This is a genomic window from Photobacterium sp. 2_MG-2023 (assembly GCF_030547675.1).
Classification (GTDB): Bacteria; Pseudomonadota; Gammaproteobacteria; order Enterobacterales; family Vibrionaceae; genus Photobacterium; species Photobacterium arenosum.
In genome coordinates this window covers 1-41,818 of sequence record NZ_JAUOQQ010000033.1, presented here as the reverse complement: position 1 = coordinate 41,818, position 41,818 = coordinate 1, and the positions used below count along the sequence as shown (strand labels likewise).

The window sequence follows — 41,818 nt, the reverse complement described above, 5'->3', positions numbered from 1 at the left end:
TTGGCTATCTCAGCCCTGAGAATTTTGAATTGAAGAACAGTGCTTAGCTAAGTGTCCAGAGTTAGTGGATCAGATCAGCCAGCTTTATTGCGTTGATTATTTTTGCATTTACAGTTTGAACAATATGCAATAGTGTTAAATCCAACGTTTAGCAGGTTACGAATAACAAGGAATGTTTAATGCGTAAATTACATGGCGGTTGTCTGTGCGGAACAGTCACCTTTTCACTGGATGACGATTTTTCTCATTTTTATTTGTGCCACTGCGATCAGTGCAAAAAACTGACGGGTTCAGCCCATGCTTCCAACCTTTTTACCCAGCCGAACAATATCCGGTGGGAGCAGGGTGAACAAGCCATAGTGAGGTACAACCACCCGACACGCACCTTCTCCAATGCCTTTTGCGGCCAATGCGGCGCGAACCTGCCCTATTTGTCACAGAGCGGGAAAGCCCTGATTGTGCCGGCAGGTTCACTGAACGAGCAGTCTTCTAAATCACCTGACTGCCAGATTTTCTGCGATGAGCAGGCATCCTGGCACAAAGCCGGTATGCTCACTCAACACCTGCCGGGGTTTCCGGAATAATTACTTTTCTTTGAGAATATATCCATGAATCTCTTCGCTGTTATTTTTGCCGTGGCTGTCTATCGATTGATTGAAGAATTAACCGGATTTGATCTTGACGTGTTTGCTGATCCCTCCGACTGGAAACAGCTTACCTTGAAGTTACTCATATATATGTCGTTGTATGCCGCTTTTGATCAGATTTGGCGCTGGTACAAACAATCTTTTGTCACACCGCAACAAGGCTGACTGTCATAAAAAGGAGAGCCTCAATCATGAGGCTCTCCGAGTTTATCTCATCGAACTTAACTGAAAAATCTTGCCAGTTTCGACACCCGTGCAAATAGCAACTTATCCGCTATTAGCACAGTCACAATCACTATCCCTGCCAGCGAGAAACACACTCCAAGAATGGCAATCACAACCGTTGCGCCTTTCCACAGCGTCATGTTCTTCGGTGCTGGCGGGGCAGAAAGCATACGCTTGCCTTTCGGTCGGCGCAGCCACCACATCGCGATACCGCTCAGGCTGATCACAATGAATGCCAGGCAGAGCACAGTGTTTGCTGCTTTGTTCCACCAGCCAAAGTCGCCCTCGTGCAGCGCAATGCCCCACGCCATCACTTTCGCCATCGGGGAATATTGTTCGTACCTGATATCTGCCAGTACCTTGCCTGTGTACTGGTCGATGTGCAGGGTGCGATCCTGCGTCGCATCGTTAATATCGTTACTCATGGTACTTTGCAGCACGCTGTATGCGCCCTGCTCACCTTTAGGCAGATTGACACGAAACGACGTAAAACCCAGCTGTTTGGCAAACAAAACAACCGACTCCAGATCCACCTTGCCCACCATACCCTGATGACCGGCATGTGAGCCGGACACAGGCATGGGCGTTTGCTCCAGGTTCCACGGCACTTCTTCCAGTTCGCCGTGGTTCATGTCGGCATGCTTAGCATCCGAGAGCGGCACATCACCAAATACCCCCGCGGGAAAACTGTTCCATGCCTGCACCATCTTGCTGCCCCAAACCCCCGACCAGGACAGACCTGACAGCAGAAAAAGCAGTAAAAACACAGACGTTAAGACCCCAAGATTCGCGTGAAGATCACGCCAGAACGTACGCTTGCCGCTGGTCATACGCACACGCAGCGCACCTGCTCTGCTGGCGTTGTCTCGCGGCCACCACATGTAAGCGCCACTCACAATCAGGATCACAGCAAAACTCGCCGCCAGCTCAATCAGGCGATCGCCAATATCGCCGATAAACAGCGTGCCGTGTATTTCATTCGCCAGCGTGTACAGGTTGTTATCGCGATCAAGCGAGCCCAGCACTTCAGCTGTGTAAGGGTTCACTGTCACGAACAAGCCGTGTCCATCTGCTGTCACTACCGCAAAACGCGCCACATCTTCAGGCTGCTTAGGGGTTAAATATTGATTAATTGTGGCTTGGGGATAGGCTTGCTGAACAGCATTGAGCTGCTGACTGACAGGCAGACTTTGAGCGGCCGGCTCGACAAAAAGGAGGTCTTTAAAACGGAGATTATCGATCGTTCCCGCGTAGAGCATCATCAGGCCGGTCACCGCCAGCATGAGCAAAAAAGGCACCACATACAAACCGGCATAAAAATGCCAGCGCCAGGCCGTCAGGTAGCCGTTACGTTGTGGTGATGGCAGCTTATCCTGCTGCGCCAGAGTCTCGTTATTATTTGTCATTGAGTTTCCTTCCAGTGCGAAAAATGCGCACAATTACACCGTTTCTGTCTGTCAGGCAGAAACAACCAGCATAGAGAAATGTTTGGGAAATATGTAAGCCGGGGAGAAGACGGATCTATCCCGGTTAAACCGCTGGCGGTGCTCTGGAAGGCGAAAGAAAATAGTGCCACTGGCGAGGCGTGAACTGATAGGTGTTGGCTGGTTGTGCGAGGCCTGGCTCACCCAGCCCCAGCCATCTTTCATCAATATGAGCCAGGCTGAAAACACCGATGGGACAGTGTCCCTGAGTATCATGCTTGAGCTGATCTTTACCATCAGCCAGTTTAACGAGTTTAAAACCGCCCAGTGTGCACAAGCTGGCCCAGGTTCCCGCAGGCTGGTGATGGGCATTGACCACAGGCATAGCAATGAGCAATAGCCAGCTCAAAAAGCTGGCAACAATCATCATTCTGTGTAGTGGTTTTCCTTGCCGCATTGATACTCTCGTCCTGATAGCGATTGAATAGTAGATGTTGATAAAAGAATCTACAAGATGAAAAAAAATTCGTGACTGATGAGCCGGAGAACCTTGGTGGAAATCGACGCGTTTCATCAAATTCGGACAGTTCATCTCCTTATTCAAGGGAGGGAATATTCGTGCAGAAACCAAATTCTAAACCAATCTGTAAATCATATGATGATGATTTACAGAATTCTTATCCCAAAATCACACATCATAAACATGCTGTTGTTTTTCGGATATTCATTAACTAACTTCATGCTGACTGCTTAGAACAATCGCTAGTAAGTGGTAATGAGTCGTCAGCGATAATTCTAGGTTTCTTAAACTTAATTGTATTTTAAGGAGCTTACATGGCTTACGCACAATGGGTCAGCTATACCGTCATCGCAGATAACTGCAACCTGCAAGTGAAAAATGCGCAACACAGCTGGGGTAAATTTTATCAGTACGACAATAAAGATCATGAACTGTCGCCTGAAGAAGTGAATGGGCAAGTCGTCGAAATTGGGCAGGAAGGTTTTAACATCGTAAGCTCCTGTGGTCGCTCTGATTCAGCTTCCGGTACCCAAGGTTCGTTTGATCTGTACGACGGTTCAACAAAAGTCGTGACTCTGGTTTGGGATTGTCCCTGGGGCAGTAAGTCAAACAGCTGGTCTCAAACTGGCCAAAACCGCAATTATGTTGTGTCTGTGACAGGCGGCTCCATGAACTCTGGCGCCATCGGTGTCCTGACTGTGGAAGTGATCAAGAAACACGTCAGCTAATATAGAAGGCAGTGCGGGATACATCATCCCCACTGCCTTTCTCTTTTTCACCGCATAACGACACATATTCGCAATCACGCTTTGCTGCGACAGACACTCTTTGCTCGCCCAAAGAGTACCTGGCGCGCATAAGAAAATGCCGAGGACTACGCCAAATCTGAAGCGCGACATGCATATTTCCCCAAATGGCGGTCATAAAAAAGCAGCGTTTCCGCTGCCTTTCTGAATGCTATCTTTGGCTGATTCGCTGTTATGCCGTCACCAGTTTGCTCCGGCGGGCTTTCAGCCTCAGTTGGGCGACGGCCACTCCGCAAAGCACCATACCGCCGCCGATCAAATGCACCGCTTCCAGCTGTTCATTCAGTACAACACTGGCAATGACAGCGGTGATCACTGGCATCAGGTTCATAAACATGGCTGTTTTGTCTGCGCCCAGCATTTTGATCCCTTTCATCCAGCACCAGGGTGCAATCACAGAAGCAGGAATTGCGGCAAACAACACCAGAGGTAATGCATCGCCGGTAATCGCCACCCGCTGGCTGGTGAACAGCATAGGCAGGAGGAACAGAACGGCAAACATGCCCTGAACATACACAGATTGCCAGTTACTCAAGGGCATATCCCAGCGTTTGAGTAACACACAGTAAAGCGCATACACGAACGCAGCCAGCAGTAGTAAGCCATCACCCTGATTAATGCCTTGTGCGAGCAACTGAGATGGATTGCCGTGGCTCAGCATCAATACCAACCCGCCAAGCGACAGCACAGCACCCACCATTGCCAGCGGCGATAGCTTTTGTTTCAGAATAGGTACACTCAGAAACATGCTCATCAGAGGAACCAGTGACATAATCAGCGCCATATTGGTGGCTGTGGTGGTCGGTGCGGCAAAATACCCCAGCGACTGGTTCAGTACCATGCCCAGAAACGCCAGCAATGCCAGCTTCGACAAATGCGGTTTGATGTTTGACCACTGACGAATAACAGAGGTAATAACAAAAGGTGTCAGTGCCAGCATGGCAAAAAACCAGCGGTAAAAGGCGATCGCTCCCGGATCGATTACGCTGTAGGAAAGTTTGTTAACAATGGCATTCCCTGCCCAAATTGAAACCGTCAATAAGGGAAATAAGTAGATCATGCGCTGCCTTCGCTGAGATGGTAGAAAAATACGCTGTACGTATGTATTCATTGTCTCAGGTCAGCTTAGAAATACATATCTCTAATCGGACACTCTACCCTTACATTCAGACATATCAGTAATTATCGGCATTAACTGATATCGTAATACGGTTTCGCTACCCCCTGCATCGGTATAGGATCCTAAATACCGGCCGCCGTTCAGCGGCCTTCTCCATTTCCATATCTCGACCTTACATTGAATAAAATCATAGTGTTATTTCACAAGACTACCATACTCCTTCAATTGCACTAGTCACTCTGTCTGGCTGGGTGGTACATTGTTTCCTGAATACACCTTCAATGGACTGAATGGCAATGAAGCATGCCAACCCCAAGCATACCCCGATTGATATCTACTTCCTGCTGACCCCTGACGTGCATTTACTCGATCTGGCTGGCCCCTGCCAGGCTTTTCACGAAGCCATCAGCTATGGCATGGATCTGAATCTGCATTTCATCAGTGATCAAAATTCCCTGAGCAGTCATCAGGGGCTCACTCTCGGTGGCATGCAACCTTTGCCATCTTCTCTGCCTGATAATGCCATAGTGGTTGTGTGTGCATCGAAATACCATGAAGGGATATACCGGAATCAGGCCAGCGAGCGGTGCATTGAATGGCTCAGGCATTCCCCGAAAGCCGATACCCGGATTCTCGGTATTTGCACCGGGGCTTTTTTACTGGGGTTAGCTGGCTGGCTGGATAATCGTCAGTCGACAACGCACCACAAGCTCACAGAGGCGCTGTCGCAACAATTCCCTGCTGCAGACGTGTTGCCAGAACGGATTTTTGTACAGGATGGTCAGGTCTACACCACAGCGGGTGTAACAGCCGGTATTGACCTGGCCCTTCAGCTCATCGAGGATATCAGTGGCAGCCGGTTTGCTATGGAAGTGGCACGGGATCTGGTGGTCTATCGTCGCCGTATGGCAAACGATCCACAGATATCCAAACAGCTCAGCTTTCGCAGCCACATTTCACCGCTGGTACATTCCATTCAGGATTACCTGCAGACAAAACTGCATGAAAAACTGGCACTGGCCGATATAGCCGACGCCTTTCGGGTCTCTTCCCGCCATATGCAGCGAGAATTTAAAAACGCTACCGGCCTGACCATTAGAGAATATCTGGTCGAACTGAGGCTGGAAGAAGCCAAGTGCTACATTGAAAATGGTGACACCATTGAAGTGGCAGCGTTTAAGTCCGGTTTCCCCCAGGCTAGTTCATTACGGGCCGCCTGGAAGAAAAAGTATAAAACCCTGCCAAAAGAATCCGCCGCTAAAGTGGACGCGGCGGCCGAAAGTACAGGGAGATACCTGCTCAATCGCTCAACTGGGTAACAAAAAACTGTGACGCCAGTTTGAGAGCATGTTTGGTGGCCTCCGGGTTATAACGGATAGGGACATTCCCTCCCTTGCCCCGGAAAGCATAAGGATCAAAAAAGGTACTTTCTGCTCTGGGCAGCTCAAAGGCATGGGTGGCACCGGGCAATGTCACCAGTTTCACCAAGGACTGGTTAGACTGTGGCAACTGGCTGACCAGCGTCTTGCAATCATCCGGACCATCATATTTGTCCTCTTCGCCAGACAAGATCATCAAGTGGCGGTCTGCAGCAATGCCGGTAAAGGGATACCCTGACACCTTGTTATAGGCCCAGCACACCGGATAGTTGGCAACCAAGGCTTTCAGTGATCCTGATTCCTGCTCGCCCGCCATCAGCATGGCAACCACACCGCCCCAGGAAAAGCCAATAAGGCCCAGTTCGCCGGCATTAATATCCTGGCGGGATTTCAGATAATCAATTGCCGCATACACATCCGGTAGCGTCTCTTTAACATGTTTCGGACGAGACAACCCGCCTTCCAACCCTCGGGCAGCCCACATGTCGATTTCTAATGTAGCAAAACCCTGCCTGTTCAATACCTGGCTGTAGAGTGCGCCGCGTTCGTCCACACCACCAGAACCGTGCACTATGATAACCGCAGGCAGTGGTGCCTCAATACCGTCAGGTTTGGTGAAACGTGCAGCCACAGTCACCGGATTATCAGCTGATTGGCCGGACTGAAAAGCCACATAATTGTGTTTATACAAAGTGTTTGGCGTGTGGTTCTGCGCCGCATTGGCTGTGCTGGTTACCAGCACAGAGGCAAACAAAAGCGCAGCATTACGAAATGTGTTCATCATGGCAGCTATACAACTTCCCTGAGTGAATGTGTTACCTGAGAGGCAGCCAGTGCCTGCCCGAGATCCTGAATGATATCCTGACTGGCTTCCAGCCCGACACACAACCTGACCAGGCCGTCTGAAATACCGTACTGCTGCTTCTCTTCCTGAGAATACCGACAGTGGGTCGTCGAGGCCGGGTGGGTCACCATAGATTTGGTATCACCAATATTGGTACAGCGGGCCACCAGATTGAGCGCATCAATACACCGCCAGGCCGCTTTCTGACCGCCTTCAACAACAAAACTGATCACCGGGCTATGGCCGGTTTGCTGTTTGGCAATCACCTCGGCCTGCGGATGCGAATGACTGAAGGTGGAAAAGACCTGCTTCACACAAGACTGCTGACGCAGCCAGGCTTCGACCGTTCTGGCGTTCTGTTCATGCATGGTCATTCTGGCCGTCAGCGTGTCCAGGCCGTGACTCAGCACCCAAGCCGTAAAGGCATTCATGCAAGTTCCGGAACTGCGCAAATAGTTTTTCAATGGCTGGATCACGTCTTTACGTCCGGCGATGACACCACCAACCGTTCTGCCCTGCCCGTCCATGAATTTACCGGTTGAATGCAACACCAGATCGGCACCATGGTTTAACGGTCGCTGGTTGACCGGAGACAGCAAAGTGTTATCCACCACCAACAGGGCATTATTACGTTTTGCCAGCCCGGATAACCAGGTTAAATCCGCCACTTTCAGCAGTGGGTTGGTGGGAGACTCAACCAAAATCATGCGGGTACGATCACACATAGCGGCTTGCCATGCATGCTGATCATCAAGATCCACACAAGTCGCCGTGATACCAAACTGGCCGAAATACTGACGAAATAGGTGGGTAGTGGTTCCGAAAATACCGCTGGCCAGCACAACATGGTCGCCCTGTTTTAGAAACGTCATTGCCAGCGCCAGATAAGCGGCCATACCAGAAGCAAAGGCCACAGCGGATTCCGCGTTTTCCAGCGAGGCCAGCTTTCGTTCAAAATGTTCGACCGATGGATTGGTAAAACGGCTGTAAATATTCCCTTCTGTCACCCCGTTGAACCTGTCACTGGCTTCCTGCGCCGACGTAAAATCATAGGCCGATGTCATGGCAATGGCCGCGGCATGAGAGTCATCCAATGAAGGAAACTCCATGTGTATTGCTCGGGTTGATTGCTCCATGCTTTTTATTCCTTTCATCATTGAGTCGGCGATTAAGATGGTGTAACAACCTGCGATTGCGGTTTATCTTTAAAGGCATCAGAGAAGTAAAAAACCATTCCCATTGCGACAGAGACAAAACACAACCCAGTCACTGCAAGTGTGATGAAGGAGTAACTTTGTGTCGCATCATAAGACAGGCCACCCAGCCATACCGTGCCAAAGACGAAGACCTGGTGAACGGTAAACAGGCAGCCAAAAATCTTGCCTTTCACTTTCTCGCCATAGGCTTTAAGACACATGAGTGACGTGACTATTACTGTTCCCATATAGGTCAGGCCAAATAGCACGGCAAAAATCATGCACAATAGAAAGCTGTCTGCTGAGAGCACAATCAGCATAGAAGCACCACGGACAGCGTAAAGCAGAGACAGCATCAAAGCCGGCGCTGAATAACGCAGTAAATAGCCCACTAAAAACGCGCCGATGAGTTCTGCTGCACCCAGCACGCTCAGCGATGAAGCGACTATGGTGGCCTCCCCTTCTCCCCCGCTAAAACGTTCCTGTAACATAGGAACCAAATGCACATCGACATAAGCCATTGAGGCACCGCAACCACCGAATGACAGTGCCAGTAACAGAAACAGTGGTTTTCTCAAGTGTTGATGCCATTTCAAATCATCTCCGTCGCTCTCGGCAGCTGTTTCAGAGACGAACTCCCGGCGTGGGAAAACACGGCATAACCAGATACAGGCTGGCAAGATCACCACAGCAAACACACCGAAGATGATCAGGCTGATGTCTTGCCAGATTACAAAGGTATTCAGCCACACCCAGAATGGCGACAGCACCATAAAGCCAATTGCTGTACCGTTGGTAATGGCGGCGTACGCCATGCCTTTGTTCTGACTGTCAAAGATACGGTCGACCAAAAGCGCCAGCGGCACAAAGGTCATCGCCGTTAATGCATAAGCCGCCAGCACGCCGAACAACACCAGGAACAGCCAGAAGTTGAATGACACTGCCATCAGCAGATAGACAAACACCGCAACTACAGCGCCAGACAAAATGGTCAGCGCCGGGCCGATACGGTCACATATCCAACCAACAACAGGAGACAATATGCCAATCGACAACCCAAACAAGGCGCTGGTTAACGAGAAAATACCCCGTCCCAAACCACACATGCTGGCTAAATCCAGGAAGTAAACCTGATAGCTTCCCTTAATCGAGGACGCCCAAAAGGTCACCAGCACGCCAACGGAAATGGCGATTATCTGCTTATTACGGGATATATCCATCAGGCCTCCTGAAGCGACTCCGCTTGCACCTGTTGATCTTTTTTGTCATAACCAAAGTGTTCATACACCCCTTGATACATCCCATAGAACAGCTCGCAGGTGATATTAATCGCCTCAAGGGCTTCCTGTTGCTTTTTCGGTGTATCACAGAGATCAGCCAGCAGCGCCAGGCCTTGCTGAACATGGCCGACATCTTCTTCCTGATGCACAGAGAAGAACAGCAAATCAGCTTCTTTCAGGTCGTACACTTTACCCAGAATATTGTGCCGAGCTTCGTCTCCCACACTTTCCAGGTTCTGCCCTTCACTGGCGACCATCACGGCCGCTGCACCTATGTGGTACAAATCCGGGTTTTTACAGGCGATCAAGCGATAATCAATCAGTGCCTGAGTCTGTGGCAGTGCAATAGCTGCGTCACGTTCAGTGTCAGAAATGCCTAATGCCTTGATAAAGTCCTGCATCAGCTCAACATGATTTTTAGTATTGGATAACCGGCCGGTTTCTTCTTCATACATGTTGTGCAACAGCGCCCGCTTGTGTTTTGGCAAAGGACAGTGAAAAAACAGATGCTCAATATAAGTCAGAAAGTGCTTAGTAAGCTGATAGCCCTGCAAAGTGGTGAACTTTAATAAATCTGGATTAGGGTTATTTTCATCCAGCAGATATTTAAAAAGTGGGTGACCTAAGGTCAGGTGATTTTCTAATGTCTCACGCATTAATTCGCGAAAATCTTTTTTATGAATAAGTTCAGCGCCAACTGACATAGTTTGACTTCCTTGTTTGTAGAATGTTTTAAAACGGTTCCAGAGATCAACCGTGCGTTGTTTCATGTAATGCCCGTCGAATGACTGCCCCTGATAACGGCTGTAATCATTCAGGATTCCATACGTTTCAAACCCACACTTGTTCCAGATTCGATGAGCCTTCGAACCACCCCGTACATCCAGTGTGAGCAGTTCAACACCTTGCGACATGCACGATTGTGCTATCGCAGCCAGTGTCTGTTCCAATAATCCCTGGCTACGGTAATGGGGATGAATCATCCCCTTTTGTAGATCACAAATATGCCTGGTGGTTTGCTGATGGCTTTTCTTAAAGAAACAGCAAACCACTACTGTGCCGTTTTTCACCCCAATCAGAATTTGCAACACCTGACTGGCGATATCTCTTTCCAGTGAAGATAAATACCGGCTCGCTTTCTGTTCATCAAAGCCGGTGTCGAAACCTAAAATAGCGTCATCAGCCTGACTGAGTTTCAACAGTTCTATCAGCGGTTGCTGATAGTCCGAGAACAGTTCAACGCTATTGATCAGCACGTAAGAAAGAGAATCAGACACAACAAATTCCTGTAGGTATTGTTATCAATCGAATGATTAATGAGTTGGCTCAATCCTATTAACCATTGAATCAGTTTCATAGCGCAAAAAGAGACATTTTTTCACCACAAAAGTGACATTTCGGTACGTTCAGGCTTGTCGCCTCCACCGCCAGATACCTTTATTGACCATCTGACCGACAAGCACCATGACAACCGCGCCAGTCAATACCGGCGTTATCAAAAACGACCAGCTTTGCCCGGTCAGCATGATCAAGAGCGGATTCGCACCCGCTGGCGGATGGGTTGTTTTGGTCAACAGCATGACAGAGACAGCCAGGCCAGAAGCCAGCGCCAGAGTGAAGGGCGTGACGCCAACAAAGCTGACAAAAAACACCCCAATAAATGCCGTTAACAAATGACCGGCTATCACATTTCTGGGTTGTGCTAACGGGCTGTCCGGCACCCCGAAGACCAACACTGCCGTCGCACCGAAAGGGGCCATCAGCCACAGTCCGGCCGAAGTCAGGTTCTCTGCCAGCGACAATAATCCGATAGCCACCGCCGCACCCAGTCCGGATAACAGTGCAATACCGTATTGATTCATTGTGTACTCCTTTTTGATAAGAGGTAGACAGGTCTGTCTACCAAGCAAAAACAGAGTAGACAACTCAGTCTACTAATGTCAAGATGCTTTTTGGATCAGGAGGATGCATGAGTACGATAAAGTCATTGAAAACAGACAAAAAACAACTGCTGACAGATACCGCACTCACCCTGTTTTACCGCCAGGGTATTCATGCTGTGGGTATCAACGAAGTGCTGAAAGTCTCTGGGGTGGCAAAGAAAACGCTCTACAGCTACTTCAGCAGTAAAGACGAGCTCATACTTGCGGCACTGGCTGCGCGCGACGAGATTTTTATGACATGGCTGGAACAGCAATTAGCGCCGGCAAACAGCGATGAAGAGGTGATCACCTGCCTGTTCGGGAGCCTGAGCGACTGGTTCCATGACAGGGTGCCGGCATTAAGCCCTTTTCGCGGCTGTTTTTTTATCAATGCATCGGCAGAATTCAGCGAAGAAAATACCGCAATTGCCGACTATTGTTGCGAGCACAAACGCAAAGTCCGGGCGCTGATTCAGCAGCACCTTCACGCGCCGGACGAAGTCTTGCTGGATAGCATTTGCCTGATGAAAGAGGGCGCGATTGTGTCGGCATTTGTCGGTAAAGATCTGGCTGCTGCAGAAAAATGTGTGCCGGTATTAATGACGCAGATCCGCAAATCAGGCTGAGCAGAAGCACACGGCTGCGTCGTATTGTATTGCGCGTGGCCTCTTTAATCAGAAAGATAATATTCGACCGTCGAGACCACTCTGATTTTTTTAATGTGCGGATTATTTTTATCCCGCGCACTGATTGAAAACTGGCCTTGAGTCGCTTTTCGGATTTTTCCCAGTGTGCTGTCAGAATCCGAGGCAAATTTCTGCGCCACTTCACGGGCATTGCGGGTGGCTTCTTCGATCATCTCAGGTTTAATGGCGTTCAGGCGGGTAAACAGGTATTCGGTCTGGGTTTGATACGCATCGCCGGTAAAAACTATGCCTTGTTTACCCAGCTCAGAAAGCGATCCCATGACATTACGTACCGTATCAATATGGGTAGAGTACACAGTGACGGTCTGCATCGCGGTATAACGGTACTGCGCCTGCACATCACTGCCATATTGCTGGGCAGATTTATCCGTGATCGCAGGAGTGGAGACAGAAATCTCATCAACGTCTATGCCATTGCCCCGCAGGTAAGATCGGATCTGCGATGTCTGGCCATCCAGCATCTGGTACAGCTCGGTTAAATCATTACTCGCGACATTGTACTGTATCGGCCATATCACGATATCGGCCGGATATTCTCTTTCTGATAACCCTTTGACTGTCACACTGCGGTCAAGCTGCTTATAGGTCAGTGCAGCATGACCAAGCAAATAGCCCAACAGAGTCAGCCCCAGTAATATACAAACACCCAGCACGGCAAAGCCGATTCTGTCTTGTCGCTGCTGCATTGTGCCTCCTTGGCATTCAGGTAGTTTATCTACTGAGTTTAACAGGATTTTTTTACCACAACGGACTCACTTTCCAGAGGCCTGATGTTTCGCTTCGCCAACTGCGATATTCTCCCCTTGATGACTTTCAATGACAGTAAATAACCAACTCAAAAAATCAGCCACTGCTTCTTCTTTCTCACTGCTTTCCGGATAAACAAAGTAATACGCAAACTCATCGGGTAGTTTCATCGTCAGATCAAACAGTTGCACGAATGACCCTTGCGATAGCTGGTTTGAGACAAGTCTAGGTTCAACCAAGCCCACAGTGACATTATCCTGAACCGCTTGGATCACATGGTTGAGATCAGAGAACGCAATACTCTGGCTATTATCGAATGCATTGACATTTGCCTGGCTCATCCACCTTTTCCAGTCAGGCCAAGTTTGCCCATTTACCGTGCAGTTGACATAACTTAGCGGCAGTCTGAGAAGATCTTCCGGTTTATTTATATCCTGATGATTTGCTAAAAATTCGGCACTACAGACAGCGACAACTGACGTTTCAAATAGCTTATTTGCCACACAATCAGGATATCGGCCATTACCGAACCGGATAGCCATATCAATACCATCGCGACCAAAATCTCTGACGTCATCCGTGATGTCTAACGTTATCGATAAATCTGGCCTCAATTGTTTAAATTCTCCGAGTTTAGGTAATAGCCAGTATGTGGCAAATCTGGCGCCGACTGACAAAGTAAGATGCGAACTATGCTTGTTAATCCTTCTGGCAGAGCCGAGTGCCTGTTCCATATTATCGAGAGATTCAGAAACAGCGGTAAACAATATACTCCCCTCTGGGGTTAATTGAATGGAGCGGCTGTTTCTTTTAAATAAAGAAAAACCCAGTTGTTCTTCCATTTCCTTGATCTGATAACTCACTGCCGCTGGTGTAAGGCTGACTTCTGTTGCCGCTTTTGAGAAATGTAAATGCTTTCCTGCTGCAACAAATATCCGTAATGCTCTGGTTCCCGGTATGAATTTACTGTTCATCAATCATCAAAAATTATCAAATGCAGGTTCAAGTAATACTTGTTTCTCTTTCCCGACGCAATAAATCAATATTCCTCCCAGTGTTCAGCTTCTTTCAATCAATAAACTCACGCTTATGGAGGCAAGAAAACTCATGCCAAATCAAGCTACAGCCGTCATCAATGGGCAGTTGGCTACCGGATCTCAATTATCAGCGCTGACGTTTGCTGGTCATGCCCACTTTACTGCCATGCAAGTGCGCAATGGAAAAATTCGGGGACTCGACCTGCACATTGAACGCCTGCAACAAGCCTCGCACCATTTATTCGGAAAATCGTTAAGTAACGAGGCCATTCTTCATCAGATTCGCGACGTCTTACGGTCCGGAGAGAACAATCGCTCTCTGATGGTTTATGTGTATTCTGACAGCGGAGAGTTTACTCCCCGAGAGGATAGTTCAAGGTTAAACATACTGATTCGCCAGTCTGCAGCCAGTGACGGTCCCCACGGCCCTTTAACCATGAAAACCTTTGCTCATGAACGAATACTGCCTTCCATTAAGCATGTCGGGGAAATTGCAAAAACCCATTTGATGCGTCAAGCAGTTAACCAAGGATTCGATGACGCCATATTCACGGATAACCAGGGCCGGCTAACTGAAGCGAGTATCTGGAATCTCGCCTTCTGGGACGGTGAAGCAGTGATCTGGCCCAAGGGTGCAAAGTTGCGTGGCACCACAATGCAGATAGTACAGCGTCAGCTGGACGCAATGCAGATACCGCAACAAGAGCAAAATATCACTGAAACCAACTTACTCTGTTTTCAGGCTGCCGCTGTCATGAACTCCTGGACACCGGGTATCGCGATATCCAAGATCAATACAACGCATTTCTCTGATACCAGTGATTTTATCGCTTTATTACACCACGCATTCGCTAATGAAGCTTTAATCACGCCCTGAGTACCAGCAACTTTCTTTTTTAGAAAGCGGATGCAACATCATCAACATGGCGGGCAGCAAATGCCCGCCCACTTTACCTCAACATCGCTGTTACACGCCTTGCGAACCCAACCGTTTCGCTGTCGCAATCCACTCGGCACGCTCAGATTCTGATGACAGTATCACCGAGCCGAACAAGCTGGTGTCAGCTGCGCTGACGCCACTGAACTGCAGCGTAAACTGATCCAGCTGTGCCAGAACCGGGGCGGCCTGTACCGTCAGAAAGTCCTGCGGAGCATCCATGGTCAGGATGATCCTGGCTGTTTTTCCTGTCAGCAACTGCACCGGCTCCGGGTTATCACCTTCAAATTGAAAAGCAAATCCCGGCAAGAAGGTTCGGTCAATTAAGCCTTTAAATTTAGCAGGTAGCCCGCCCCACCACACAGGTGACACAATCACGATATGTTCGGCCCACCGCATGGATTCCTGGAAATGCTGAAGGCAGGGTTCTAGCGGCTGAACCGCATCGTAACCCGAGTCAAGACTGGGGTTGAAGTGCATCTCCGACAGGTTCAGACGACGCACGCTACTGTGCTCCCGCGCTTCCATGTCATACGCATCCGCGAGGCACTTGGCAAAGCTTTCCGCTTTGGGGTTGGCATTCAGTAACAGAATGTTTTTGCTCATGATGTTTCCTTGTTGTCCAGAATCAATCATGAGTGTAAAGCCTCCCCTATAGGGCAGAGTCAAGCTGTCTGCGGGCAGCTACCCATAGATCGGAGACATAGCTCCACGCGTTTTATTTTCTGTTCAAGCAATGCTTGCTCTGCCATCAGTTGCTGCCTGACATCAAGCAAGAAACAATGAATACGATCCCAGTCCACGTCACCATCCCGGTAGCGTATCACGCCTTTCAGCCGGTTCAGGGTCACGCCAAGTTGCTTGGCCTCTTTGATAAGCTGGAGCACCTCGACGTCCGTCTCGGTATATACCCTGTAATTACCCTGACGAAACGGAACGCGAATCAGGCCCATGTCTTCATACAACCTGATGGCCTTGACTGACAATCCTGTCCGCTTGGATACCGCGCCGATGTACATGTTATTTACCCTGCTTAAAAACTGACAGCCACAATCATACTGTAATTACAGGACTGATGCTGATCAGCCATCATGCCACAAGCCCAGTTGCTTCAAGCGTTTATAGACAGTATTTCGGCTCACGCTCATTGCTTCCGCGGTTTTACTCACATTGCGGCCCAGCGCCATGTACACTTTCGGCAACGCGGTCTGCCAGTCTTCTTCCAGCAGTTCGTCATCAATGTCGTCGGCGATGCGGGCGATCCCTTTGAGATCCCAGAAGAAATCATCCGGCAAATGCTGGGGCTCAATCACCTTACCTGCCGCCAGCACAGTAGCGACCCGCAGTACATTGTGTAACTGGCGGATATTGCCTGGCCAGTTGTGCGAGTCGAACAGCTGCATGACCTCGTCACTGACAGTGACATGGCGATCACCGTCACAGACTTCATCAAGCACAGACAGTACAAGCTGCGCCATATCCTGTCTGTCACGAAGAGCAGGCAGAGCCACAGTCAGGCCGTTGATCCGGTAATATAAATCTTCCCGGAACTGTCTGGCTTTTATCTCATCACGCAGTGACTGATGCGTGGCGCAGACCAGCTGAAAATCCACCGGATAGCTTTCACTGCTGCCTAAAGGCATTACCCGTTTTTCTTGCAGCACTCGCAGCAGCCTGGCCTGAGTCGGCAGCGGCATATCACCGATTTCATCCAGAAACAGCGTGCCTTTATCGGCACAACGGATCAGGCCCATGCTGCCTTTGGGGTTGGCTCCGGTAAAAGCCCCTTTGACATAGCCAAACAACTCGGATTCCACCAGCTCAGAAGGAATGGCGGCACAGTTGACGGCCACCATATCAAACGCTGCCCGATGCGAAGAGGCATGAAAAGCGCGCACAAAACGCTCTTTTCCCACGCCGGTCTCGCCGTGTATCAATAAGGGAATATCACTGTTAAGCACACTCATCGCCTGATGAACGGCTTTTGCCATTTGCTTATCGCCCGTATCCAGATCCGTCAGTGAGGGCTCACACTGTGGTGTTTCCCGGGCTGCATGGCGGGGAAAGACAATGCCAGAGGGCGCAGTAACAGACGGTTCAGCCGGGGCGTTTATCCGGGCAAACAGCGGAAAAGACGTCAGCCCGCTGAATGTCAGTGTGGCGTCCTGCTGTGTTGCCATCAGCGCCTGCAGGGACATACCGGCCACCATGTCTATGGTGATGCCAGCCAATGGCTTACCTAACAACAAATCAGCCCGGCGGTTGGCCGAGACAATTTGCCCCTGAAAATCAAACACCAGCAGTCCGGCCCACTGACTGCCCAGATTATCAGGACTGGTATTGAAGACAAATTGCCAGAAGTGCTGGCCATAAGCGGCAAGAATCAGCTGATTTTCAATCGCCTGGGACATGACTTTCACCATGCCATGTACCTGGGTCGTTGGCAGGTAAGCATCGCTGGAGACGTTAAGTACTCCCACAATCTGACGATGCGGATCAACAATGGGCGATGCCGAAGCATTCATAAAACGGTTTTGCAGCAGGAAATGCTCATCACGGCGGATGTCGGTAATCTGCTGCGTGTGCAAGGCTGTGCCAATCGCATTAGTGCCTATCACTTTCTCCTGCCAGCAGGCTCCGGGTTCAAATAATGCCGGTGCCATTTGCTGCATGAAAGACGGACTCCCCCAACGCTCCAGCAAATACCCCTCATGATCAGTGAGGATGACTAAACTGCTGCTGTTGGCAAGCATGCTCTGAAAACCGGGTAACACTTTCTCGCGGGTGACAGATACCATCACCTCTGCCAGCTGTCGTTTCTGCTGCCAGTGCAAGGGGCTGGCAAGGGTTAATTCAGGGGTCTGGTGACTGTCCAATCCGTAATCCCGGCAACGCTGCCAGGATTCGCAGACAAGGCGATCATCGCTTTGCAATCTGTTATCCATGTCGACCTTTGCTTCCGCTCTCATTGCTATTTGGCCGCAGCCAGCCCAAACACACATCCCTGAACGTTAACTATTGTTCACACAATGTTAACAATCAACATATCCAACATGTTGTTAACGAATAACAAACAAGGCAGTAAAGACAAAATACCCTGTGAATCATAAAGATAGTCAATGCTCAAGGATGTTAAATAAAGGTGGCATGTTTTTAGCGTAGTGCTGATGAGTCACACACAGGGAGCCAGAACGGACATGTCGATCATATTGGACAAAATCACCCGCACGGTAGACGGGCTAGATTGGATAAAAACTGCCAGCCTGATGCTTGAGCCCGGCTCCTTTAATGTATTACTGGGCCGCACACTGGCTGGAAAAACCTCTCTGATGCGCTTAATTGCAGGTTTAGATAAACCCACGACGGGGAGCATTTCTTTCAATGGCCGCGATGTGACGGGACTTCCGGTCCGTGAACGCAATATCTCCATGGTGTACCAGCAGTTCATTAACTATCCCAATCTCACGGTTTACGAAAATATCGCCTCTCCGCTGCAACTGGAAAAACTGCCAAAAGCACAGATTGATGAACGTGTTATGCAGACCGCAAAGATGCTGCACATTGAAGATTTCCTCAAACGCTACCCGCTTGAATTATCAGGCGGTCAGCAACAGCGTACCGCCATGGCCCGTGCGCTGGTCAAAGATGCCGATATCATTTTGTTCGACGAACCTCTGGTCAATCTCGATTACAAATTGCGCGAAGAGTTAAGACAGGAAATGAGAGAGCTGTTTGCCTCCCGAAATACTATTGCTGTTTATGCCACCACCGAACCCAACGAAGCCCTCGCTCTGGGCGGCAATGTGGTGCTCATGCATGAGGGAGAGATCATTCAGTCGGGGCAGACCTCTGAGGTCTACCACAACCCGGCCAGTGTGACCTGCGCCGAGCTGTTTGGCGAACCACCGATCAACCTGATCAAAGGGCAAATCAGCGCGGATAATGTGTCATTTTCCGAACACGTCCACTTTGCCCTGAACGATGATTTAAGCGATCTGCCGCCCGATCACTATGTCTTCGGCATCCGGCCGAATCACCTCACCTTAGTGCCGAACAACGATGACGATCTTGAGCTGGCGGTGGATGTCGAACTGGCCGAAATCAGCGGCAGTGAAACTTTTCTCCATGTGTCCAACCGGGAGTTGTCCATGGTGCTGCACCTTCCCGGCGTGCATGAATACGCGGTCGACAGCCGTATCAATATTTATGTGCCAACCCACAAGCTTTATGTGTTCTCAAAAGAACGGCAGCTGATACAGGCCGCCCGTTCAGGCTGGGAGAAACAATAATGGCAGAAATTCGTCTGGAATCATTAGCGCACAGTTACTCGGCGCACCCTGCCAGCGATGCGGATTACGCCATTCGCCGGATGAACCATGTCTGGGAAGACGGCGGCGCCTTTGCCTTGCTTGGCCCGTCCGGCTGCGGGAAAAGCACCATGCTCAATATCATTTCCGGCCTGCTGACCCCCTCGGAGGGTGCGGTAAAATTTAATGGTCAGACGATGAACGGCCTGGAGCCGCAGGATCGCAACATTGCCCAGGTTTTCCAGTTTCCTGTCATTTACGACACCATGACAGTGTTTGACAACCTGGCCTTCCCGCTGCGAAACATGAAAACGCCGGCAGCAAAAATCCGCAGTAAAGTGCAGGAAATTGCCGATATTCTCGAACTGACACCAGTGCTAGACAAAAAAGCCCGTAACCTCAATGCCGATGAAAAGCAGAAAGTGTCGATGGGACGAGGCCTGGTTCGTGATGATGTCTCGGCCATTTTGTTTGACGAGCCGCTGACCGTGATAGACCCGCACCTGAAATGGAAGCTGAGGCGAAAACTCAAGCAAATCCATGAGCAGTTCAATATCACTATGGTCTATGTCACCCACGACCAGCTGGAAGCAGCCACTTTTGCCGACAAAATTGCCGTGATGTACGACGGCGCCATTGTCCAGTTCGGCACGCCACGCGAACTGTTTGAACAGCCTAACCATACCTTTGTCGGCTACTTTATCGGCAGTCCTGGCATGAATTTACTGCCGGTAACAAGAAGCAAAGAGTCCACAGAAGTGGCTTTCAACGGGTTACCGATTGCCCTGAGCGCCAGCCAGCAACTCGCCCTGGCTCAGACCCAGTCAGAGAACATCAAAGTCGGGATACGCCCTGAATTTGTTCAATTGCGGGACACACAAAAAGAGGCCGGTTTCGCCGCCACTGTCACTCATACCGAAGATCTTGGCACCTACAAAATCGTCACCGTCATGCTGGCAGATACCCCGGTCAAAATCCGGCTTGCCGAAGGCTCGCCAGTACCAGCGCACCAAGGCTGGATCAATTTTCCCAGCCGATGGCTGAAGCTGTATATCGATGAGTATCTGGTCGGCGAAGACAGTGAAAACGGTGGTAAAGACGACCTGGGAGGCGGCGACAATGCAGCATAAAACCGACAATAACAAAGCATGGTGGCTGGTATTACCCGTTTTTCTGCTGGTGGCCTTTTCCGCCATCATTCCCTTAATGACAGTGGTGAATTACTCGATACAGGATATTTTCGATCAGAACACCGCCTATTTCGTTGGCAGCGAATGGTACAAAGAAATTCTCAATGACTCGCGCCTGCATGATTCGCTGCTGCGTCAGTTTATCTATTCAGCCTGCGTGCTGCTGATCGAAATTCCGCTCGGTATTCTCGTCGCGCTCACTATGCCGAGCAAAGGGGTCAAAGCATCACTGGTACTGATAGTGCTCGCAATCCCGCTGCTGATCCCCTGGAACGTGGTCGGCACCATCTGGCAAATATTTGGCCGGGCTGACATCGGTCTGCTCGGCTGGTTTCTGAGCAATATCGGAGTTGACTACAACTATGCATCCAACCCTGTCGATGCCTGGGTCACAGTGCTGGTGATGGACGTCTGGCACTGGACCTCACTGGTCGCGCTGCTGTGCTATTCCGGTTTACGCGCCATTCCCGATGTCTATTATCAGGCCGCCCAAATAGACCGGGCCTCCAACTGGGCGGTTTTCCGCTATATACAATTGCCCAAGCTGAAAAATGTGCTGCTGATAGGTGTACTGCTGCGCTTTATGGACAGCTTCATGATTTACACCGAGCCTTTTGTACTGACCGGCGGCGGCCCCGGCAACGCCACCACTTTCCTGTCGCAAACCCTGACCAAAATGGCGGTAGGTCAGTTTGATATTGGCCCTGCCGCGGCGTTCTCCATCATCTATTTCCTGATCATCCTGCTGGTGTGCTGGCTGTTCTACACCTCAATGACAGCCATGGATAAGGAGAAATAATCATGCACAAGCGTAAAACGCTCATTTTGCTGCTGTACATCCTGTTTTTACTGCTGCCGATTTACTGGCTGCTGATGATGTCATTCAAAACCAATGAAGAGATTCTCGGCGGACTGACCTTCTGGCCGACTGAATTCACCCTGGCCAATTATAAAGTGATCTTTACCGATCCCTCCTGGTACAGCGGCTATATCAATTCGCTGACTTATGTCTCGATGAATACCGTGATTTCTTTGCTGGTCGCCCTGCCTGCTGCCTATGCCTTTTCGCGCTACCGGTTCATTGGCGACAAGCACATGTTCTTCTGGCTGCTCACCAACCGTATGTCGCCGCCGGCGGTGTTCCTGCTGCCTTTCTTTCAGCTTTATTCCTCTGTCGGGCTGTTCGACACCCACATTGCCGTTGCACTGGCGCACTGCCTGTTCAACGTGCCGCTGGCGGTGTGGATTCTGGAAGGCTTTATGTCGGGCGTACCGAAAGAGATTGACGAAACGGCTTACATTGACGGCTACAGCTTTCCGCGCTTTTTCATCCGTATTTTTCTGCCCATGATCCGCTCAGGCATTGGGGTCACCGCTTTCTTCTGTTTCATGTTCAGTTGGGTCGAACTGCTGCTGGCCCGCACCCTGACATCCGTTAATGCCAAGCCGATTGTCGCCACCATGACCCGTACTGTCAGTGCCTCTGGCATTGACTGGGGCGTGCTTGCCGCGGCCGGCGTACTCACGATCCTTCCCGGATTGCTGGTGATTTGGTTTGTTCGCAACCATGTTGCCAAAGGCTTTGCCCTTGGCCGTGTTTAGCATGATACCGGAAAGGAGATCATAATGAATTGGATGGCCTGGACCCTGCCCAGCGCACTGTTCTTTATTGCTATCGCCGGCATTTTGCTGACGATGACCGTCTTCGAGATCCTCAAACCTTGTGTTGAACGCAAAGGCTTTTTGCCAATCAGCACAACCCGGGGAGATCGACTGTTTATCGGCCTGCTCAGCAGTGCCTATATACACCTGCTCTTCCTTGGCATCACTGACCTGTCGATATGGATACCTTTTACGTTATCTGTGTTATGGCTGGCCATTTTGCTGCGTTGGGGATAATACAAGACTAAGGAGTTCACGCATGAACCGGACACGCTTTGTACCTAAACCGACTACATTAGGACTGATCATCAGCTTGTTGCTTTCGCCGGCAGCACTGGCTGATCAATACAGCGATGCGGCGAAGAAATGGATTGACGATGAGTTTGCGCAGTCGTCGCTCAGCAAAGACGACCAGATGAAAGAACTGGCCTGGTTTACTGAAGCTGCCAAACCCTTCCGTGGCATGGAAATCAAAGTGGTTTCTGAAACCATCACCACCCACGAGTATGAATCAAAAGTGCTGGCAAAAGCCTTTGAGGAAATCACCGGCATCAAGGTGACCCATGATTTAATTCAGGAAGGGGATGTGGTGGAAAAACTGCAGACCGAAATGCAATCTAACCGCAGTATCTACGACGCCTATATCAATGATTCCGATCTGATTGGTACCCACTTTCGCTACGGCAAGGTCATTCCGATCAGCGATTACATCACAGGGGAAGGGAAAGACGTTACCCTGCCCACGCTGGATCTGGACGATTTTATCGGCCTGAGCTTTACCACAGGGCCGGACGGCAAGGTTTATCAGCTTCCCGATCAGCAATTTGCCAACCTGTACTGGTTCCGGGCCGACTGGTTTGAACGCGAAGATCTGCAAAAACAGTTTAAAGAGATCTACGATTACGACTTAGGTGTGCCGGTTAACTGGTCTGCCTATGAAGACATTGCTGAATTCTTTACCGAGCATGTGAAAGAAATCGACGGCAAACGCGTTTACGGCCACATGGATTACGGTAAAAAAGATCCGTCGCTTGGCTGGCGCTTCACCGATGCCTGGTTCTCCATGGCGGGTGCAGGGGATAAAGGGTTGCCGAACGGTAAACCCGTGGACGAATGGGGCATTCGGGTGGAAGGCTGTCGTCCGGTTGGCTCCGGCGTCGAGCGGGGCGGTGCTACCAATGGCCCGGCAGCTGTCTATGCCACCACCAAGTACGTCGAATGGCTGAACAAGTACGCGCCCGCAGAAGCCCAGGGCATGACCTTCTCTGAAGCCGGTCCCGTTCCCGCACAAGGCAATATCGCTCAGCAAATTTTCTGGTACACCGCTTTCACGGCCGATATGACCAAACCCGGGCTGGAAGTGGTGAATCCGGACGGCACGCCTAAATGGCGTATGGCCCCATCGCCCAAAGGCCCCTACTGGGAAGAAGGGATGAAACTGGGCTATCAGGATGCCGGCTCATGGACGCTGATGAAAGCCACCGATCCCGAGCGCCGCAAAGCCGCCTGGTTATATGCGCAGTTCACCGTAGCGAAAACCGTGTCGCTGAAGAAAACCCTGGTCGGCCTGACCCCGATTCGAGAGTCAGACATCAACTCTGACATCATGACAGAAGCGGCGCCTAAGCTGGGTGGCCTGGTTGAATTCTACCGCAGCCCGGCACGGGTTCAGTGGACGCCAACCGGCACCAATGTGCCTGACTATCCGAAGCTGGCTCAGCTCTGGTGGCAGTACATAGCCGAAGCCGCGAACGGCGAGAAAACCCCGCAGCAGGCATTGGACGGGCTGGCAACCGCACAGGATCGCGTGCTGGAACGTCTGGAACGTGCCAATGTGCAGGGGGAATGTGGCCCTAAACTCAATAAGCCAAGAGATGCCGCCTACTGGCTGACCCAACCCGGCGCACCGAAAGCCAAGCTGGCTAACGAGAAGCCCAAAGGCGTGACCATTAAATACGCTGAACTGCTGAAATCCTGGCAGCAGTGACGAGCAGGTAACAGAAACCATCAGGGAGGCATAATGCCTCCCTGACGTTGCAATCAGCTGAACGTTGAAATATATAACTTTTCCACTTTTGCTCTCGCCCAGTCCGTTTTGCGTAAAAACTTCAGTGACGATTTAATGGAAGGGTCATTTTTAAAACAGTTAATATCGATTTCGCACGCCAGAATCATCCACCCATAATGATCAACCAATTGGGTTAAGATTTTTTCCAGAGTAAGGCCGTGCAGGGGGTTATTCGGTTGTTCGCGGGTCATAAGCTTTTCTTCGGTGGCAGTGTTGGTAACGGGGAAGAGTATACAGAATATTTCGCCATCCGGCATGGAGACAATGCATCCGCCCCAAAGTATTACTTTCACTATGGTCGGTAAGCTGAGAGAATGCCGCGGTCATTTCAAATAAAACGACCCATCATGAAACTTTTAGTTCGTAACCTTTCTCGTTCAACCACTGAACAAGACATCCGTAAATTGTTTTCTGAACACGGCAAAGTCACAGAGTGCACTTTGGTGTTAGATCAGGAAACCGGCCATTCCAAAGGCTTCGCTTTCGTCGAAATGCCGGATCAGGATCAAGCCAAAGCAGCAATAACCAGCCTGAACATGACATCGCTTGCCAAAAGCAAAATTCGGGTGAAAAAAGCTCACTAAATCAGTTATCCGATAGCCAGAAAAGAAGCCCCTTTTCTGGCTGTTTCATTTCTGCTTCCAGACAATCAACGCACAGATAAGCAACACATACCGATATTCACCTCCTCATGCACCCTTGAAGAAAATATTTTTTGAACCTTCAAAGCAATGCCATTTAACTGCTCTGTCGATAAGCCTTCTCTGTCTGTCATCTTTGGTCTGTTATCTTTGCCTATATTTTTGATCAGGCTGAAAATAGTAGCCTGAATCCCGTAGGATTTATCTGTGTTTATTCATATCAAATCAGACTAGACTGAGTTGAACTCTCATTGCTAAAGGAAAATACCATGATTCAACAAGGCCAGACTCTGCCAGCCGCTACCCTGGGTGAACTGACCAAAGACGGCATGGTCAACCATGACGTTGCAGAACTGTTTGCAGGCAAGAAAGTGGTGTTGTTTGCGGTTCCCGGTGCCTTCACGCCGACTTGCTCGGAATCTCACCTGCCAGGTTATGTCGTGCTGGCAGATCAACTGAAAGCCAAAGGCGTGGATATCATTGCCTGCGTGTCAGTCAACGATGCCTTTGTGATGCAAGCCTGGGGCGAAGCACAAAATGCTTCAGAAATTATGATGCTGGCAGACGGTGACGGCAGCTTCACCAAAGCGCTGGGTCTGGAGATGGACACCGCGAAGTTTGGCGGCCTGCGCTCGCAACGCTATGCGATGATCATCGACAACGGTGTTGTCACACAGCTGAACGTAGAAGCACCGAAAGAATTTGAAGTCAGCAAGGCAGAAACCATTCTGGCAAGCCTGTAATTTCAGAAAAACACAACGGAAGCGAAAGCTTCCGTTGTTCTCGGCTTTACTTTATCTCTGTCATCGAAAAATGATGGCTGGCAATGTGAAACCCTTCCCGTAAATAGAACTTATGCGCCGCAAAGCGCTGCACGCCTGAATCCAGATGCAGTTGCTGGCACCCCTGCTCCTTTGCGTACACTTTAAACCAGTCAATCAAACATTCTCCGACCCCCTTGCTGCGGTGTTGCTCAGCCGTCACCAGGTCATCAATATAAATGGCTTTGCCCCAGGCCAGCTTATCTGACACTACAAACCCTGCCACACCCATCACCTGATCGCCCGACTTGACGTAAACCACCTGATAGCCCTGCGCCATCTGCCGGGTGATCTGCGCCAGTAAAGCGGCTCTGTCGTACTGCGGCCGCAACTGGCGCAAAACATCCAGCACTAAGGGTTGATCCTGATTATCTTCAAAAAAATGTACTTTCATCGGGTTCCTGTGACTTCCTGTTCAGATCTTGATGTCGTTGTCTGTTTATAGCGTTTTCAATCGCACCTGCACAATGATTTTATCCATAGCCAGTTAATCGCGCTAACCATAAGGCTGTGCGCTTTAGTTCACTGATTGCACCCTGCCATCAATCCAGACTTTGATATCGGCCAGCACACGTTCAACCTGGCTCTGGCCCTGTGCATCATTGAAAGCATGATCAAGGCCAGCATAGGTACGGGGCTGAATGTGAGGAGCGGTTTGCTTTAACGCCTGAACCATAGTATCAAACGCATGCGGGCTCACGTTGGTATCCTCTTCCGACTGAATCAAAAGCACAGGCACATCAATCGCTTGCAGTATCTGCTGCTGGTCGGCAGTCAGCATGGCTTTCCACCATGGAAAACCGTGCCCACTGACAGCAATGTCCATCCCGTTACTCTGTATCACAGCTTCAGAAAATTGTCTGAACCCTTTTTCCGCTTCGCTGAAAGCCTGCGCTGGCATCTGGGACTGCATATTGTAGAGCACATCATCAATGAAAAAACGCCCACCGCCATTCAGCGCTACCACAGCGGTCACTTTGTCACTCTTCGCAGCCAGCAGATTCGCCACCAGCGCCCCTTCACTGCCCCCCAGCAAGATAATCTGGGCATAACGATTGTCCTTATCCAGTTTATCCAGCACCGCCAGGTAATCATCCACCCGTTGTAACGGAGAATCCTGTTTCAGATAGGCGTCAGGACAGTCCGTCCGCTGCGGATCGGTATTCCAGCTCAACCCGTTATCAATCCCGTATTTTTCTACCGTCAGAATGTCGGCACCTGCCATCACCTGGCTAAAATTATCATTGATATTTTTATTATGAAAAACACTGTTGCAGTCTGAACCCTGAATCAGCACCAGCAAACTGTCGCTGCCACGCCCGGTCAGATAATAGGTAATCTCCGAACCATCACTCCGTTTAACCGCTTCCGTCACCATTGACAAAGCCGGCAAGGACGCCACTGAAAAGACAGCAGCCACCGTTAACAATAAGCGCTTTAACATCCGTTTATCTCCTGTGATCCAATCATCTTCTTGGATAACGCTTTTGACATATTGTTCCCAATAAAATGCAACATCACACATAGTCTGCATTTTTCTATCAGGTCAGCTCGTGCTGTGACCCGTGAAGGACGATTGCGAAACATGACTGCCGTTTAAATCATGGCGACTTCTGAACCCATGCCGTAACACAAATGATTTCAGATAAAGATGGCAGGCATTATCATCGTTTTGGTAATCTTATCCGGCAACGGTTCATTTTGAGCCGTAAATACAAATGATTATTCGATAAAACAGCCACTTATATAATGAAAAATATCGAAACGAAATGGTTACAGGATTTTCTGACACTGGCCGAACTGCGTAACTTTTCCCATGCAGCCGCTGTACGTAATGTGACGCAGCCGGCTTTCAGTCGCCGGATAAAATCCCTTGAAGCCGAACTAGGGCTGAATTTAATCGATCGCAGCAAAACCCCCATCGAGCTGACACTGAAAGGCAAGCAGTTTAAAACGACTGCGCTGTCGATTCTTCAGCAACTGGATGACGAAGTGAGCCGTCTGGCTGGCAGCTCATTTCTGGGTCGTCATACCGTGCGGATCAGCTCTTCGCATTCCATGGCGATCAGTGTGCTGCCTAAGCTGCATGCCTGTTTGTTTAACCCGACCTTAAACACTCAGCTTTCTGTGGTAGCCAATGAGGTGGATGACGCGGTAAAACAGCTGATCGACGGTAAATGCGATTTTCTGTTTTCATTCTATGAGGACAGCCTGCAAATGGCGCCTTACCGTTCTGTTTATCTGGGGCGCTCTTATCTGTACTGCGTATCAGCGGTCGATGAACATGGTAAACCACTCTTTGATCCCGCAGACAATGACGCCGTGCCGTCGCTGGACTATACCCCGGAAAGTTACATGGGCCGGGCGCTGCAACGCGCCAACCGGACATTAACGCCGAATACTGTCTGTACCTCATCGATGACAGATTTCATCAAAGCCCTGGTGATGCAAGGGAAAGGCATCAGCTGGTTACCGGATTACGCCATCAAAGATGAGCTGGCCGCCGGACGGCTACAGATACTTACCGCACGGGAGCCCGTGCCGCTGGATTTGTACATTTACCGTTATCACTCCCGGCTCCACCCGACCTGCGAAGCCATCTGGAGTGCGCTGAGTAAGATCAGCCCGATTGATGGCCTGATGAGCAGGGACTGACAATCACTGTCCCCCAGAAATAAAAAAACCTCCCTTGAAAACAAGGGAGGTAAAGGATGTAGGGTTTCAAGACCTTTTATTTATTGTTCTTTAAATTCTTTCAGTTATTACATTCTTTCAGCTGTACAGCTTGGCTTTGTAGCTCGGGCGCATCAGGTTCTGAGCAGAGAAAATATCGTTCAGCTCCTCTTCACTCAGCAGGCCACGCTCCATCGCAACTTCTTTCACGCTACGACCGGTTTCAGCACAAATCTTACCGACGATATCGCCTTCGTGGTGGCCGATATACGGGTTCAGGTAAGTTACGATACCGATAGAGTTGAAGACATAATCTTCACAGATCTGGCGGTTCACTTTGATACCCGAGATGCATTTGTCCGCCAGATTGATACAGGCATTGCTCAGCAGTTCAATCGACTCGAAAATAGCCTGGCCGATCACCGGCTCCATCACGTTCAGCTGCAACTGTCCGGCTTCTGCCGCAAAGGTCACTGTGGTGTCGTTACCGATCACTTTAAAGCACACCTGATTCACCACTTCCGGAATCACAGGGTTTACTTTAGCTGGCATGATGGATGAACCCGCCTGCATTTCCGGCAGGTTGATTTCATTGAGACCGGCACGCGGACCCGATGACAGCAGACGCAAATCGTTACAGACTTTCGACATCTTAACCGCCAGTCGCTTCAGCGCGCCGTGCACTGTCACGTAAGCGCCACAGTCAGAGGTCGCTTCAATCAGATCTTCTGCTGGTACACAGTCCAGGCCGGTCGCTTCTGCCAGATATTTCACCGCCAGTTCCTGATAGCCAGCCGGGGCGTTCAAGCCGGTACCAATCGCGGTGGCGCCCAGGTTCACTTCCAGCAGCAAGGCCGCGGAATACTTCAGATTTTTGATTTCTTCTTTCAGCAAGATACTGAAGGCGTGGAATTCTTGTCCGACTGTCATCGGTACGGCGTCCTGCAGCTGGGTACGGCCCATCTTCAGCACATCACTGAATTCTTCGCTTTTGGCATCGAACGCCGCCTGCAGGTGCTCAATTGATCCCACCAGCTTGATAATGCTGTTATACACAGCAACACGGAAGCCAGTCGGGTAAGCACAGTTGGTCGACTGGCTCTTGTTAACATGATCATTCGGGTTAATGATGTGATACTCGCCTTTGGCATGGCCTTTCAGCTCCAGCGCAATATTGGCGATCACTTCATTGGTGTTCATGTTCACAGAAGTACCTGCGCCGCCCTGATACACGTCAGAGATGAACTGATCCATGCATTTACCTGTTTCCAGAATCAGATCGCAGGCTTGAATAATGTACTGGCCCACTTCCGACGGAATACTGCCCAGATCCATATTGGCACGTGCTGCCGCTTTCTTGGTAAAGACCATGCCGCGAACAAACTCTGGCACGTCGGAAATACGCATTGAAGAAATATTGAAGTTCTCGTAAGCGCGAAGAGAATGAATGCCGTAATAAGCAGAAGCGGGAATTTCACGCTGGCCTAACAGATCTTCTTCAATACGTACTTGCTGGACAGTATCAAGCATAGCGGTCACCTTAAACTCATGGGTAGGAAAGAGATACCACTTCGCCGCTTATACGAGCCATCTTCAGCTTCTTATGGCGGCTAAGTGCTTCATACAATCGTCGTTTTGAGCCTTAAAGGGAAATGCATAAAAGTAAGCAACAATGCAATTAATGCATAGCTGAAGAGATTGCAAAAAAAGGCTATTTATTCTTATCAGCCCGGAATGCTTAATAACCGGCACTTTATGCATCACTTGTGCATGAAACCAATAAACACTTTTATAAGCAGCCTGTTAGCCTGCACTCTGGCGAGATCGCTCAATGGGCAGGAATATGATCCTGGTCTGAATATTGTCTTTTATCCATCACACTGAAAATGCATTGCCTACCCGGTGTAATTTACAAACTCTTGCACGATTTTCCTCAGTTTCTGTCCACAAAACCTATTCGCCCGTATAAAAAGTCACCTGTATAAAAAGCCGCCTGTGTAAAAAGTCGCATGCATAAAAAAGGCCAGCCTTTGCGGCTGGCCTATCTCTCTATAGAGCTCAACGAGGATTAAGCGATATCTTCGCTCGCCGTCAGCGTCGTTTTATCCGCACTGCGGTTATAGACTTCAGTGTCCAGCTCGTCTTCGCTGCGACCAACCAGAACAGCAACCATCAGATCACCACAGACATTCACAGTGGTACGAGCCATATCCAGAATACGGTCAATACCGGCGACAATCGCCAGACCTTCCATTGGCAGGCCAACTGTGGTCAGTACCAGCGACAACATGATCAGGCCGGCACCTGGTACACCGGCGGTACCAATGGAAGCCAGCGTTGCTGTCATCACTATGGCAACATAGTCGGCAAACTCCAGGTTAATACCAAATGCCTGTGCGACAAACAGCGCCGCCACACCCTGATACAACGCCGTGCCGTCCATGTTAATGGTCGCGCCTAACGGCAGAACAAAACTGGACACACCTTTAGACACACCCAGCTCTTCACGGGCGCATTTAATGCTGGCAGGCAAGGTGCCTGAACTGCTGGTGGTGGTAAAGGCCACTGCAGCCGGGGTCGCAATCCCTTTGATATAAGGCATAGGGTTAAGACGACCGAAGACTTTGATCACCGCCGGGTAGAACAGCAGTACATGCAGCAGGCTGCCGATGTAAGCCACCGCAATCACTTTAAACAGTGGCAGCAGGATTTCCAGACCGTATTTACCGGCCACCCAGGCCATCAGACCGAAGATACCGTAAGGCGCCAGCTTCATGACCAGTTCAGTCAGCTTGTACATGGCCTCAGCCAGACTTTCGAACACCTGAACGGCAGGTTTTCCTTTCTCACCACACAGGTTCAGCGCCACACCCAGGCCCAGAGCGAATACGATGATTTGAAGAATGTTCCCTGTTGCCAGTGCACTGATAGGGTTGTTCGGGATTAAACTGAGCAGTGTCTGAACCAGAGTCGGCGCTTCTTTCGCTTCTGCCGCCGCCGCTGTTGCCGTCATCTCCAAGCCGGCACCCGGTGCCAGGATACTGGACAGGCCAAGACCTATACTGATGGCCACTGCTGTGGTCGAGAGGTAAATCACAATGGCTTTGGCGCCAATTCGTCCCATCTTGCGGGTATCTTGCATGGAGGTCACGCCGACCACCAAAGAGCAGAACACCAGAGGCACGATGAGCATTTTAATGGCATTGATAAACAGAGTACCGATAGGCTTGAGGATTTCTGCATCCGGGCCGAGCAGGCTGCCCGCGATGACCCCAAGAATCATACCGACCAGAATTTTCTTCCATAAGGCGAGTCCGCCCCACATACCTTTCGGGGTTGGCTTCTCGTGAGCTTGTTCCATGTTATTTCCTTATCCAATTGACAGAAGTCGGGTGAATCCCCGTTTCTGCTTAGCTGTCATTGTTTACACGTCAGGATGGGCTGAGCCCATACATACAGGAACAGGATTAGTGCAAGCATGATGCCAAACATCAAAGAAAATACAAGTCATTGTTTTTATTTAGAAAAGATAACAGAAGAGAAATAGACCAACCTAAGAAGGGGTATAACCAAAGGAATAGGCGCGAGTGGCAAACCCGAACCTTTTCTTTATAAAACATAATCTTATTGACTATTTACAAAGTTATAACCTTTACTTTGGTTATAGGGGTTCATCCAGCCCGACCCTGTGAAGCCTGATGCGCGGCGATTATTCCGGCTGAGATTTTTTCAGTCGCTTGCTGAGCGCGGGCTGCGAGATCCCAAGAAACTTCGCCGCCAGAGACTGATTGCCCTCCGCCCGGCGCATGGCTTCCTGAATCAGTAAATCGCCCATTTCCTGCAGGGTCGGCAGAGACTGCTCCGGATCGAACATAGTCAGGCTGTTTCCTGCAGCCATCTCACTGACGTCATTGTCCTGATCCAGCACCCGGCGAAACACCTCCATGGACAACATGCGCGAGCGGTGCTGACTCATGGCATCATACGCCAGCGCCCTCAGCTCACGGATATTGCCGGGAAAGGCATAGTTTGCCAGCAGCACCGGCAGCTCTTTCGGGATGGTCGGCTTGGTTTTGCCCAGCTCATCGGCCGCTTCCTGTAAAAAGTGCTCCAGCAGCAAAGGAATATCCTGACGGCGCTGGCGCAAGGGCGGAATATCCACCTGATGGGTTTTCAAACGGTAATAGAGGTCTTTGCGGAACTCGCCGCTTTGTTGCTTCTGCACCAGATTCTGATGCGTGGCCACCACAATCCGTGCGTTGAGACGTTTCGGCCTGTCACTGCCGAGGGGATAGTATTCCCCTTCCTGAATCAGGCGCAGCAACTTGACCTGTGATGTCTGGCTCAAGTCGCCGATTTCATCGAGAAAAAGGGTGCCGCCTGCCGCTTGTTCGATCAGACCGGCGCGGGGTTTATCGGCACCGGTAAACGCGCCGCGGTGGTGACCAAACAAGGTGTCGGCAAACACATTGTCGTCCAGTCCGGCGACATTCACGCTGATCAGCGGCCCGGCACGCTCACTCAGGGTATGCAGCGCCCGGGCGATCAGCTCTTTACCGACACCACTCTCACCGCACACCATCACAGGCTGGCTGCTCGGCGCTACCGATTCGAGATACTGGAACACAGAGCGCATGCCTTTATCTCGGGTAATGATGTCGCCAAAAGCCTCCGGCCGCTCCAGGGTGTCAGTCAGAAACCGGCGCCGCAGCGCGTTGTGCTCTTCGCGCATTTCCTGCAGCAAAATGGCCCGTTTCACGCCTTCGATCAGCCGGTTTTCCTCTGTGGTTTTCACGAAGTAATCATAAGCACCGAGCCGGATACAGTTGACCGCCGTTTCGACCTGATTCAGCCCGCTGATAATAATGACGCCGACTTCAGGAAATTCAGCCTTGATCTGCTGCAGCAAGACTTCGCCGGACAGGTGCGGCATGGTCAGATCCAGCAGTACCAGGCCGATATTTTCCTGTTCAATAATGGCCATGGCATCGCGGCTGTCCTGACACTGGACGATATGATTGATGCCGCCCCGCCGCTCCAGCACGATACTCAGGCTGCGAAGAAAGGCCGGTTCATCATCCACCAGCAAGACACCGAATGCAGGATAGCGATTTGTCTTCATTAAACAGTTGTCCCTTTCAAGGCTGGCAGCGCAAGCGTCACGCAAGTGCCTTGTTGTAGTCTAGAGTCATATTTCAACGTGCCGCCATGTTCACTCACTATGCTGAATGAAATAGACAGCCCCAAGCCCGTCCCGCCCTGCTCACGCTTGGTGGTAAAGAAAGGATCACTCAAATGAGGAAGATGCTCAGGGTCGATGCCCTGCCCCTGATCGCAGACTTCCAGGATCAGCACATTGTCTGCCGGATTGAAACCTGTCGTCACCCTGATGCTTTGTTGCTGTGACGTCAGCGCCTGACAGGCATTGATGATCAGGTTGATGATCACTTGCTCGATCCGCTGGCCGTTGCCTTCAAAATACGGCAGCTGATCGCCGTATTCGACAGAAAAGTGATGGGTCGATGTCGACAGGGTACTGTCGACCAAGCGAATCGCCGCCGCCGTGACCTGATTCAGATCCACCACTTCATTGAGCGCACTGGGTTCCTGGCGGGCAAAATCCCTCAGGTCATCGACAATCCGGCGGATCCGCTGGGTCCCCGCCTGCATATCATCCAGCATGGAGGGAATTTCCTCCCGCATCCGGCTGTAGGCCAGCCCGCCTAAGGTGAAATCGCCATACTGCTGATAATGGGCATCCAGAATGTCTTCCGCATCCTGATACGCGTCTTTGAGAATGGGTAAATTCAGCAGCAGCAAACTGCTGGGGTTGTTGATCTCATGGGCCATGCCAGACACCAGAATGCCCAGCGAGGTCATTTTATCCGCCTGAATCAGCTGTTGCTGCTGGAGTTGCTGCGCTTTGGTCCGCCGGGCCACTTCCCGGCTCAGCGCCCGGTTCCAAATCATGATCCCCCCCAGCACCAGCAGCAGAAGGGCGGAAATCGTGGCGGCAGCCATGCCCAGTTTCTTCCAGCTGATCCCCGGCGCTTCCAGCGGGCCCAGCCATTTGTCGTAAATAGCTTGCTGACGGCCGGTGTTTTTCAAAATCGCCAGCCCTTCGCTGAACTGGGCCAGTAAATCTTCATGGCCTTTTCGCACTGCATAGCCGTAATGCTGGGCACCAAAAGGTTTTCCTACCGGAATGATATTCGACAGATCCAACGCCTTGCCGGTATACAGACCCGGCAGGTTCGCCACCAGCGCGTAGTCATGCTGACCGGAGGCCAGCAAACGCAGTCCATCGGCGTGAGAGTCCACCAGCACCAGGTTTGCACCCGGCTGCTGATTGCTCAGGTAATCGTGCATCGCCCCGCTGCGCTGAACAATCACGGATTTGCCCGCCAGGTCATCAAGACTGGCCACAAAGGGGGTGCCCTTTCGGGCAAACACCGACTGATGCACTATGGCATGGGGCGGCGAAAAACTGTATCTCGCCTGCCGGGCACTGGACTGAATCATACCCTGCACGATATCAATCTCGCCCTGATCAAACTGGCGGCGGATATCATTCCATGCCCCCATTTTGATCTCGATATTAATGCCCATCAGTTCGGCAATCGCCAGGGTCAGCTCGGTGTTGTAGCCATCCGGCTCACCGTCTTCATTAATGAATTCGTAAGGCGGGTAGTTGTGATCCGCGCCGATAATAATGACCTGACTGTCTGGTGCAGCCATCACACCGAAGGTGCAGAAGAAAGACAGCCCGACACCGAGCCAGCGCATCCAGGCACCACATATGTCACGACAGCCTGTCAGCTTCTGGATCATGCAATCTTCCTTCATCAGCCCGGCCTGACCGGCAAAGCCGTCAGTACGCCGGATTTGGCGACACCGGGCAGAACGTGATATTCCGCCCAACAAACGAAGGGGCTATTTTATAGATTTGCCAACAATAGCCAAGGAAAGAAAGTGGGGCTGTGGGTGGATGCTTTTTTGTTCTTTGGTGTTGTGCCGCATTCTTGCTTCCCCTTGTAGCAAGCCATTTTTGTGGTTTGGTGAGTATGTCGCGCTTGAGTTCGGTGGTTCACTTGGCCTTGTTTGAAGCGCGCCAGACACTCTTTATGGGGATAAAGAGTGCCCAGAAAGCCCTTTTTGTTCTTTGGCGTTGTCCGGGCCGGTTGTAGGCGCTCCCGGCGCCGACAACCTAAAAATTCGTCCTGAATTTTTCCCTGTTGGAATGCCATCAATGTTCATTTTCAATCCGTCATTTCCGCGAAAGGCGGGAATCCATACAGCGAGTGCAGTTTTTAAGGCTGATGATTCTGGTAAAGCGAAGGTATGTCGCGCTTGAGTCCGGAGTCTTTCTTGGCATTGTGCGATGCGCGCCAGACACTCTTTATCGGGCTAAAGAGTGCCCAGAAAGCCCTTTTTGTTCTTTGCCGTTGTCCGGGCCGGTTGTAGGCGCTCCCGGCGCCGACAACCTAAAAATTCGTCCTGAATTTTTCCCTGGGGGAGTGCCATCAATGTGCATTTTCACCCCGTCATTCTCGCGACAGCCGGGAATCCATGCGGCGAGTTCGGTTTTTAAGGCTGAGGATTCTGGGGAAGCGGAGGTATGTCGCGCTTGAGTCTGGTGGCTCTTTTGGCATGGTGCGATACGCGCCAGACACTCTTTATAGGGATAAAGAGTGCCCAGAAAACCCTTTTTGTTCTTTGCCGTTGTCCGGGCCGGTTGTAGGCGCTCCAGGCGCCGACAACCTAAAAATTCGTCCTGAGTTTTTCCCTGTGGGAATGCCATCAATGTACTTTTCACCCCGTCATTCCCGCGACAGGCGGGAATCCATGCAGCGGATACGGCGACGAGTTGTTGTATCAGGGTTTGAGGTATGTCGCGCTTGAGTTCAGTGGCTTACTTGGCATTGTTTGATGCGCGCCAGACACTCTTTATGGGGATAAAGAGTGCCCAGAAAGCCCTTTTTGTTCTTTGGCGCTGTCCGGGCCGGTTGTAGGCGCTCCCGGCGCCGACAACCTAAAAATTCGTCCTGAATTTTTCCCTGTGTGAGTGCCATCAATGTACATTTTCAATCCGTTATTTCCGCAACAGGCGGGAATCCATGGGGCGGGTTCGGTTTTTAAGGCTGAGGATTCTGGTTAAGCGGAGGTATGTCGCGCTTGAGTCCGGTGGCTCTTTTGGCATGGTGCGATGCGCGCCAGACACTCTTTATAGGGATAAAGAGTGCCCAGAAAGCCCTTTTTGTTCTTTGGCGCTGTCCGGGCCGGTTGTAGGCGCTCCCGGCGCCGACAGCCTAAAAATTCGTCCTGAATTTTTCCCTGTGGGAGTGCCATCAGTGTACATTTTCACCCCGTCATTACCGCTCAGGCGGGAATCCATGAGGCGAGTTCGGTTTTTAAGGCTGAGGATTCTGGTTAAGCGAAGGTATGTCGCGCTTGAGTCCGGTGGCTCTTTTGGCATGGTGCGATGCGCGCCAGACACTCTTTATAGGGATAAAGAGTGCCCAGAAAGCCCTTTTTGTTCTTTGGTGTTGGCCGGGTCGGTTGTAGGCGCTCCCGGCGCCGACAACCTAAAAATTCGTCCTGAATTTTTCCCTGTGGGAGTGCCATCAATGTACTTTTCACCCCGTCATTTCCGCGACAGGCGGGAATCCATGCGGCGAGTTCGGTTTTTAAGGCTGAGGATTCTGGTTAAGCGAAGGTATGTCGCGCTTGAGTCTGGGGTTTTCTTGGCATTGTGCGATGCGCGCCAGACACTCTTTATAGGGATAAAGAGTGCCCAGAAAACCCTTTTTGTTCTCTGGCGCTGTCCGGGCCGGTTGTAGGCGCTCCCGGCGCCGACAACCTAAAAATTCGTCCTGAATTTTTCCCTGATTCAGGGATAACTATACCGGCACTCGCTTGTCATTCTCGTGAAAGCAAGAATCCATACAGTGAGTGTGATTTTTGCGGTCGGTCATGAATCATAAAAAAGTCCATAACATCAATTGGGTAGCATGAGTGATTTGGGTAAGATACACGATAAGATGTCGTATAACTTACTGATGGGTTTATATGATTAAACAGGAATTATCTACGTTAATCATTCACTTAGGTAGATTTCATCAAGAATAGTTATACGACAGAGTTATGCGACATGATGTCGTTGAATATAATGTTAGAGCTCACGAAATCCTGAATATCAGCATCATTAAAGGAATGAAATGCAAAACCTTGTAAAACATACGCTTTACCTTTTTCTATGTATTACTGGTCTAACGGCTGCTATGACGTTAGCAGGTATTGGCTATGCTTGGTTTTTCTCGGAAGCGAAAGAACTCCCCCATTTGGAGTGGCTAATAGGGTCTGTGATTGTAGAGGTGGTCGCGGTGATCCTTATGCTCGCAAAAAAGGGTTTGAAATATCTTCCAGATACACAAACCGATAAAGAGCCAAAAGACACTCTTAAGTTTATGGAGAGTTTTATTTCTACGGGAACTAGTGCAACTATTGTGAGTAACCGAGTGTCATGGTTGGCAGGTGACGACAAACTTATATCAATTCTTCAATCAAAAATTGAAAAAGGCACTCGCATTGAAATTATCACTCCAAATGAAGTTCCAGAGGCACTTAAAGAAAAGTTGAATGGCGCATCTTTTATTGTCACAAGAGAAAATGTATCACCTGAAGCTAGATTTACCTTAGTGAATGGAGATCGCAGCGGCGCTGAAAAGCTCGCCATTGCTCGTGGAGTTCACCCTGACCACGAGATTACAATTTTTGACAACAATTCTGGCCCCCAAATAATCGCGATGGCGAAGGACATAATTAGAAAATCCAAGGAGTTGGTTAATGCCGCATAGGTGGTGCAATTCGGCGCAAATACGTCGAGAGCAAATTGAGTCAGGAGCAGACTTAACATTCAACGAGGTTTTTAAACCGCTTTTAGTTGGTCGAATTAAGAGCCTTTCACCTAGCAATGTTCTGGAAGTAGGCGCTGGAACTGGTCATATTTCCAAAGAGTTATCTGAATTAGGGTTTTCTGTTACAGCAATAGAGCCTTCTGCTGGAATGTATGGGGTTGCAAAAGATGTCTTGTCTTTAACCGATGTTAGACTATTGAACTGTACTTCACTCGAATTAGAGAAAAACGAGCTTTATGAGGTTGCTTTCTCTCATCTTGTTGCACACGTTGTTGACGACCTTAATGAGTTTTTTGAATCAGTCGGGCGGCACCTAAAAGTCGCCGGCCATTTTATTTTTTCAATCCCTCACCCCTGTTTTTATAATGAATATAAGGGGTTTTTCGGAGATGAATATAATTATATGACCCCCATGACCAAGGACGTGTCATTTACCATCACTAAAGATTCAAAAAATACGATTGGTGGAGTGCCGTACCATCACAGACCGTTATCAGAGTACATCAATAAACTGGTTGAATCTGGCTTTGCTATAGATGGCTTTGACGAAACTTATCCAGAAGAAGATATACAATTAAAATATGGAGCCAAATGGGAGTCACCACGATACTGTGTGTTTACCTGTAGAAAGCTCTAACAAGCGCATGTTGTCGGACTAGTTTTCTGCTGCGCTCCAAACCAGCCGCAAATGCGGGCGTTATAACCACGGCATAAAATGGAGTATGTATGATAGCAAGGGAATGGAAAGCTACTTGCCCTAAAGAATATAAAGAAGGGTTTATTGCATACCTGTACGAGACAGGAATCAAAGATACATCTAATACACAAGGTTTTCTCGGTGCTCAAATTCTAAATCGAGATTTAGGCGATATTGCAGAAATCACGTTGTTGACCTATTGGGAAGATCTTGAATGTATTAAAGCATTTTCTGGTGAAGACATCAGTGTTGCCAAGTTGTATCCAGAGGATGAAAAGTACAAACTGAATCCAGATCGTCATGTTAGCCACTATGAAGTCCGTGAGAACATGTGGTTATAACAAATAAGGATACGTGTCGCGCAGCCGACACTTCTATCCGGGTGTTGAACAAGCCCGGACAGCCTTAATAAGCAAATTGCTCGATTGGGATTCGGTGGGGATTGCGCCCGCGGTTTTCTTCAGGGCGAGCGCAGCCGGGAAGTGACCACGGTGTGTTTCACTTCAATGGGTTACCGCCTGAATTCGGTCTTGCGTTGACTTTCTCCTCGTTGATGATGCTACGCCATTCTCCTTATTGTGTTTGCCTTTCGGCTATCTCGGTCGGGTGATGCCGACGCATGTCATCATTTCTTCGCAGTGTGGGCAGCGGCGGGTTGTTTTTTGCTACGGGGGCTGGCTTCAATCCCGATAACGTCTCAAGGACTTTTGACCGCGTTATTGTTTTGTGGTTCAACACCTTGCATTGGTGATTTTTACCATGGATACTGAAGCTGTGTTTAGCTAAATCAATGCCATAAATAGAATGTGACATGGTGGCCTCCGGTAATTTCGTAGTCAGACTTACCAAGTGTGGCAGAGCCTGTAAAGTGGAATCCATATCATTCGTTAGGCGCTAGGAGAGTTATGAAAATATCAGATAGATTAATTGATGATCTAGTTCTAACCGCATTTAAGACTTCGATAGAAAACGAAGAAATTGGCGATTCAAATAGTAAGAAGTCCTCTTACTTTGTGTCGCAGCTCGCGAAATTATTTTCAGATCAATTTGATAAAAATGCGCTTGTTCAGACCACTGACAGAAATGGTAAAAAATCTTCAGGAGAATGGTTGCTTGATATTGTGATCGTTTCGAAAGATGAAATAAGAACTAGCTATAAAAATCGTAAGTCGGATATAGTCAAAAAGATTCATTGGGCTATCGAATCTGAATTTAGTACTTCTCTAAATGAGTTTAGCAAAGACTTTTCTAAACTGCTCCATATAAGGTCTGAAGCCTATCTATACGTCGCCGGTATTAATCAAATAAGTGAAGTTACTAGAAATGAATACATCAATGCACAAACTGAATTAGCAGTGGAACTGGTTTCTGAGCAAGGAATAGACAAACCCTTTTATTTGGCTTTTGTGCCAACCCCAGGAAAAATCTATGAGCACAGTTCTCTTTGGAATAGTGGTTATGAACAGCTAAGCAATTGGGTCAAAGTTGTTAATTTATCTAGTTTAGTTACAAAATGCACCTAACAAATAAGGATACGTGTCGTGCAGCCGACACTTATCCGGGTGTTGGACAAGCCCGGAGCGGCATTATTATGGAAACAGCTTAATTGAATGCCGGAGTGCGGCGATGCAGACTGTTTTTATCAGGTACAGTAAGCCCATAAGCTATCAGATAAATAATAAATTCAGTGGTTTACATGATTTTTGCTCGGTTGTAGTGCGTTCCTCCGCATGCGGTGTGGGCAGCGGCAAACGCTTCAAGGACTTTTTGAACGCGCTCTTGTTTTGTGAATCAACACTTTGTCTTGGTGATCTTCACCGTGAATACTGGAGCTATGTTTGGCTAAATCAATGCTATTGATAGATAGTGACATCTTGATGGCCTCAGGCGATTTCTTAATCAGACTTACCCAGTTGTGACAAACCTAATGAGGGGGAGTCCATGTCATTCGTTAGAATGACGACTGAAATGATATCGGGATGGAAAATGAGAAGTATATTTTTAGCATTTGTTCTTACTTGGGGAACGAGTGCTTTTGCTAAAAATAATGATGGACTTGATAATTCCTTGCGGGAATTGGTTCCTGATGGATACTTCGTGACTGAAACGATTTATGGTGACTTAAACAAAGATAGTCAAGAGGACGTTGTTTTAATCATAAAAGGAACAGACCCAAATAAAGTTATTGTTGATAAATTTCGTGGTGAAGTAGACCTCAACCGAAGAGGGATCGTTGTTGCTTTAAGAAACCAACAAAAATACGAATTAGTCATTGAGAATATAAACTGCTTTTATTCGGAAGAAGAAGATGGCGGTGTATACTTCGTACCAGGTATTTACACCAAAATTGAAAAAGGAAATCTATATGTCCTTTTCGCTCATGGTCGCTATGGACACTGGCGCTACAATTTTCGTTATCAAGGAGCAGATTTTGAGCTGATCGGTTATGACAATAGTGCTAACAGAGGGCCAACAGTAGAAGTAGTCACTAGCATTAACTACCTGACAAAGAAAATGCTGGTGAAGAAAAATATTAACAGCCATGAAGAACATGCAGATCCAATATTTAAAGAGCGTTGGACGAGCTTTACGCTTGATAATCGATTTAAGCTAAGTGAAATTAACGATTTTAGTGAGTTTGTTGATGGGTTACGGGAGTAAATAGACTTGTATCGACACGTAATTCGAATAAACAACTATGGCGTCAATCATTAAATTAACGCCGTTTTTTCTTCCCGTCGGACGCCATCCCGAAGCAATCGCATTGAGGATGGCAATCAGATGGTCGTATCCTGTTACGGTATTTTTGTTCATTGCTTCTAAGCCTTCGTTTAGTATCGGCATCTCTTTTTCACTCAGAGGCTTAAGATGAAAAAATCAGTAATCACCTTGACTTTAATACTCGCTTTAGTGGGTTGTGATGATGCGAGTAAAGCAATTGATGAGGCTCAAGCAGCAGCGAACAAAGCAGTCGATCATAGACAGGACCTTAAGCATTAAGCTTTTCATAAATTCCATCTAAGGTTCTGTCTTTCTTGGATTTTCTCTGAG

General features: G+C 49.5%; 43 protein-coding genes. 21 read left to right on the top strand and 22 right to left on the bottom strand.

Translation table 11 applies throughout. The annotated features are described in order from the left end of the window. Nucleotides 1–179 precede the first annotated feature (179 nt). Nucleotides 180–584: a GFA family protein gene (locus Q4491_RS19965; RefSeq protein WP_192016248.1), complete on the top strand. Its 405-nt coding sequence runs from the start codon at nucleotides 180–182 to the stop codon at nucleotides 582–584. A 24-nt stretch (nucleotides 585–608) separates the two neighbouring features. After that, nucleotides 609–812, top strand: coding sequence for a hypothetical protein (locus Q4491_RS19960; RefSeq protein ID WP_218386174.1), 204 nt, complete (start codon nucleotides 609–611; stop codon nucleotides 810–812). Between the two features lie 56 nt (nucleotides 813–868). Here Q4491_RS19960 and Q4491_RS19955 read toward each other — a convergent pair whose 3' ends face one another. Together Q4491_RS19955 and Q4491_RS19950 are read right to left on the bottom strand one after the other, a co-directional pair. After that, nucleotides 869–2,278: a PepSY domain-containing protein gene (locus tag Q4491_RS19955; RefSeq protein ID WP_303460285.1), complete on the bottom strand. Its 1,410-nt coding sequence runs from the start codon at nucleotides 2,276–2,278 to the stop codon at nucleotides 869–871. Nucleotides 2,279–2,402: 124 nt separating this feature from the next. Continuing rightward, a complete protein-coding gene (locus Q4491_RS19950) occupies nucleotides 2,403–2,753 on the bottom strand; it encodes a hypothetical protein (protein ID WP_218386176.1) in 351 nt (116 codons plus the stop codon). A 377-nt stretch (nucleotides 2,754–3,130) separates the two neighbouring features. On the opposite strand from Q4491_RS19950, the gene Q4491_RS19945 reads away from it, so the two are divergent. Then, nucleotides 3,131–3,544: an aegerolysin family protein gene (locus tag Q4491_RS19945; RefSeq protein WP_218386178.1), complete on the top strand. Its 414-nt coding sequence runs from the start codon at nucleotides 3,131–3,133 to the stop codon at nucleotides 3,542–3,544. 250 nt (nucleotides 3,545–3,794) lie between these two features. Here the strand turns inward: Q4491_RS19945 and Q4491_RS19940 are convergent, their stop codons facing one another. After that, complete coding sequence (locus Q4491_RS19940) at nucleotides 3,795–4,682, bottom strand: DMT family transporter (RefSeq protein WP_303460282.1); 888 nt, start codon at nucleotides 4,680–4,682, stop codon at nucleotides 3,795–3,797. A gap of 356 nt (nucleotides 4,683–5,038) precedes the next feature. On the opposite strand from Q4491_RS19940, the gene Q4491_RS19935 reads away from it, so the two are divergent. Further along, complete coding sequence (locus Q4491_RS19935) at nucleotides 5,039–6,061, top strand: GlxA family transcriptional regulator (RefSeq protein WP_303460280.1); 1,023 nt, start codon at nucleotides 5,039–5,041, stop codon at nucleotides 6,059–6,061. Here Q4491_RS19935 and Q4491_RS19930 read toward each other — a convergent pair. From Q4491_RS19930 to Q4491_RS19910, 5 genes are all read right to left on the bottom strand, one after another. Then, a complete protein-coding gene (locus tag Q4491_RS19930) occupies nucleotides 6,042–6,905 on the bottom strand; it encodes a dienelactone hydrolase family protein (protein WP_218386187.1) in 864 nt (287 codons plus the stop codon). The genes Q4491_RS19935 and Q4491_RS19930 overlap by 20 nt on opposite strands. Nucleotides 6,906–6,910: 5 nt before the next feature. Next, the gene (locus Q4491_RS19925) at nucleotides 6,911–8,101 is read right to left on the bottom strand and encodes a PLP-dependent aspartate aminotransferase family protein (RefSeq protein WP_192016225.1); all 1,191 of its coding nucleotides are present in this window, start codon (nucleotides 8,099–8,101) and stop codon (nucleotides 6,911–6,913) included. 32 nt (nucleotides 8,102–8,133) lie between these two features. Beyond that, complete coding sequence (locus Q4491_RS19920; protein ID WP_192016224.1) at nucleotides 8,134–9,381, bottom strand: MFS transporter; 1,248 nt, start codon at nucleotides 9,379–9,381, stop codon at nucleotides 8,134–8,136. Next, nucleotides 9,381–10,718, bottom strand: a complete 1,338-nt coding sequence (locus Q4491_RS19915) for an iron-containing redox enzyme family protein (RefSeq protein ID WP_237796116.1) — start codon at nucleotides 10,716–10,718, stop codon at nucleotides 9,381–9,383. The genes Q4491_RS19920 and Q4491_RS19915 overlap by 1 nt, the downstream gene beginning before the upstream one ends. A gap of 129 nt (nucleotides 10,719–10,847) precedes the next feature. Continuing rightward, nucleotides 10,848–11,303: an HPP family protein gene (locus tag Q4491_RS19910; protein ID WP_303460276.1), complete on the bottom strand. Its 456-nt coding sequence runs from the start codon at nucleotides 11,301–11,303 to the stop codon at nucleotides 10,848–10,850. Nucleotides 11,304–11,410: 107 nt separating this feature from the next. On the opposite strand from Q4491_RS19910, the gene Q4491_RS19905 reads away from it, so the two are divergent. Continuing rightward, nucleotides 11,411–11,989 (top strand): TetR/AcrR family transcriptional regulator, encoded by a 579-nt coding sequence (locus Q4491_RS19905; protein WP_303460273.1) that lies wholly within the window; start codon nucleotides 11,411–11,413, stop codon nucleotides 11,987–11,989. Nucleotides 11,990–12,033: 44 nt separating this feature from the next. Here Q4491_RS19905 and Q4491_RS19900 read toward each other — a convergent pair whose 3' ends face one another. Then, entirely contained in the window at nucleotides 12,034–12,756 is a 723-nt protein-coding gene (locus Q4491_RS19900) for an SIMPL domain-containing protein (protein WP_192016221.1), read from the bottom strand. Between the two features lie 66 nt (nucleotides 12,757–12,822). After that, nucleotides 12,823–13,791 carry a LysR substrate-binding domain-containing protein gene (locus Q4491_RS19895; RefSeq protein WP_237796114.1) on the bottom strand — a complete coding sequence of 323 codons (969 nt, stop codon included), beginning with the start codon at nucleotides 13,789–13,791 and terminating at the stop codon, nucleotides 12,823–12,825. Nucleotides 13,792–13,924: 133 nt separating this feature from the next. On the opposite strand from Q4491_RS19895, the gene Q4491_RS19890 reads away from it, so the two are divergent. After that, nucleotides 13,925–14,731 (top strand): aminotransferase class IV family protein, encoded by an 807-nt coding sequence (locus tag Q4491_RS19890; RefSeq protein WP_237796113.1) that lies wholly within the window; start codon nucleotides 13,925–13,927, stop codon nucleotides 14,729–14,731. Between the two features lie 90 nt (nucleotides 14,732–14,821). On the opposite strand, the gene Q4491_RS19885 is transcribed toward Q4491_RS19890, so the two are convergent. The 3 genes from Q4491_RS19885 to Q4491_RS19875 form a co-directional block, all read right to left on the bottom strand. Further along, nucleotides 14,822–15,397 carry an NAD(P)H-dependent oxidoreductase gene (locus tag Q4491_RS19885; protein WP_303460264.1) on the bottom strand — a complete coding sequence of 192 codons (576 nt, stop codon included), beginning with the start codon at nucleotides 15,395–15,397 and terminating at the stop codon, nucleotides 14,822–14,824. 59 nt (nucleotides 15,398–15,456) lie between these two features. Further along, nucleotides 15,457–15,810, bottom strand: coding sequence for a MerR family transcriptional regulator (locus Q4491_RS19880; RefSeq protein WP_303460261.1), 354 nt, complete (start codon nucleotides 15,808–15,810; stop codon nucleotides 15,457–15,459). A gap of 63 nt (nucleotides 15,811–15,873) precedes the next feature. Then, on the bottom strand, nucleotides 15,874–17,736 hold the full coding sequence (locus tag Q4491_RS19875; RefSeq protein WP_303460258.1) for a sigma-54-dependent Fis family transcriptional regulator: 1,863 nt from the start codon (nucleotides 17,734–17,736) through the stop codon (nucleotides 15,874–15,876). Between the two features lie 252 nt (nucleotides 17,737–17,988). Between Q4491_RS19875 and Q4491_RS19870 the strand changes: the two genes are divergently transcribed. From Q4491_RS19870 to Q4491_RS19845, 6 genes are read left to right on the top strand one after another with little or no spacing between them, the layout of a single operon-like run. After that, nucleotides 17,989–19,080 (top strand): ABC transporter ATP-binding protein, encoded by a 1,092-nt coding sequence (locus Q4491_RS19870; protein ID WP_303460254.1) that lies wholly within the window; start codon nucleotides 17,989–17,991, stop codon nucleotides 19,078–19,080. Then, entirely contained in the window at nucleotides 19,080–20,228 is a 1,149-nt protein-coding gene (locus Q4491_RS19865; RefSeq protein WP_303460251.1) for an ABC transporter ATP-binding protein, read from the top strand. Before Q4491_RS19870 ends, Q4491_RS19865 begins: the two co-directional genes overlap by 1 nt. Then, entirely contained in the window at nucleotides 20,218–21,087 is an 870-nt protein-coding gene (locus tag Q4491_RS19860; RefSeq protein WP_303460249.1) for a carbohydrate ABC transporter permease, read from the top strand. Before Q4491_RS19865 ends, Q4491_RS19860 begins: the two co-directional genes overlap by 11 nt. A 2-nt stretch (nucleotides 21,088–21,089) precedes the next feature. Next, on the top strand, nucleotides 21,090–21,890 hold the full coding sequence (locus tag Q4491_RS19855; protein ID WP_303460246.1) for a carbohydrate ABC transporter permease: 801 nt from the start codon (nucleotides 21,090–21,092) through the stop codon (nucleotides 21,888–21,890). Between the two features lie 24 nt (nucleotides 21,891–21,914). Beyond that, the gene (locus Q4491_RS19850; protein WP_027250726.1) at nucleotides 21,915–22,187 is read left to right on the top strand and encodes a DUF2160 domain-containing protein; all 273 of its coding nucleotides are present in this window, start codon (nucleotides 21,915–21,917) and stop codon (nucleotides 22,185–22,187) included. A 22-nt stretch (nucleotides 22,188–22,209) separates the two neighbouring features. After that, nucleotides 22,210–23,937, top strand: coding sequence for an ABC transporter substrate-binding protein (locus tag Q4491_RS19845; RefSeq protein ID WP_303460242.1), 1,728 nt, complete (start codon nucleotides 22,210–22,212; stop codon nucleotides 23,935–23,937). Between the two features lie 53 nt (nucleotides 23,938–23,990). On the opposite strand, the gene Q4491_RS19840 is transcribed toward Q4491_RS19845, so the two are convergent. Then, nucleotides 23,991–24,209 carry a VF530 family DNA-binding protein gene (locus Q4491_RS19840; RefSeq protein ID WP_192016301.1) on the bottom strand — a complete coding sequence of 73 codons (219 nt, stop codon included), beginning with the start codon at nucleotides 24,207–24,209 and terminating at the stop codon, nucleotides 23,991–23,993. Between the two features lie 156 nt (nucleotides 24,210–24,365). On the opposite strand from Q4491_RS19840, the gene Q4491_RS19835 reads away from it, so the two are divergent. Both Q4491_RS19835 and Q4491_RS19830 read left to right on the top strand, forming a co-directional pair. Further along, nucleotides 24,366–24,602, top strand: a complete 237-nt coding sequence (locus Q4491_RS19835) for an RNA-binding protein (RefSeq protein WP_192016208.1) — start codon at nucleotides 24,366–24,368, stop codon at nucleotides 24,600–24,602. A 326-nt stretch (nucleotides 24,603–24,928) separates the two neighbouring features. After that, a complete protein-coding gene (locus Q4491_RS19830; RefSeq protein ID WP_161456136.1) occupies nucleotides 24,929–25,402 on the top strand; it encodes a peroxiredoxin in 474 nt (157 codons plus the stop codon). A gap of 46 nt (nucleotides 25,403–25,448) precedes the next feature. Here Q4491_RS19830 and Q4491_RS19825 read toward each other — a convergent pair whose 3' ends face one another. Together Q4491_RS19825 and Q4491_RS19820 are read right to left on the bottom strand one after the other, a co-directional pair. After that, on the bottom strand, nucleotides 25,449–25,874 hold the full coding sequence (locus Q4491_RS19825) for a GNAT family N-acetyltransferase (RefSeq protein ID WP_303460228.1): 426 nt from the start codon (nucleotides 25,872–25,874) through the stop codon (nucleotides 25,449–25,451). A 123-nt stretch (nucleotides 25,875–25,997) separates the two neighbouring features. Further along, complete coding sequence (locus Q4491_RS19820; RefSeq protein ID WP_303460225.1) at nucleotides 25,998–26,924, bottom strand: S9 family peptidase; 927 nt, start codon at nucleotides 26,922–26,924, stop codon at nucleotides 25,998–26,000. Between the two features lie 305 nt (nucleotides 26,925–27,229). Between Q4491_RS19820 and Q4491_RS19815 the strand changes: the two genes are divergently transcribed. After that, a complete protein-coding gene (locus Q4491_RS19815) occupies nucleotides 27,230–28,135 on the top strand; it encodes a LysR substrate-binding domain-containing protein (RefSeq protein WP_192016205.1) in 906 nt (301 codons plus the stop codon). A gap of 117 nt (nucleotides 28,136–28,252) precedes the next feature. Here the strand turns inward: Q4491_RS19815 and aspA are convergent, their stop codons facing one another. From aspA to Q4491_RS19785, 6 genes are all read right to left on the bottom strand, one after another. Then, complete coding sequence (gene aspA / locus Q4491_RS19810; protein ID WP_303460223.1) at nucleotides 28,253–29,683, bottom strand: aspartate ammonia-lyase; 1,431 nt, start codon at nucleotides 29,681–29,683, stop codon at nucleotides 28,253–28,255. 538 nt (nucleotides 29,684–30,221) lie between these two features. Continuing rightward, nucleotides 30,222–31,514, bottom strand: coding sequence for a dicarboxylate/amino acid:cation symporter (locus tag Q4491_RS19805; RefSeq protein WP_303460222.1), 1,293 nt, complete (start codon nucleotides 31,512–31,514; stop codon nucleotides 30,222–30,224). Between the two features lie 348 nt (nucleotides 31,515–31,862). Then, on the bottom strand, nucleotides 31,863–33,275 hold the full coding sequence (locus tag Q4491_RS19800; RefSeq protein ID WP_218386208.1) for a sigma-54 dependent transcriptional regulator: 1,413 nt from the start codon (nucleotides 33,273–33,275) through the stop codon (nucleotides 31,863–31,865). Beyond that, nucleotides 33,275–34,984 (bottom strand): transporter substrate-binding domain-containing protein, encoded by a 1,710-nt coding sequence (locus Q4491_RS19795; protein ID WP_303460218.1) that lies wholly within the window; start codon nucleotides 34,982–34,984, stop codon nucleotides 33,275–33,277. Before Q4491_RS19795 ends, Q4491_RS19800 begins: the two co-directional genes overlap by 1 nt. 107 nt (nucleotides 34,985–35,091) lie before the next feature. Then, nucleotides 35,092–35,400, bottom strand: coding sequence for a hypothetical protein (locus Q4491_RS19790; protein ID WP_303460216.1), 309 nt, complete (start codon nucleotides 35,398–35,400; stop codon nucleotides 35,092–35,094). A gap of 152 nt (nucleotides 35,401–35,552) precedes the next feature. Further along, the gene (locus tag Q4491_RS19785; RefSeq protein ID WP_303460214.1) at nucleotides 35,553–35,969 is read right to left on the bottom strand and encodes a hypothetical protein; all 417 of its coding nucleotides are present in this window, start codon (nucleotides 35,967–35,969) and stop codon (nucleotides 35,553–35,555) included. Nucleotides 35,970–37,371: 1,402 nt separating this feature from the next. On the opposite strand from Q4491_RS19785, the gene Q4491_RS19780 reads away from it, so the two are divergent. The 6 genes from Q4491_RS19780 to Q4491_RS19755 all read left to right on the top strand — a co-directional run bounded on the left by Q4491_RS19780 (nucleotide 37,372) and on the right by Q4491_RS19755 (nucleotide 41,767). Beyond that, a complete protein-coding gene (locus Q4491_RS19780) occupies nucleotides 37,372–38,010 on the top strand; it encodes a hypothetical protein (protein WP_303460212.1) in 639 nt (212 codons plus the stop codon). Then, nucleotides 38,000–38,707, top strand: coding sequence for a bifunctional 2-polyprenyl-6-hydroxyphenol methylase/3-demethylubiquinol 3-O-methyltransferase UbiG (locus tag Q4491_RS19775; RefSeq protein WP_303460210.1), 708 nt, complete (start codon nucleotides 38,000–38,002; stop codon nucleotides 38,705–38,707). Before Q4491_RS19780 ends, Q4491_RS19775 begins: the two co-directional genes overlap by 11 nt. 89 nt (nucleotides 38,708–38,796) lie before the next feature. Further along, entirely contained in the window at nucleotides 38,797–39,108 is a 312-nt protein-coding gene (locus Q4491_RS19770) for an antibiotic biosynthesis monooxygenase (protein ID WP_268982858.1), read from the top strand. Nucleotides 39,109–39,672: 564 nt separating this feature from the next. After that, on the top strand, nucleotides 39,673–40,290 hold the full coding sequence (locus Q4491_RS19765) for a hypothetical protein (protein WP_303460203.1): 618 nt from the start codon (nucleotides 39,673–39,675) through the stop codon (nucleotides 40,288–40,290). 463 nt (nucleotides 40,291–40,753) lie between these two features. Then, complete coding sequence (locus Q4491_RS19760) at nucleotides 40,754–41,428, top strand: hypothetical protein (protein WP_303460200.1); 675 nt, start codon at nucleotides 40,754–40,756, stop codon at nucleotides 41,426–41,428. A 207-nt stretch (nucleotides 41,429–41,635) separates the two neighbouring features. Next, nucleotides 41,636–41,767 carry a hypothetical protein gene (locus Q4491_RS19755; protein WP_303460289.1) on the top strand — a complete coding sequence of 44 codons (132 nt, stop codon included), beginning with the start codon at nucleotides 41,636–41,638 and terminating at the stop codon, nucleotides 41,765–41,767. The last annotated feature ends 51 nt before the right edge of the window (nucleotides 41,768–41,818 follow it).

Coding starts and splice junctions, on each gene's coding strand:
- Q4491_RS19760 (WP_303460200.1), top strand. CDS start 40,754: ATGAGAAGTATATTTTTAGCATTTGTTCTTACTTGGGGAACGAGTGCT.
- Q4491_RS19790 (WP_303460216.1), bottom strand. CDS start 35,400: ATGGCATTCCAACAGGGAAAAATTCAGGACGAATTTTTAGGTTGTCGG.
- Q4491_RS19850 (WP_027250726.1), top strand. CDS start 21,915: ATGAATTGGATGGCCTGGACCCTGCCCAGCGCACTGTTCTTTATTGCT.
- Q4491_RS19860 (WP_303460249.1), top strand. CDS start 20,218: ATGCAGCATAAAACCGACAATAACAAAGCATGGTGGCTGGTATTACCC.
- Q4491_RS19935 (WP_303460280.1), top strand. CDS start 5,039: ATGAAGCATGCCAACCCCAAGCATACCCCGATTGATATCTACTTCCTG.
- Q4491_RS19890 (WP_237796113.1), top strand. CDS start 13,925: ATGCCAAATCAAGCTACAGCCGTCATCAATGGGCAGTTGGCTACCGGA.
- Q4491_RS19830 (WP_161456136.1), top strand. CDS start 24,929: ATGATTCAACAAGGCCAGACTCTGCCAGCCGCTACCCTGGGTGAACTG.
- Q4491_RS19900 (WP_192016221.1), bottom strand. CDS start 12,756: ATGCAGCAGCGACAAGACAGAATCGGCTTTGCCGTGCTGGGTGTTTGT.
- Q4491_RS19945 (WP_218386178.1), top strand. CDS start 3,131: ATGGCTTACGCACAATGGGTCAGCTATACCGTCATCGCAGATAACTGC.
- Q4491_RS19875 (WP_303460258.1), bottom strand. CDS start 17,736: ATGGATAACAGATTGCAAAGCGATGATCGCCTTGTCTGCGAATCCTGG.
- Q4491_RS19955 (WP_303460285.1), bottom strand. CDS start 2,278: ATGACAAATAATAACGAGACTCTGGCGCAGCAGGATAAGCTGCCATCA.
- Q4491_RS19845 (WP_303460242.1), top strand. CDS start 22,210: ATGAACCGGACACGCTTTGTACCTAAACCGACTACATTAGGACTGATC.
- Q4491_RS19815 (WP_192016205.1), top strand. CDS start 27,230: ATGAAAAATATCGAAACGAAATGGTTACAGGATTTTCTGACACTGGCC.
- Q4491_RS19805 (WP_303460222.1), bottom strand. CDS start 31,514: ATGGAACAAGCTCACGAGAAGCCAACCCCGAAAGGTATGTGGGGCGGA.
- Q4491_RS19855 (WP_303460246.1), top strand. CDS start 21,090: ATGCACAAGCGTAAAACGCTCATTTTGCTGCTGTACATCCTGTTTTTA.
- Q4491_RS19925 (WP_192016225.1), bottom strand. CDS start 8,101: ATGGAGCAATCAACCCGAGCAATACACATGGAGTTTCCTTCATTGGAT.
- Q4491_RS19800 (WP_218386208.1), bottom strand. CDS start 33,275: ATGAAGACAAATCGCTATCCTGCATTCGGTGTCTTGCTGGTGGATGAT.
- Q4491_RS19965 (WP_192016248.1), top strand. CDS start 180: ATGCGTAAATTACATGGCGGTTGTCTGTGCGGAACAGTCACCTTTTCA.
- Q4491_RS19795 (WP_303460218.1), bottom strand. CDS start 34,984: ATGATCCAGAAGCTGACAGGCTGTCGTGACATATGTGGTGCCTGGATG.
- Q4491_RS19865 (WP_303460251.1), top strand. CDS start 19,080: ATGGCAGAAATTCGTCTGGAATCATTAGCGCACAGTTACTCGGCGCAC.
- Q4491_RS19895 (WP_237796114.1), bottom strand. CDS start 13,791: ATGAACAGTAAATTCATACCGGGAACCAGAGCATTACGGATATTTGTT.
- Q4491_RS19770 (WP_268982858.1), top strand. CDS start 38,797: ATGATAGCAAGGGAATGGAAAGCTACTTGCCCTAAAGAATATAAAGAA.
- Q4491_RS19825 (WP_303460228.1), bottom strand. CDS start 25,874: ATGAAAGTACATTTTTTTGAAGATAATCAGGATCAACCCTTAGTGCTG.
- Q4491_RS19885 (WP_303460264.1), bottom strand. CDS start 15,397: ATGAGCAAAAACATTCTGTTACTGAATGCCAACCCCAAAGCGGAAAGC.
- Q4491_RS19905 (WP_303460273.1), top strand. CDS start 11,411: ATGAGTACGATAAAGTCATTGAAAACAGACAAAAAACAACTGCTGACA.
- Q4491_RS19835 (WP_192016208.1), top strand. CDS start 24,366: ATGAAACTTTTAGTTCGTAACCTTTCTCGTTCAACCACTGAACAAGAC.
- Q4491_RS19960 (WP_218386174.1), top strand. CDS start 609: ATGAATCTCTTCGCTGTTATTTTTGCCGTGGCTGTCTATCGATTGATT.
- Q4491_RS19765 (WP_303460203.1), top strand. CDS start 39,673: ATGAAAATATCAGATAGATTAATTGATGATCTAGTTCTAACCGCATTT.
- Q4491_RS19840 (WP_192016301.1), bottom strand. CDS start 24,209: ATGACCCGCGAACAACCGAATAACCCCCTGCACGGCCTTACTCTGGAA.
- Q4491_RS19870 (WP_303460254.1), top strand. CDS start 17,989: ATGTCGATCATATTGGACAAAATCACCCGCACGGTAGACGGGCTAGAT.
- Q4491_RS19940 (WP_303460282.1), bottom strand. CDS start 4,682: ATGATCTACTTATTTCCCTTATTGACGGTTTCAATTTGGGCAGGGAAT.
- Q4491_RS19780 (WP_303460212.1), top strand. CDS start 37,372: ATGCAAAACCTTGTAAAACATACGCTTTACCTTTTTCTATGTATTACT.
- Q4491_RS19920 (WP_192016224.1), bottom strand. CDS start 9,381: ATGGATATATCCCGTAATAAGCAGATAATCGCCATTTCCGTTGGCGTG.
- Q4491_RS19950 (WP_218386176.1), bottom strand. CDS start 2,753: ATGCGGCAAGGAAAACCACTACACAGAATGATGATTGTTGCCAGCTTT.
- Q4491_RS19775 (WP_303460210.1), top strand. CDS start 38,000: ATGCCGCATAGGTGGTGCAATTCGGCGCAAATACGTCGAGAGCAAATT.
- Q4491_RS19820 (WP_303460225.1), bottom strand. CDS start 26,924: ATGTTAAAGCGCTTATTGTTAACGGTGGCTGCTGTCTTTTCAGTGGCG.
- aspA (WP_303460223.1), bottom strand. CDS start 29,683: ATGCTTGATACTGTCCAGCAAGTACGTATTGAAGAAGATCTGTTAGGC.
- Q4491_RS19930 (WP_218386187.1), bottom strand. CDS start 6,905: ATGATGAACACATTTCGTAATGCTGCGCTTTTGTTTGCCTCTGTGCTG.
- Q4491_RS19910 (WP_303460276.1), bottom strand. CDS start 11,303: ATGAATCAATACGGTATTGCACTGTTATCCGGACTGGGTGCGGCGGTG.
- Q4491_RS19755 (WP_303460289.1), top strand. CDS start 41,636: ATGAAAAAATCAGTAATCACCTTGACTTTAATACTCGCTTTAGTGGGT.
- Q4491_RS19880 (WP_303460261.1), bottom strand. CDS start 15,810: ATGTACATCGGCGCGGTATCCAAGCGGACAGGATTGTCAGTCAAGGCC.